Here is a 56,646-nt window from a genome sequence, read left to right on the forward strand (position 1 = left end):
GCAAGGGCCGGTGTCAGACAACGAACAGGTCCCCGCGAGTACGGTTTGACCATGGCTGTGCACCTGACCCGCATCTATACCCGGACCGGCGACGATGGGTCGACGGGCCTCAGTGATTTCAGCCGGGTGTCGAAGAACGACACGCGCCTGGCGGCATACGCGGACTGTGACGAAGCCAACGCCGCGATCGGCGTCGCGATTGCCGCGGGTGCACCGGACGAGCGAATCCGCTTGGTACTCCTGCAAATTCAGAACGATCTCTTCGACGCCGGCGCCGACCTGTCGACACCGGTGGTCGAGAATCCGGAATACCCTCCGCTGCGGATCACCCAGCCGTACATCGACCGGCTGGAAACCTGGTGCGACGAATTCAACGAGCCACTGTCGAAGCTCACGTCGTTCATCCTCCCCGGCGGCACTCCCCTGTCGGCCTACCTGCACGTTGCACGCACCGTGGTCCGGCGTGCCGAGCGGGCGGCCTGGCAGGCGATCGATGAACACGGCGATTCGGTCAGCGTGCTACCGGCCAAATATCTGAATCGGCTGTCGGATCTGCTGTTCATCCTGTCGCGGGTCGCGAACCCGGATGGTGATGTGCTGTGGCAACCCGGCGGCGGGCTGCAGTAAGCGGGATCAGACCGCGCGACGGCGGGACCGCGGCGACGGCCGGGCCTCCAGCCAGGACGTGAAAGCCGTCAAAGCTCCACGGTCCAAAGCGATTTCGTAGCCGCTGCGCCGTTCGGGACTGTTGTCGCGCAGCTCGAGAATGACCGTTTCGATGGTCATGATGTCGAATTCGTCGCCCCGTGGGGCCCGACGCCCGACCACTTCCAGGCCGCGACGGGACAGGGTCCGGTCCGGCCACCAGCGCAGGCTCGACAAACGATAAAAGCCGGCCTCACCACCGCGGTAGCGCATGACTCCATGCCGCCACCCGTGGCCGCCGGCTGCCGGGTAGTCGCGCAGGATGGCGGCGGTGCCGCCAACCTGACGCAACTTCCACAAGCGATAACTCAGTGCGGCTACAGCCAGCACCAACACGCCGACGAGCGCGACCATCATCAACATGGACGCGCTCATCGGGGTATCAGTCGAGCTGGCCTACGGCGCGCAGACGCGCCCGGCCCCACGCAGCGGTCGCTTCGTCGTCGGACGCGGCATCGGCCTTGGCCGCATGCGCATCGATCTCCGACTCCAGCGCCGCATCTTCAACCAGAATCCGCACGGTCTCCTCGGTTACCGAGAGGAACCCACCGGACACGGCGATCCGCAGATCATCCTCGCCCTCGCGCTCGACCCGGACCATCGCGTCGTCGACCAGCTGGCCGACCAACGGGATGTGCCGGGGCAGGATGCCGATCTCGCCGGCGGTGGTGCGAGTGAAGACGAACGTGGCCTTACCTGTCCACAGCGCGCGCTCGACGGCGACGATCTCGACGTCCATTTCGGCCATGTCACACCACCTTTCGTGCTCGAAGAACTGTGGTCATCACAGCTTGGCGCCGAGGCTTTCGGCCTTCTTCGCCAGGTCGTCGAGACCACCGATGAGGAAGAACGCCTGCTCCGGCAGGTGGTCGAAGTCGCCCTTGGCGAGACGGTCGAACGCCTCGATGGTCTCCTTCAGCGGCACCGTCGAACCCGGCTGGCCGGTGAACTGCTCGGCGGCCATCATGTTCTGGCTCAGGAAGCGCTCGATCTTACGGGCGCGGTACACCAGCACCTTGTCCTCTTCCGACAGTTCGTCGATACCGAGGATGGCGATGATGTCCTGAAGGTCCTTGTAGCGCTGCAGGATTCGGATGACTTCCTGAGCAACCCGGTAGTGCTCGTCGCCGACGATGCTGGGGTGCAGGATCGTCGAGGACGACGCCAGCGGGTCCACGGCCGGGAAGATGCCCTTGGAGAACACCGCACGAGAGAGCTCGGTGGTGGCGTCCAGGTGGGCGAACGTGGTGGCCGGGGCCGGGTCGGTGTAGTCGTCGGCGGGCACGTACACGGCCTGCATCGAGGTGATCGAACGACCACGGGTCGAGGTGATGCGCTCCTGGAGCTCACCCATCTCGTCGGCCAGCGTCGGCTGGTAACCCACGGCCGAAGGCATACGACCCAGCAGGGTCGAGACCTCGGAACCGGCCTGGGTGAACCGGAAGATGTTGTCGATGAAGAGCAGCACGTCCTGGTTCTGCTCGTCGCGGAAGTACTCGGCCATGGTCAGGGCCGACAGGGCGACGCGCATACGGGTGCCTGGCGGCTCGTCCATCTGGCCGAACACAAGCGCGGTGTCCTTGAGCACGTTGGCGTCCGCGAGCTCGACCCACAGGTCGTTGCCCTCACGGGTGCGCTCACCGACGCCGGCGAACACCGAGGTACCACCGAAGTTGCGGGCAATACGGTTGATCATCTCCTGGATCAGAACCGTCTTACCGACACCGGCACCACCGAACAGGGCGATCTTGCCACCGCGCACGTACGGGGTCAGCAGGTCGACGACCTTCAGACCGGTCTCCAGCATCTCGGTGCGGGGTTCCAGGTCGGCGAAGGCCGGCGGCTTGCGGTGGATGGACCAGTGCTCGAACTCCTTGCCGTAACCCGGCTCGTCGAGGCAGTCACCCAGGGCGTTGAACACGTGGCCCTTGACGCCGTCGCCGACGGGCACCGAGATGGAGGCGCCGGTGTCGCGAACGTCGGTGCCACGCACCAGGCCGTCGGTCGGCTGCATCGAGATGCAGCGCACCAGGTTGTCACCGAGGTGCTGGGCAACCTCGAGCGTCAGGGTCTTGGCCAGCGCACCGAAGGTGATGTCGGCGTGCAGAGCGTTGAACAGCTCGGGCACAGAGCCACGCGGGAATTCGATGTCCACCACCGGGCCGGTGATGCGAACCACGCGACCAGTGGTCTTGGTCTCTACGGCAGAAGTCATATCTCTCTTCGCTTCCTACGGGGCCTATTTCGCGTCGGCCAGCGCGTTGGCGCCACCGACGATTTCGCTGATTTCCTGGGTGATCTGGGCCTGGCGCTCGCGGTTCGCGGCGAGGGTCAGGGCCTTGATCAGGTCGTCGGCGTTGTCCGTTGCCGACTTCATGGCGCGTCGACGCGAAGCCGACTCCGAGGCCGCGGCCTCAAGCAGTGCCGCGTAGACACGGGTCGCAATGTAGCGAGGGAGCAACGCGTCGAACAGCACGTCCGCACTCGGCTCGAACGAGTACAGGGTGTGGACCTCGGTCGGCTCCCCCGTGTACTCGACGGCCAGCGGTGCGATCCGCACGGCCTCGGCGGTCTGCGACAGCATCGACTTGAACTCGGTCGACACGATGTGCAGTTCGTCGACGCCCAAGATGCCGTCGGCACCCGGTTCGTCACCCTCGTCGTCGGCACCCGCCATGAACGCCGTCACCAGGGTGTCGGCGATCTCCTTGGCATTGGCGTACTCCGGACGCTCCGAGAAGCCGGTCCAGGACTCGGCGACGGCGCGCTGACGGAAGCTGTAGTAGCCCAAGGCCTTTCGGCCCACGACGTACAGCACCGGCTCCTTGCCCTCGTTGCGCAGCAACGTGAACAGTTCCTCGGCCCGACGCAGCACGTTGGCGTTGTAACCGCCGCACAGGCCGCGGTCCGACGACACCACCAGGACGCCGGCACGGCGCGGGTTCTCCCGCTCCACGAGCAGCGGGTGGTCCAGCGCGCTGGCCCCCGCAAGCTCGGTGAGCATGTTGGTGATCTCGGTGGCGTAGGGCCGGGCTGCATCAACCCGGGCCTGCGCCTTGGCGATCCGCGACGTGGCGATCAGCTCCTGCGCCTTCGTGATCTTCTTGATCGACGAGGCGGATTTGATACGTCCGCGTAGCTCGCGCAGTGTGGCTGCCATTGGTTACCTAGGCCTTCTTCGGTGCCGGCTTGTTGACCTTGACCGACTCCTGGCCGAGCTCAGCAGGATCCAGGGCCTCGGCCTCGGCTTCCTTCACGACGACCGAGCTACCGTCGGTGGCGGCGAAGCCCTTCTTGAACTCGTTGATGACCGAGACCAGCTTCTCCTCGTTCTCCTCGGAGAGCTTCTTGGTCTCCTTGATCCCGGTGAGGATGTCGGCGTGGCTGGCCTTCACGTGCTCCAGCAGTTCGGACGAGAAGCGCGAAACGTCCTCGGCCGGAACCGAATCCAGGTGGCCCTGGGTACCGAGGAAGATCTCGATGACCTGGTCCTCGACGGCCAGCGGGCTGTACTGCGGCTGCTTCAGCAGCTCGACCAGGCGCACACCGCGGTCCAGCTGAGCCTTCGAAGCGGCGTCCAGGTCCGAGGCGAAGGCCGCGAAGGCCTCCAGCTCGCGGTACTGCGACAGGTCCAGACGCAGCGAACCGGCAACTTCCTTCATCGCCTTGATCTGAGCCGCACCACCGACGCGGGACACCGAGACACCGACGTTCACGGCCGGGCGGACACCCTGGTTGAACAGGTCGGACTCCAGGAAGCACTGGCCGTCGGTGATCGAGATGACGTTGGTCGGGATGAACGCCGAGATGTCGTTGGCCTTGGTCTCGATGACCGGCAGACCCGTCATCGAACCGCCACCGAGCTCGTCGGACAGCTTCGCGCAACGCTCCAGCAGACGCGAGTGCAGGTAGAAGACGTCACCCGGGAACGCCTCGCGGCCCGGCGGGCGACGCAGCAGCAGCGAGATGGCGCGGTAGGCGTCGGCCTGCTTGGACAGGTCGTCGAACACGATCAGGACGTGCTTGCCGTTGTACATCCAGTGCTGACCGATGGCCGAGCCGGTGTACGGGGCCAGCCACTTGAAGCCGGCGGGATCGGACGCGGGAGCCGCGACGATGGTCGTGTACTCCATGGCGCCACCCTCTTCCAGCGCGCGCTTCACGCTGGCGATGGTGGTGCCCTTCTGGCCGATGGCGACGTAGACGCAGCGCACCTGCTGCTTCGGGTCGCCGGTCTCCCAGGCCTCGCGCTGGTTCAGGATGGTGTCGACGCAGACGGCGGTCTTGCCGGTCTTGCGGTCACCGATGATCAGCTGACGCTGGCCACGACCGATCGGGGTCATGGCGTCGATGGCCTTGATACCGGTCTGCAGCGGCTCGCTGACGCTCTGGCGCTGGACCACGGTCGGGGCCTGCAGCTCGAGGGCACGACGGGTCTCGGCCTTGATCTCGCCCTGGCCGTCGATGGGCTCACCCAGCGGGTTGATGACGCGGCCCAGGAACTCGTCGCCGACCGGCACCGAGAGCACCTCGCCGGTGCGCTTGACCTGCTGGCCCTCTTCGATCTTCTCGAACTCACCCAAGATGACCGCACCGACGCTGTGCTCGTCGAGGTTCAGGGCCACGCCCAGAACACCGCCGGGGAACTCGAGGAGCTCCTGGGTCATGACCGAGGGCAGACCCTCGACGTGTGCGATGCCGTCACCGGCGTCGACGACAGTGCCGATCTCTTCACGATCGGTCGAGGCCGAGAACGTCGTTACGTAGTTCTCGATGGCACCTTCGATATCAGCAGCCGAGATTGTCAACTCTGCCATGGTTTTTGGTCTTCCTAGTCTTGGGTGTTTCGGAGTTAGTCGGGCAGCCGGTTGGAGGCGGCAGCCAGTCGTGACGAGATGGATCCGTCGATCACCTCGTCGCCGACGGTGATGGTCAGACCACCGAGGAGGCTCGGATCGACATGCAACTGGACGGACACCGGGTGGCCGTAGATGCGGGTCAGAACCGACGTGAGTCGGGTCCGCTGGGCGTCGGACAGCGCGGCGGCGGCTTCCACATGGGCAACGACCTCACCGCGGCGGGCGACTGCCAGCTCGGCCAGATCGAGGACAGCCTGGTCGGCACGTTCGCCGCGCAGCAGGCTCACGGTCTGCGTCAGCAGCGCCTTGACGGTGCTGTTGACCGAGCCGTTGGCACCGGGGAGGACCTTGTCCAGCAAGGCAACTCGACCGTCGATCGGCGTGCCGTACTCACCGAGCAGCGTCGACAGACGCGGCTGCGCGTCCAGCACGCGGCTGAAGCGGAACAGCTGGTCCTCGACCTCGGCGACGTCACCGCTGACCTCGGCCCGCTTGATCAGTGCCAGGCGAGCGACGTGCTCGACGGCGTCGACCAGGTCGGACTGCGCGGACCACCGCGAAGACACCGCGGTACGCAGCAGCTCCAGGGCGTTGGCGCCGATCTTGCCGGACAGCACCGCGTCCAGCAGAGCGACCTTGGGGGCGGGGTTGTCGGCGGGCTCGGCCAGGTGCCGGCCGAGGTTGACCTCGGTCAGCAGCAGCCGGGCGACGGCAGCCAGATCATCGGCCAGCGCGGTCAGCGCGGCGGCATCCAGGCCACCCGCCGTGGCGTCGAACTTCTCGACCAGCGCGGTCAGTGATTCCCGGCTCGCGGCCCGCAGCTTCACCTCGGCGTGGGTACCGACCTCGGCCGAGGACGGCGCCATCTGCTCGAGATCGTCCAGGAAGCGGTCGACGGTGCCGGCCTGCGCGGTGGGCTCGGCGACGTAGCGCCGCACCAGCTCGTCGGCCTTGGCGACGGACTCCGCGCCCAGCCCCTGACGGAGCTCACGGATAACGCCCTGCCGCATCAGCTCGACGTGCTGGCCGCCCTGCGCCTTGATCCGCTCGGCGTCGATTGCGGCCTGCTCGGTGAGCTGCTCGACGATGCGCTGCGAATCGTGCCGGGCCTCGTCGGTCACCTTGGTCGACTCGGCCTTCGCGTCGGCAAGAGCCTTGGCGTGCATCTTGTCGGCGTCCGCGAGTTTCTGTGCGGCTTCGGCACTTTCGGCCAGCGCAACGCGAACGGCCTCCTGCTGCTTGGCCATCATGCCCTTCACCGGAGGTACCACGTACTTCCAGATGATGGCCACGATGACGGCAAAGCCGATCAGCTGCCCGATGAAGATTTCCATCTACTGGCTCCCGCCTGATTTCACGTCGGCCGCCAGCTCCACGCCGAGAATGCGGCTCGCCAGCGTCTGGGACAGGTTGTCGACCGACGACTGCAGTTCGGTCTGTGTGGACTGCCGCTGTGCGGACAGTGCCTGGTCGGCACCCTTGAGGGTTTCGGCCACCTCACCACTCGCCGCTGCACGCGCCTGGTCGACGACCTTGCGGCCCTCGTTGCGGGCCTCGTCACGGATGGCCGAAGCCTCCGTACGAGCACCCGCCATCGCCGCGTTGTAGTCCGCCTCTGCGGCGGCCACCTGCTCAGCCGACTTCCGGTTGTCAGCAGCGGTCTTGGCCAGCATTTCCTCGCGTTCGACCAAGACCTTGCTGATCGGTGGCACAACCCACTTGCCGATCACGCCGAGCACGATCAGGAAGATGATCAGCACGACGAAGAAGGTCGCGTTGGGAATCAGGAAGTTCTGACCCCCGCCGCCTTCCGCTGCTGCCTGGCCCGAGGCCAGGATGGTTGCGCTCAATTCACCCATGTCGACGGATTACGACAGGCCCGGGGTGGCGAACACGAAGAGCGCCATGAAGGCCAGGTTGATGAAGTACGCGGCTTCCACCAGACCGACGGTGATGAAGAACGGGGTGAACAGGCGGCCCTGGGCCTCCGGCTGACGGGCGATGCCCGAGATCAGCGCGTTACCGGCGATACCGTCACCGATACCGGCGCCGATGGCGCCACCGGCCATGATCAAGCCACCGCCGATGAGGGCGCCCTGGATGATAGTGGCGTTCGTTGCTGCGTCGGCCATTCTCTTTTTCCTCCTTGGTAACTGGTAGCTGCGCTACCAGGGTCTTATTTGTGGTTCCTACAGGTCTTGCGGGTACTCAGTGGTGCTCGTCGAGTTCCATCGACTGGCTGAAGTACAGGATCGTCAGCAGCGCGAAGATGAACGCCTGGATCAGGCCGACGAACAGGTCGAAGGTCTTCCAGATCGCGTTCGGCGCCCACTGCACGTACCACGGGAACATCGCGATCAGCGCGACCAGGATGCCGCCGGCGAACATGTTGCCGAAGAGTCGCAGAGACAGCGAGACCGGCTTGGCGATCTCCTCGACGATGTTGATCGGCGCCAGGACCGCGACGTGGCCCTTCAGCAGCTTCTTGAAGTGGCCGAAGACGCCGCGGCGCCAGATGCCCGCCGCGTGGTAGCAGAGGAACACGAACAGCGCGAGCGCCAGCACGTAGTTGATGTCCGAGGCCGGCGGGGCCAGCAGTTCCTTGGCGCCACCGTCTTCCCCACCGAACTGCACCGGCAGGACCGACAGCCAGTTGGAGATCAGGATGAAGGTGAAGATCGTGACGGCCAGCGGCAGCACGAACGGCGCGATCTTCATACCGATCGCGGTCTCGATCTGCTGACGCATCTGGATGGTGATGGCCTCGAAGAACAGCTGCACACCGCCGGGCACCCCGGTCGAGGTCACCTTCGCCTTCACGAAGAACGCCAGCGCGATGACGATGACCGCGGCCACGCTGGTGGCGATGATCGTGTCGACGTTGAAGGTGTAGCCCCACAGCTCGTGCTGCTCGTGGTGGCCGACCTCGATGGCGGCCTCGGCGGTGAATTGTTGAATCACTTGGGTCGTCAGTCCTTTGCTTCTGATCCGTCGTGTGCTTCTGGTTGGTCGACGCCGCCACCGTTACGTTGGCCGGCTCGGACCTTCTTCATCACCGGCAATGCGGTGCTCATGACAAGAATCGCCTGGAACAGCGCCACTCCGAACAGCACGCCGATACCGGCCGGCTTGAAGAGCCACGTGATCAGCAGGGCGATCACCGAGATGAGCACCAGCCGCATCGCGGAGTTGGCGGCCATCTGCATCTTCAGCGGGTGGTCCTTGGCGGTGACCTTGGCGACCGCGCGACGGACCAGCAGTGCGTTGGTGAGACCGAGCGCCATCCCCAGGCCGAAGAAGGCGCCGAACTTGAAATTGCCACTCACTGCGTAGCCGCCGCCGAGCGCGACAGCCGTTACGAGGAGCGAGATAGCAAACAAACGAACGGGCTGAAAAGCCACTGCCGGCAACACCAGAGGCGCGTCCTGCGCTGGTGTCGTCATGGTGTTCACCTCAATCCCGCGGTCACGAGTGCCGTCCCCATATACCTGGCAATCCTGTGTGCGTGCCCACAGAGCGTATCGAAGGTCACATCGAGCGCGTCGGGCACACTGGAATCACCCAAGGGGAAGCTCCCTTTGTCGGTCGTCATTCGGCGCCGATCGGCTTGTGTGAACCGATGGGCCGGGCCGGCAACCCGCGAGGTTTTTCGGGTTCTGCCAGAACCGTACCACATGGTGAGCACCCAAAAACGGGCACCTACTACTTTTTGTCGTACTCGCCTTCTGGCAGGTCATCGCGCCGCCGCAGGAGCGGGATCAGGGTGAAGATCGCGGCCAGGAAGATGGCTCCGAGCATCACCGCACCCGTGTACCGGGGGTCGAAGAAAATGGTGCTGGCCGCCCCGAGGGCCACGATGCCCACCCATAGGTAGATCAACAGCACGACGCGTCGGTGCGAGTGACCGATCTGCAGCAGCCGGTGATGCAGATGCATCTTGTCGGGGCTGAAGGGGCTGAGTCCGGCACGGGTGCGGCGCACGATGGCCAGGAGCATGTCGAGGGCCGGCACGAACATCACCGCAACGACCAACAGGAACGGCGACAGCAAAGCAAATACGTCGCGCGCGCCGTAGGCGTTCTGCGAGATGGGGCCGGCGGCGGTGGTCGATGCGGCGGCCAGCATCAGACCGATGAGCATGGACCCGGAGTCCCCCATGAAGATGCGGGCCGGATGGAAATTGTGCGGCAGGAAACCCAGGCACGCGCCGGCGAGCACCACCGAGATGACGGCGGGCGGGTAGAACAGCACGTCACCACCATGGTCGCGCAGCAGTCCGACCGAGAAGATGCAGATGGCCGACGCGGTGATGAGCCCCAGCCCGGCGGCCAGGCCGTCGAGGCCGTCGACGAAGTTCATCGCGTTGACGATCGAGACCGTCAGCGCCAGGGTCAGCAGGATCGAGGACGCCTGGTCCAGCACGATGGTGCCGACGCCGCCGATCGGGATGTACAGCACACTCCACGCGACGCCCATGGTAACCAGGACGCTGGCCGCGGTGATCTGGCCGGCGAACTTGGTCAGGGCGTCCAGGCCCCAGCGGTCGTCGATCAGGCCGATGAGCATGATCAGGCCGCCGGCCACCACCACCGCCGGCATACCGGACGAATAGACGAAACCTCGTGTCAGCGCGGGCAATTGGGACGCCAGCAGGACCGCGGCAGCCACGCCGACGTACATGGCCAGCCCGCCCATCCGCGGGACCGGCTGGACGTGGACGTCGCGTTCGCGCGGGTAGGCGACGGCGCCGAAACGGAACGCCAGCGCCCGCACCCAGCCCGTGGCGAAGTAGGTGATGATCGCCGCGGTCAGACCGACCAGCACCAGCTCGCGGAGCGGAACCCCGGTGCCGCGATCGATCTGCGCGAGCAGCCGGCCTGCGTCGGCAACTACGGTCACGACACCTCGCCGGTCAGGGACTCCGGTTCGACGCCGAGCACTTCGGCGATCTGCGCGACGGCGATCGGCCCTTCCCGCAGCACGCGCGGCGTCGCGCCGGTCAGGTCGACGATCGTGGACGCGGCCTGCTTGGTCGCCGGCCCGGCGTCCAGGTACACCTCGACCTTGTCGCCGAGCTGCGCCCGCGCCTCGTCGGCGTTGACCGCGGGCGGCTGCCCCGAGATGTTGGCGCTGGACACGGCCATGGGACCGACCTCACGCAGCAGCTCGATCGCCACCGGGTGCAGCGGCATGCGCAGCATCACGCTGCCGTTGGTGTCACCGAGGTCCCACGACAGCGACGGGGCCTGGCGCACGACCAGGCTCAACGCGCCGGGCCAGAACGCCTCGATGAGGTCCCGCGCGGCCGGGGGCACGGCGTAGACGAGCCCGTCGATGGTGCGCCAGGACCCGACGAGGACCGGGACCGGCATGTTGCGGCCCCTCCCCTTCGCGGCGAGCAGTGCCGCGACGGCCTCGCTGTTGAAGGCGTCGGCACCCAGGCCGTAGACGGTGTCGGTGGGCAGCACGACCAGACGGCCGCCCTTGAGCGCACTGATAGCCGAGGCGATCCCGGTGGCGCGCTTCTCCGCATCACCGCAGTCGAACGTCTCCATCCATCACTCCTCACGCAAGCGTTTCGTCGGCTGCCATGACCCGTTTTACCGTCGGGTCGCGGTGACGAACCGGGGCCGCCCGGTCAGATCGCGCCGAGCGGTGATGTCACCGAACGTACCGTCGCGGTCCAATGCGGCCACCACCTGATCGGCTGTGGTGTCGTCGTGTTCGATGCCCACCTTGCCGCCCGGACGCAGTAACCGGGCCGCCAGCGCGATGATCGGCACGATGACGGACATGCCGTCGGGCCCTCCGAACAGGGCGGTGGCCGGGTCGTGGTCGATGACTTCGGGGTCGAGGTCGGCGCCGTCGGGGATGTACGGCGGGTTGGACACCAGCAGGTCCACTGTGCCGGTCCTGTCTGACAGCAGGCTGGGAACGGTGACGTCGGCTTCGAGCACCTCGACGGCACTGCCCTCGCAATTGCGCCGGGTGTAGACCAGGGCATCCGGGGACTTCTCGACGGCCACGACGTGCGCCTGCGGCCAGGTGTGTGCCAGGGCGAGGGCGAGGGCACCCGAGCCGGTGCACAGATCCACGATCACCGGGCGCGGCGGCAACGGCTGGTTCATGGCCCACTCCAGCAGCGCCTCGGTCTCCGGGCGCGGGATGAACACCCCGGGACCGACGTGCACTTCCACCGGACCGAAGGCCGCGGTTCCAATCAAGTGCTGCAAGGGAATTCGCTGCGCGCGCCGCTCCACCAGGTCGCGGAAACGCGGATAGAACGCCGGGTCGGGCTCGGTGAACATCACCCGGGCCCGGTTTACCCCAGCGGCGTGGGCGGCGAGGTACTCGGCGTCGACCCGGGCGGAATCGATACCCGCGGCGGCCAACTGCGAGGCCGCCTCAGTGATGGCCTGACGGATCACTCTTGCGCGAGCCGGGCCTGCTTGTCGGCGGCCGCGAGGGCGTCGAGCAGCGCGTCCATGTCGCCGTCGAGCACCTGGTCGAGGTTGTGGGCCTTGAAGTTGATGCGGTGATCGGCGATCCGGTTCTCGGGGAAGTTGTAGGTCCGGATGCGCTCGCTGCGGTCGACGGTCCGGATCTGGCTGGCGCGGTCCGCGGAGGCGTCGGACGCCGCCTGCTCCTCGGCCAGCGCCTGCAGGCGGGCGGCGAGCACCACCATGGCGCGGGCCTTGTTCTGCAGCTGCGAGCGCTCGTTCTGGCAGGTGACGACGATGCCGGTGGGCAGGTGCGTGATACGCACCGCCGAGTCGGTGGTGTTGACGCCCTGACCACCCTTGCCGGATGACCGGTAGACGTCGATCCGCAGATCCGATTCGTCGATCTGCACCTGCTCGACGTCTTCGGGCTCCGGGTAGACGAGGACGCCGGCGGCCGAGGTGTGCACGCGGCCCTGCGACTCGGTGACGGGCACGCGCTGCACGCGGTGCACGCCGCCCTCGAACTTCATGCGCGACCACACGCCGTCGGCGGAATCGCCCTTGCTGGCGATGGTGATGGTGGCGTCCTTGTAGCCGCCGAGATCCGACCAGGTTTCGTCGAGCACGGTGACGGTCCAGCCGTGGCGCTCGGCGTAGCGGATGTACATGCGCGCGAGGTCGGACGCGAACAGCGCCGACTCTTCGCCACCCTCACCGGATTTCACCTCGAGGACGACGTCGTCGGCGTCGTGCGGATCGCGCGGGGCCAGCAGGTCGGTCAGCTTGGCGTCGAGCTCGGCGACGCGGGCCTCCAGCTCGGGCACCTCCGCGGCGAATGCGGCATCCTCGGCGGCCAGCTCACGGGCGGCTTCGAGGTCGCCCTGGGCGGCCTCGAGCTTGCGGTAGGTGACGACGATCGGCGACACCTGCGCGAAGCGGCGGCCGACCTTGCGGGCGGCGCCGGCGTCAGCGTGCAGGTTCGGGTCCCCCAGCTGCCGCTCGAGATCGGCGTGCTCGGCCAGCAGTGCCTCGATGCGGGGCGCGGTATCGGTCTGTGCCACTTTCGGACTCCTGCAGTTGTTCTGGGGTGCCGGACGCTGGATACGAAAACGGCGCCCGGACCTGACGCGAATGCGACAGATCGGGCGCCGCCCGTCGAAGCTAGCTCTCGGACGCGGCCTTCGAGCCGGCGGTGCGCTTGCCGTACCGCTTCTCGAAGCGGGCCACGCGGCCGCCGGTGTCGAGAAGCTTCTGCTTGCCCGTGTAGAACGGGTGGCACTGCGAGCACACCTCGACAACGATGTTGCCGCTTTCCTTGGTGCTACGAGTCTGGAAGCTGTTGCCGCAACCGCAGACCACGGTGGTCTCGACGTATGCGGGGTGAATACCCGATTTCATTTCATGGTCCTCTGTGTTCGATGGCGCCGGGTCGCCCGAGAATTCGGACGTGAACCGGAACCGAGGGGGTTCGGCGGTCGATTATGCCAGGTCAGCCGCCAAGGTCCTAAACGCCTGCGGGCCGGTGACTATTCCTCGGCGGAGCGCTGTCCCAGCTCAGCCAGCCGACGCTGCAGAAATCGTCGTTCCGGCTCGGTCGTCGTCAAGGTCAGGGCGCGCTCGAACGCGCTGCGCGCCTCGTCGGTCCGGCCCAAACGGCGCAGCAATTCCGCCCGTGTCGACGGCAGATAGCGGTATTCGCCCAGATCAAGGGCATCGATGAGCCCGAGCGCCCGCGCGGGATCGCCCGCCTCGGCGACGGCCACCGCCCGATTGAGCGCCACGACCGGCGATCCCGTGAGCTGTTCGAGCCGCTCATACAGGACGACGACCTCGTCCCAGTCGATCTCCGCGTCGGCCTGCAGCGAGGCGATGGCTGCCTGCAGGACGTATGGCCCGGCGGCCAACCGTAGGGCCAGCGCGCGGTCGAGGGCGGCGCGGCCGGCGTCGACCTTGGCCTGGTCGTACCGCGTCCGGTCCTGCTCGGCGAGGGGCACCACCCGGCCGTCGACCACGCGGGCCGCGCGCCGCGAATCGTGCAGCAGCATCAGGGCCAGCAGCCCGTAGGCCTCTGGTTCGTCGGCCAAGAGGTCGGCGAGCAGGCGGCCGAGCCGGATCGCTTCGCCGGCGAGGTCGCCCCGCTCGGTGAAGCCCTGGTTGAAGATCAGGTAGATCACCGCGAGCACCGCCGCCACCCGGTCCGGCAGCATCGGGTCGGCCGGCAGGGCGAACGGGATGTTGGTCGCCTTGATCTTGGCCTTGGCGCGGGACAGGCGCCGCTTCATGGTGTCCTCGGACACCAGGAATGCCCGCCCGATCTCGGCCGTCGTCAGCCCGCCGAGCGCCCGCAGCGTGAGCGCCACCTGGGCCTCACGCGCCAACGCCGGATGACAGCACATGAACATCAGTTGCAGGCGCTCGTCGCCGATGGTGCTGTCATCGAGGTCGATCTCGTCCATGGTCGTCGCCTGTTGATCCGCGTGGAGCAGCCGGGTCTTGGCGCGCAGCGTCTGCTCGCGGCGCAACCGGTCGATCGCCACGTTGCGGCCAGTGCGCACCAGCCACGCCACCGGCGCGTCGGGCACACCGTCGCGGGACCACCGCTCGGCGGCACGGACGAACGCCTCCTGCGCGGCATCCTCGGCGAGTTCGAAGTCGCCGAGGATGCCGATGAGCGCGGCCAGGACCCGGCCCCACTCCCGCTGGAAGATGGCGTCGATCAGTAGCTCAACCCTCCCCGTCGCTTCGCTCGCCCCGTTGCCCCTTCCCGTCGCTTCGCCCGCCCTACCCCTCGCCCGGGACGTCGAAAAGCGGCCGTACCTCGACGCCGCCGCCAAGCCGCACAGCCGGGATCCGCTGGGCGAATTTGAGGGCTTCGTCGAGATTGTCGACGTCGATGACGAAGTAGCCGGCGAACACCTCTTTGGTGTCGGCGAAGGGACCATCGGTGATCAGGTCGGCCCGCACCGATGTCGCGGTTTCGACGGGCTGCAGGTGACCGCCACCGACGCACTGCGGTTCCTGACGAAGCGCCGCGTACTCGGCACTCAGGGCCGCGTGCTCTTCCTCGGTGATGTCGGTGTCGTGGCTGCCCGGCTTGATGTAGATCAGCGTTGCGTATTTCATCGTTGTCTCCTTCTGGGTTGATCGTCCAACAGCAGTGAGACGAACGGGGACCCATTGCGGGGACACGACGGTCGAAATCAGTTTTCGGCGCGCGGTGTGTACTCCGTACCGTCGCGCTTCCACACCACCCGGCCGGCCGGATCGGCGCCCAAGGCGACCAGTTCCCGCTTGAGAATTTTGTTGGTCGCGGTGCTGGGCAGGTCGTCGGCGAGCCAGATGTACCGCGGCCACGACTTCGGGGACAGGTCGGGCTGTGCGGCCAGGAATTCCGCGAACGACTTCGGGTCGAGGGTCTGGCCGTCGCGCAGCACCATCGCGGCCATCACCTGGTCGCCGACGAACTCGTCAGGCACCGGATAGACCGCGACGCGGCTGATCACGGGATGGCGCAACAGGATTCGTTCGATGGGCGCCGCGGTGATGTTCTCACCGTCCACGCGCATCCAGTCCGCGGTGCGGCCGGCGAGGTAGATCCAGCCGTCGGCATCGCGGTAGGCCAGGTCGCCCGACCAGTACATGCCGTGCCGAAGCCGCTCGTCCGTCGCGCCCTGGTCGTTGTGGTAGCCGCGGAACATGCCGCTGCCGTCGGTGTTCACCAGCTCGCCGGTGGCCGCCTCGGCATTGATCAGGGCGCCGGTGCCGTCGAAGCGCGCCACCTCGCACTCCTGGACAGTCTTGGGGTCGTAGATGGCGACACCCGGGAAGCCCTTGCCGACGCTGCCGGCCGGGGTCCCCTCGGAGCGGGTGATGATGATCGCGAGCTCGGTAGAGCCGAAGCCGTCCCACACGCTGCAGCCGAAGCGGCGGCTGAACTCGTCGATGTCGCGGTCGGCGGCCTCGTTGCCGAATGCGACGCGCAGCGGGTTGTCGTGGTCGTCGGGCTGCTCGGCGGTGGCCAGGATGTAGGCCAGCGGCTTGCCGACGTAGTTCATGTAGGTCGCGCCGTAGCGGCGGATGTCCGGGAGGAACCGCGACGCGGAGAACTGCGCGGGTGCCATCGCCGCGCCGGACGCGAGTGCGACGCCCCAGCCGGCGTAGACGCCGTTGGAGTGGAACAGCGGCATCGCCAGATAACAGGTGTCCTTGTCGGTCAGTTCGTAGCGCTGGACGAGCGCCACCGCGGAGAACAGCACGATGGAGTGCGCGACCTCGACGGCCTTGGGTTCGCCGCTGGTGCCGGAGGTGAAGATCATCATGAAGGTGTCGTCGGGCCCGACTTCACGATGCGGGATGAGGTCCTGCTGCGGCCATTCGGTCGCCGTGACGTCGATGACGGTGACGCCGGGCAGGCTGAGGCCGTCGAGCAGATCGCGGTGCTTGTCGTCGACCAGGACGATCTGGCATTCGACGCGCGCGATGTCGCGGGCGAGCGCCGCACCACGACGGGTGTTGTTGATGCCGCACAGCACGTAGCCGCCCAGTGCCGCGGCGGCCAGCGCCGTCAGCATGTCGGGGGTGTTTCCCAGCAGGGTGCCCACGTGCAGCGGCCGCAGTGGGTCGGCCCGGCCGATCAGGGCGGCGGCCTGCGCCCGCGCTTCGCCGACATACTCTCGCCAGGTCCGGGTTGTCTCGCCGTACTTCACGGCGAGGGTGTCCTGGTCGGCGCGTTCGCGAAGCAACTGCTGAAGGGTGTCCGTCATTTGGGCTCCCGGTGCGGTGGGCGATCACGCAGACCACCCGGAGTGAACAGATTCTTGAAAGTGTCTACCATGGTTGACGGGTAGCGCAATAGCGGCAGCGCCCTGGCAGAATCGTCGTTCGCCCGGTTGACATGTGAGGAGACATCCCGGTGGCAAGCCCAGAATCCCCGAAAAGCGTGCGCGATCGACTCATCGACGCCGCCGAAGAGTGCATGCGCGCCAAGGGAATTCGCGCCACGACGGTATCCGAGGTCGCCGAGGCCGCCGGCGTCTCCCGCGGGTGGCTGTACCGGCACTTCCCCGACAAGGTGACGCTGCTGGGCGCCGCGATCGTCCGGCTGAACAACGCCTACTGGACCGACGCGCACGCCATGCTCGCGTCGATCGAAGGCCTGGACAACCAGATCGTCACCGGAATCCAGCACGGCCGCACCGCCTATGACGACCCCGGCGCGCTGTTGATGAAGCTGCGCGTCGAGGAGCCCGACGAGTTCGCCGCCTGCGCCGGTGCGGGCGTGCAGGGCCTGGTCCCCGACCTCGCCGATTTCTGGTCCCGCTACCTCGTCGCCGCCCGCGACAACGGCGAAATCCACCCCGACACCGATGTCGACGACGCCGCCGAGTGGATCGCGCGCGTCATCCTGTCGCTGGCCACGATGCCCGGACGGCGGTTGGACGCCAACAGTGCCGACGAACTGCTCGCACACGTGCGGCGGTACGTGATGCCGGGCCTGAAGGCCCAGCCGTAATTCGACGACCACACGCAAAAGCCCCCGAAATCGGCTGATTTCGGGGGCTTTTGCGTGGGCCGGCGCCTAGTCGGCGTCCATGTTGCCCGGGGCCGTCTTCGAGACCTGAACCAGGAACTCGTAGTTGGTCTTGGTCTTGCGCAGCTGGCTCATCAGCAGGTCGATGGCCTGGTGCGGGTCCAGACCCGACAGCACGCGACGCAGCTTGTGCACGATCGCGAACTCGTCCGGGCCGAGCAGCAGCTCGTCCTTACGGGTACCGGACGGGTTGACGTCGACGGCCGGGAACACGCGACGCTCGGCGATCTTGCGGTCGAGCTTGAGCTCGGCGTTACCTGTGCCCTTGAACTCCTCGAAGATGACGGTGTCACCGGTGGAACCGGTCTCGACCATCGCGGTCGCGATGATGGTCAGCGAGCCACCGTTCTCGATGTTGCGCGCCGCGCCGAGGAAGCGCTTCGGCGGGTACAGCGCGGTGGAGTCGACACCACCGGACAGGATGCGGCCCGACGCCGGCGACGCGTTGTTGTACGCGCGGCCCAGACGGGTGATCGAGTCCAGCAGCACCACGACGTCCTTGCCCTGCTCGACCAGGCGCTTGGCCCGCTCGATGGCCAGCTCGGCGGCCTGGGTGTGGTCTGACGGCGGCCGGTCGAAGGTCGAGGCGATGACCTCACCCTTCACCGAGCGCTGCATGTCGGTGACCTCTTCCGGACGCTCGTCGACGAGCACCACCATGAGGTGGCATTCCGGGTTGTTCTTGGTGATCGCGTTGGCGATGTCCTGCATGATCGTCGTCTTACCGGCCTTCGGCGGGGACACGATCAGCGCCCGCTGGCCCTTACCGATCGGCATGATCAGGTCGATCACACGCGTGGTCAGCCGCTCCGGCGTGGTCTCCAGGCGCAGCCGCTGGTTCGGGTACAGCGGGGTCAGCTTGGTGAAGTCGGGGCGGTTGCGCGCGGCCTCGACCGGACCGCCGTTGACGCTGTCCAGACGCACCAGCGGGTTGAACTTCTGGCGCGGGTTGTTGCCGCCGCCGCCGGTGTTCTCACCCTCGCGCGGCACCCGCACGGCGCCTGTCACCGCGTCGCCGCGGCGCAGTCCGTTCTTGCGGACCATGTTCATCGAGACGTAGACGTCGTTCGGCCCGGCCAGGTAGCCCGACGTGCGGACGAACGCGTAGTTGTCCAGCACGTCGAGGATGCCGGCGACCGGCTGCAGGACGTCGTCCTCGCGCAGTTCGGTCTCGGCGTTCCCGCCCTGGTTGTCGCCGCGCTCGCCACGACGACGACGGTCGCGGTCACGGAACCGACGGCCGCGACGGCCCTGGCGGCTGTCGTCGTCGTCGTCGTTGTTGTTGGAGTTGTCGCCCTGGTCGCGGTTACCACCCTGGTTGCGGTTGCCGCCCTGGTTGCGGTTGCCGCCCTGGTTGTCGCCGCCGCGGTCGCGGTTGCCACCCTGCTCGCGGTTGCCGCCCTGGTTACCTTCGGCCTTGTTGCCGCCCTGGTTGCTGTTGTCGGCGTTCCGCTCGCGGTTCCGCTCCTCGCGGGGGGCGTCGGCGTTCTCGGTGTTCTCGGCCTTGTCCGCCTTCTCGGCGGGCTTGTCGCCGGCATCACCGGCGTCGCCGTCGGCGGGCGCGCCGGCCCGGCGCGATGCGCCACGGCGCTCGCGGCGCGGGGCCTGCTCGGCCGCGGGGGCGTCACCGGCGGCAGCGTCGGTGTTGGTCGCCGCCGGGGCTTCCTTGGCCTCGCTGGGGGCGTCGGTGCCGTTCACGGCCTCGGCGGTCTTGGTCTCGTTCTTGGCTTCGGCCTTGGCGGCTTTGGCCTCGGTCTTGGCGCCGTTGGCCTCGCCACGGTGCTCGCGGATGGCGGCGATCAGTTCGCTCTTGCGCATCCCGGAGGTGCCCTTGACGCCAACCTCGGCGGCGAGCGCGCGCAGGTCGGGGAGCAGAAGGCTGGTCAGCGATCCGGAGCGTCCGGCCGCCGGCGCTTCAGTTGCCGGCGCATCAGTGTTGCCGTCGGCGGTGAAGAGGTCCGTATCAGTCACGGATTTCCTTTCTGTGCCCTCGCGCAGCTGATCAGGCGAGGGTTGTGTTCGCAGTCGGACGGCTTCCCCGAACCGCATTCGTCAAATGCCGGGTCGGCTGCGCAGTGCAACAGCCAAGCGCCAGGATTTGCCGCCGTGCGGCGAACCATCAGTCCACGAGTTGAACATCTAAGAGAAGAGTGGTCGTCCTACCGTAGGCGCAGGTACTAGAGCCTGCGATTGCTGGACGCTGCGAGAATATCTCTGATCCGACAATGAAGCAAGAATTGCCACTCCGGCGTGTGCTTTCCGTCAGACGCCGGCGCCGACAGTCCAGCGGACCCCTTGGCCCACCGCCATCTTCTCGACGGCGAAACCGTTGGCCGCGCCGAATTCGAGGACTTCGGCCGGCAGTTCAGGCTCGGTACTGAATGCGATAACCGCAGGTCCAGCACCGGAAAGCACCCCTGCCACCCCAGAACGCCGCAGCATCGCCAGATATTCCGCGGAGGCCGGCATCGCCGCCGCGCGCTGCGGCTGGTGCATCACGTCTTCGGTGGCGGCCATCAACAAATCGGGGCGCTGCGTCAGCGCCACCACCAGCAGGGCGGCACGGCTGACGTTGAACGTGGCGTCCTTGTGCGCGATCTGCTCGGGAAGCACCGCCCGGGTCTCCGCGGTCGATGACCGCACCTGCGGAATCGCCGGGAACAGATGGATGTCGGGATGCAGCGTCAGCGGCGCGGCCGCGTAGGTCGGGCCCGGTTCGGTCCAGGACACCACGGCACCGCCGAGCACGGCGGCCGAGGCGTTGTCCGGGTGGCCCTCGAATTCCGACGACAGCTGGACCAGCTGCTCGAGCGTCAGCGGCTGCGAACCCGACTGAGCGATAAGACCATTGGCGACAGCCAGGCCACCGACCACCGCAGCGGCCGACGAGCCGAGGCCACGCGAATGCGGAATCACGTTGCGGCACTTGATGTTCAGACCGGAAACCGATACGCCGCCGGCGGCCAGGCCACGCCGGATCGCGCGCACGACCAGATGGGACTCGTCGTCCGGAACCTGCCCGGCCCCCTCCCCCGTCACCTCGATGGCGAGGCCGGAATCGGTTGTCTCAGCCTGAATCTCGTCGTACAGGCTCAACGCCAGGCCCAGGCTGTCGAAGCCGGGGCCGAGATTGGCGCTCGAGGCGGGGACGACGGCGGTGGCGAGCAGGCCGGCGGGCAGGTTCTCGGTCACTGGCGTCAGACCAGTCCGAGCTGTTCGACCACGGCGGTCGGGTCGACGGGGATGGCCTTGACCTCGGGCATGCCCTTGAGGGCGTTGTCGGGATCCTTGAGGCCGTTGCCGGTGACGGTGCAGACCACGGTCGAGCCGGGCTTGACCCAGCCGTCCTCGATGGACTTGAGCAGACCCGCGATGCTGGCGGCCGAGGCCGGCTCGACGAACACGCCTTCAGCCTTGGCGACCAGGTGGTACGCGGCCAGGATCTCCTCGTCGGTGGCGGCGAGGAAGCGGCCATCCGACTGCTCCTTGGCCGCCACGGCGCCGTCCCACGAAGCCGGAGAACCGATTCGGATCGCGGTGGCGATGGTCTCGGGATTCTTGACGGGCTCGCCGAGCACCAGCGGCGCCGCGCCGGCGGCCTGCGTGCCGAGCATGCGGGGCAGCCGGTCGGAGACGCCGTCGCGGTGGTATTCGCTGTAGCCGCGCCAGTAGGCGGTGATGTTGCCGGCGTTGCCGACGGGCAGCGAGTGCACGTCAGGGGCGGTGCCGAGGGCGTCGACGATCTCGAACGCGGCCGTCTTCTGACCCTCGATGCGGACCGGGTTGACCGAGTTGACCAGGGCGATGGTCGGGTAGTCGGCGGTCAGCTTGCGGGCCAACTCCAGACAGTCGTCGAAGTTGCCGTCGACCTGAATGATCTTGGCGCCGTGCATGACTGCCTGCGCCAGCTTGCCCATGGCGATCTTGCCCTGCGGGATCAGCACCGCGCAGGTGATGCCGGCGCGCGCGGCGTAGGCCGCCGCCGAGGCCGAGGTGTTGCCGGTGGACGCGCAAAGCACGGCCTTCTGGCCGCGGGCCACGGCGTCGCTCACGGCCATGGTCATGCCACGGTCCTTGAACGAACCGGTCGGGTTGAGCCCCTCGACCTTCAGATGCACTGTGCAGCCGGTCAGTTCGCTCAGCCGCTTGGCGTGGATCAGCGGGGTGCCACCCTCGAGCAGGGTGACCGGCGTCCAGTTCTCGGTGCCGGGCAGACGGTCCCGGTAGGCCTCGATCAGGCCGGGCCACGGCTTGTGCACGCTCATTACTTACTGGTCCCTTCCATGCGCAGCACGCTGTTGATGCTCTGCACTGCTTCGTGATCGGCAAGGGCCGCAACGGTTTCCGACAGCGCTTCGTCGGTTGCCCGGTGGGTGACGACGACGATGCGGGCGCCGCTGCGCTGGCCGGACTCGTCCTCCATGCCCTCCTGGCGGACTTCGGCGATGCTGACCTCACGCTTGCCGAATTCGGCTGCGACAGAGGACAACACACCGGGCTTGTCCGCCACGTTCATGCTGACGTAGTAGCGGGTCTCGATGGCGCCGATCGAGGCGATGGGCAGCTTGGCGTACTTGGATTCCCGCGGCCCGCGGCCACCCTGCACGCGGTTGCGCGCGGCCATGACGACGTCACCCATGACGGCCGACGCGGTCGGTGCGCCACCTGCGCCGCGGCCGTAGAACATCAGCTCGCCGGCGGCCTCGGCCTCGACGAAGACCGCGTTGAACGCGCCGTTGACCGAGGCCAACGGGTGGTCCAGGGGCACCAGCGCCGGGTACACACGAGCCGAAACCCGTTGCTTGCCTTTGCCGGTGGTCAAGCGCTCGCAGATGGCGAGCAACTTGATGGTGCAGCCCAGTGCCTTGGCGGACTCGAAGTCTGCGGCGCTGACCTTCGTCATGCCCTCGCGGTAGACGTCGTCGGCGGTGACCCGGGTGTGGAACGCGATGGACGCCAGGATGGCGGCCTTGGCGGCGGCGTCGTAGCCCTCGACGTCGGCGGTCGGGTCGGCCTCGGCGTAGCCCAGCACACCGGCTTCGGCGAGCGCGTCGGCGTAGTCGGCGCCGGTCTCACTCATCGCCGACAGGATGTAGTTGGTGGTGCCGTTGACGATGCCCGCCACCCGCAGCACGACGTCACCCGCGAGCGACTGGGTCAGCGGCCGGATCACCGGGATCGCGCCGGCGACGGCCGCCTCGAAATACAGGTCCACGCGCGCCTTTTCGGCCGCCTGGGCCAGTTCACCGGTGGATTGCGCCATCAGCGCCTTGTTGGCGGTGACCACCGACTTGCCCTGCTCCAGCGCGGCCATGATGGCCTTGCGGGCCGGCTCGACGGGACCCATGAGCTCGATGACGATGTCGACGTCGTCGCGCGACACCAGCGCCTCGATGTCGTCGGTGAGCATGTCGACCGACACGCCACGGCCCTTGGCCACCTTGCGGACACCGACGCCGCGCAACTCCAGGGGCGCACCGATGCGAGCAGCCAGGTCGTCAGCGCTGTCCTCGATGATCCGGACCACCTCGGTCCCGACGTTCCCGAGTCCGAGAACTGCTACGCCGATTGGCTTTTCACTCATTGACCACTCACCTCCAGGCTCAACAGGTCTTCGACGGTCTCCCGGCGCAAGATCAGGCGTGCGTTGCCGTCCTTCACCGCGACGACGGCGGGACGGGTCAGCAGGTTGTACCGGCTGGACATCGAATAGCAGTAGGCGCCGGTGGCGGCGACTGCCAGCAGATCACCGGGCACCAAATCCTCGGACACCCAGGTGTCGCGGACGATGATGTCGCCGGTCTCGCAGTGCTTTCCGACGATCCGGGCCAGCGTCGCGGGGGCGTCGCTGGCGCGCGACACCAGCCGGGCGTCGTACTGGGCGTCGTACAGCGACGGCCGGATGTTGTCGCTCATGCCGCCGTCGACGCTGACGTAGCGCCGGTACTTGTCGGCCGACACGGCAACGTCTTTCACGGTGCCGACCTCGTACAGCGTGATGGTGCCGGGGCCCGCGATGGCGCGGCCGGGCTCCACGACCAGCTTGGGGGTCGGCAGACCGACGGCCTCGGATTCGGCCTTCACGATGGCCTTGAGCTTGTCGGCCAGTTCCTTCATGGGTGGCGGGTCATCGCTGGGCAGGTAGGAGATGCCCAGTCCCCCACCGAGATCCATGACCGACATCTGCGCGGTCTTCTCGACGCCGAATTCGGCGACGACGTCGCGCAGCAGGCCGATGACGCGATGGGCCGCGATCTCGAACCCGGCGACGTCGAAGATCTGCGAGCCGACGTGGCAGTGCAGGCCGACCAGGCGCAGGTTGTCGGTGGCGAAGACCTTGCGCACCGCTTCCATGGCCGCGCCGCTGGCCAGCGAGAGACCGAACTTCTGGTCCTCGTGGGCCGTGGAGATGAACTCGTGGGTGTGCGCCTCGACGCCCGGGGTCACGCGGACCAGGACGTCCTGCACCACACCCGCCGCGCCGGCGATGGCCTCCAGGCGCTCGATCTCGATCTCGGAGTCCAGCACGATGTGCCCGACACCGGCCTCGACCGCGGCGGACAGCTCAGGGACGGATTTGTTGTTGCCGTGCACCGTGATTCGTTCAGCCGGGAAGTCGGCGTGCAGCGCCACGGCCAGCTCGCCCCCGGTGGCGACGTCCAGGCACAGGCCCTCCTGCGCGACCCAGCGAGCGATCTCGGCGCACAGGAACGCTTTTCCGGCGTAGTGCACGTGCTCGCCGCCACCGAAGGCGTCGGCGATCTCGCGGCAGCGGGACCGGAAGTCGTCCTCGTCGATGACGAACAGCGGTGTGCCGAACTGCTCGGCCAGGGCACCGACCGTGACCCCGGCGACACTGACCTGACCATCGGCGCCCCGAACCAGGTTGCGCGGCCAGACATTCGGCGCCAACAGGTTCACCTCGTCGGGCGTCTGCGGCTTCTCCGGCACCACGTTGCCGGTCGGCTGCCCGCTCACATCCGCTCCGGAGCGCTGACACCGAGGATCTGCAGACCGTTGGCGATGACCTGGCGCGTGGCCGCGCACAGCGCGAGCCGCGCCCGGTGCAGGTCGCTGTGCTCTTCGTCGCCCATCGGGAGGACGCGGCAGGAGTCGTAGAACCGATGGTAGTCACCGGCCAGGTCTTCCAGATACCGGCACACGCGGTGCGGTTCCCTAAGGGCAGCAGCGGTTTTCAGGACGCGCGGGAACTCGCCGATGGTGCGCATCAGGGTGGCTTCACGGTCGTGGCTCAGCAGGTCGAGGTGTCCGAGGTCCACCTGCAGGCCGAGGTCGGCGGCGTTGCGCGCCAGGGCCGACAGCCGGGCGTGCGCGTATTGCACGTAGTAGACCGGGTTTTCGTTGGACGCGCTGGCCCACAGCCCGAGGTCGATGTCGATGGGGCTGTTCACCGACGACCGGATCAGCACGTAGCGGGCCGCGTCCACGCCGATGGCGTCGACCAGGTCCTCCAGGGTGATGACGGTGCCGGCGCGCTTGCTCATGCGCATCGGCTGGCCGTCCCTGACCAGGTTGACCATCTGGCCGATCAGCACCTCGACGGTGTCGGGGTCCTCGCCGAGCGCGGCCGCGACGGCCTTCAGGCGGCCGATGTAGCCATGGTGGTCGGCACCGAGCATGTAGATACACAGGTCGAAACCGCGCTGACGCTTGTCCAGGTAGTACGCGATGTCGCCGGCGACGTACGCCGGGTTGCCGTCGCTCTTGATGACGACGCGGTCCTTGTCGTCACCGAAGTCGGTGGTGCGCAACCAGATTGCGCCGTCCTGCTCGTAGATCGAGCCGTTGTCGCGCAGCTTGTCGATGGCCTCCTGCACCCGCCCTGAGGTGTGCATCGAGTCTTCGTGGGTGTAGACGTCGAAGTCGGTGCCGAAGTCGTGCAGCGACTGCTTGATCTGACCGAACATCAAATCCACGCCGAGCTCGCGGAAGACTTCCTGGCACTCATCGGCCGGCAGGCTCAACGCGTCGGGCCGCTTGGCCACGACGTCGGCCGCGATGTCCTTGATGTAGTCGCCGCCGTAGCCGTCCTCCGGGGCCGGCTCGCCCTTGGCGGCCGCGACCAGCGAGCGCGCGAAGCGGTCGATCTGGCCGCCGTGGTCGTTGAAGTAGTACTCGCGGACGACGGTGGCGTCCTGTGTGGCCAGCAGACGGCCCAGCGCGTCACCGACGGCGGCCCAGCGGGTGCCGCCGATGTGGATGGGGCCGGTCGGGTTCGCCGAGACGAACTCCAGGTTGATGTGGCGACCCTTGAGCTCCTCAGAGGTGCCGTAGCGGTCGCCTGCGCCCAGCACGTTGAGGACGACGACGCTCTGCGCGGACGCCTCGATGCGCAGGTTGACGAAGCCGGGGCCGGCAACGGTGGCCTCAGCGATGCCGTCGGCGTCGATCAACCTCTCGGCGAGCCATTCGGCCAGGTCACGTGGCTTTACGCCGACCTTCTTGGCCAGCTGCAGCGCCAGGTTGGTGGCGTAGTCGCCGTGCTCGGGGTTACGCGGACGCTCGATGGCGACTGTTTCGGGCAGCGCGGCAAGGTCCAGGTCGTGTTCGACCAGGACCACGGCGGCGGTGTTCTTGAGCAGTTCAGCCAGATCGGCGGGGGTCACGGGGGTCCATCCTATGGGCTGAGCTGCTCACGCTTGTCATCGGTGTCGCCCGGTGCTTGACGGATTGTTCCTGGCGGTTGACGCCGATTCGGGAGGTCGGTCACCGATGCGCTAGTCTGTGATCGCCCAACGGCGCCGCTGGCTCGCCAGCATCAAGCGCCCCCGTAGCTCAGGGGATAGAGCGTCTGCCTCCGGAGCAGAAGGCCGCAGGTTCGAATCCTGCCGGGGGCACTCATCAAACTCATTCTTGCTGGTCGCACGATCTTCCTGTTAGCCGTTGCTGTCGAGCGGCGGATTGACCTTCGCCATACGCCGCAACCGAGGCAATCCCCGGTGCTACCGAGAGTTCAACACTGATACGCCGCTCACACTGTGACCGAGTTCGAAAGCGAACACTTCCCGGTAATGTCCCACGGACGCCGATGGCGTCCACACCTGCGGCACATTCCGACGGGCGTACGCCCAACTTCGGTCTTGCCGAGGATCCAGACAAGCAACGCAGGCGATGCGCTACGGCGCCCGACTCGCCGCGAATGCGAGCAGTCAGTCAGGAGTATTGGGCCTACTTGCTGCGCGACTTGCGGATCTTGCCATCGTCGGCTGACTCGTACATGTCGAAGTTGCGTTCTACGGTGAGCATCACCAATTCATCGAAGGCTGTTTGGAGTTCGACCGGCTCCAGCGGATTGTTTACTTCATAGCAAATCACTGACGGCGCAAAGGGATTGGAGTCGACCAATAACGCATAAAGCCGTTCGAACTGCTCATCGCGGTCGGATGGATCGGCGCGGCCAGTGAACAAATTGAAGCGTGGAAAAACATTGTCGAACGTACTGTTGCGTCGCGGCGTATCGTCGGCCGCCGCCTCTTTGTCAAAGAAGAAGAACCCGGATACGACCGCGAACGGAAATCGGCGGTGCAAAGTGGTCGACTCGAACAGCAGGTCAGCCCGTCGATTGGTGAGGTTCTTCTGAAAGCCACCGCTTTGTCCGTCGCGGAACATGATCGTCTTGATCGAGCACGCAAGCATCAGCCCCGATTCCTCGGTTGCCCACGTGACATCAACCTTCTTGGCGCCCAGGCCACCCGCAAGTCGTCTCTCAGCGCCCGACAGACCCGGGCCACCGGGTTCGCCGGGACGTGCGCCCTCCATCCCACGCTCGCGCAACTCTTGAGCGATCGCCAGTGCCAGTGTGGTGCTGATCTTTAGAGCCCACGGGTTCTTCTCTCGCTGCGGCGCATCATCGCTAGGTTTAGGTCCAGCAGCCTTGATCGCCTCAACCAGCAGGTCGTCAATTCGAGCCACGACGACCTCGCGCAACTCGTCGTGCCGTCAATTCAGCGTGCGCGTCGCGCAGCACACGAACATTGGCGCGCGACATTCCCAACTCCCCCACAAGCAGCACGTCATCGACGATCTTCGAGGCCTCGATCAGCTTTCCGCTACCCAACAAGCCGGCAACCTGCGGGCGTACATTTGCCAACCGATCCGCCGCAGCTTCGACCACATCCACTGCTGGGACTGGAAGCCGGTCGGCTTCACGGGGTTCTAACTTGAGCATCCCGCCACCGTAGGCTCGCCCTACGGTCTCAGCACCGACCAGCGTCATGGAAGTCAGCGAAGCTAGCGGGAGTAACGCCTTACCCAGCTTGCGCACTTTGGGTCCCAGGTACACACCATGTACAGAATTCAGGTGCGCCGCCCTTGCCGTGTTGGTCGACAGTCGAGGCGTGTCAGCGTTGGCGTTCATGTACGTGAGCAGCAAATCGGCTGGGGCAAGCCGTGGCACACGCCACCACGGCTTGCGCACCCGGCACTTGTAGGCAGTATTCACGCCCGCCGCCTCGCCGGCTGCGATGTACGCTCGCGCTGCTGGGGATGGCTCACCTTCGGGACGGAACAGCCACGTCGCAGATCCGTTGCGGCCCAATTCATTCAACGCCGCAGCGCTGAATGCGAGCCCACGCAGATGGCGACTGCCGGGCGGCGACAATCGCAGGACGTCCGTAGGTTCGAGGCCAAGGTTGGCGACTCGAGCAGGCGAGAGTGCGAAGTACTTGTTATTGCCAGTGACCATGCCCAGCGTCGTGTCGCCCCACGTTTCCAGCACTGTGAACCTGCCACTGGACAACAGGCCGGTGTACGCGTCGAGTGCCTTCGCAGACAGCAGCGACGGCGTCCACTTGTCCTCAGGGCTGATCGGCGTCCACGTGCGCCCCGCCGCAATGGTCCCTAGCTCAGCGGCATTGCGGGCCTGGTAGACCGAGGCGTGGTCAGTCGGTCCTTGCAGGTAGCCGTCGGCAAGGAGAAGCAGCACATCCTCCTGAGCGTCGGGAAACACGCGTTCTGTGAACAGCACCAGATCGACGCGAGCGAACGATGCGAGCAGAAATCGACGCACCTCGGCGGCATAGTTCACGCTAAGAAGTTCGGCAGGCAGCACTAGACCCATGCGACCGCCAGCACGCAGGAACAGAGCCGAGTGCACTACGAAGGCCGCCCAACTGGAAGCCAAGTTCGTAAGGCCCACGCCAGCCCTTAGAGCCGCCTGACGAGACCGCGACCGCGCAATACCCGCGAAATCCTGGTAGCGGATGTAAGGCGGGTTACCGATCACTACGTCGTACGAACCGGTTGGGTCAACACAAAAGAAATCGCCGACGGCCACATTGGCATCAACCCCTGCGCTGCGGAGTAGTCCACGGGCAGCGCGAGCGGAGTCCTCGTGAAGCTCGATGCCGTCTAGTGCAGCGAGCTGATCGGTGTCACCGGTACCGCGTAATTCGGTTAGGCGATCGACGGCCGCAAGTAAGAAGGAGGCCTCGCCACAAGATGGCTCGAGGATGCGCTCGTGCGTGGCACGAACAGCCCAATCAGTGACGTAGCGGGCAACAGAGGCGGGCGTGAAAAACGCACCCCGCGCCTTTCGTAGCGCTGCCGAGTCGCCCCCGGTCGACCTGAGCACCATGTGAAGCATCTTGCCTTGCGGGTACGACATGTTGCGTGAGGGCACACCGAAGCCACCGATGCCATCTCAGGACACACAGCTGGCGGAAGCACGGTGTCTCCGGTGGGACACGAACGTATGCCGCACCTGGCACGTCGTAAGGGCCTCGGGGCAACGTGCCGTACCGAGGGCGCCTACCCAGCGGCGTGTGGGATGGCGACAACCCGCCGAACGTCCGTCGGCATTCGTGCGACCCCTGTTGAAGCCTCAGCGACGGCCGCTACCGGAGTTGTAGCCCGGCGACGCCACATCCGACTCGGAGAGCTCGAACGGCGGCGGTGCGACAACTTCCGGGGTGAACAGATTGCCCCCGGTCGGGGTGCCCTCGGCCGGCGGTGCGCTCTCGGCGGGCGGGGCGCTGATGATCTCGCTAGTGCCGACCGGAGTGTCCGAATCGTCTTCAGAGACGCCACCCACGGGACCGCGCGGCACCCAGACCAGCAGGTCCTGCATGCCGTCGTTGTAGACGACGCTGTTCGGCACGTCGCCGACGACGTCGAAGTAAAGCTTGCCGGTCGTGGTCCCGCCCGGCGGCGCCGACGGCAGACCGCCGCCGATCACCCGATAATTCGCGCCGCTCTCGGCACGGGCGTTGAAGAACGCGGTGATCGGGTTGGCCCAGCCGCCGACACCTTCGACCGTCACGGTCGCCGAGTAGAGCTGGCCGTTGTGCGGCACGGGGTCCGAACTCGGCTTCAAACCCTTGACCGTGTAGCCGATCTCGTTCAGCGTCTCCTGCTGTCCGAACGGCTTGATGTTGTTGGCCGCCGAAGCGGATCCCACTGTCACGCCGGCCATGCCGATCGCGATCGCAGCAATACCGATGGGCGCCACAAGTTTGATCTTCACTGTCACTCCGTTCCCACACCGAGGCAGTATTCAACGCGGAGGTTACCCGCCGAAGTGCTGGTCAAACGCAATTTCGCGCAGATCGATCCGTTAGTCACTGCCCGGCTGCCGGGACATCGACATCCGGTGCGGACCCAACCGGGATAGGAACGATCCGAATCTCGAGATCGGAAGGATGTCATGGGCAAGCAATTCGGGTGGGGACGGTTCTTGGCGATCGCGCTGCCGGTATCGATTCTGACGTTCATCCTCGACGTCGTCTTCCACAAGACCGCGGGACCGGCACTGTTCGGCAACAGCTACCCGGCGGCAGACTACCCGCAGCGCCCGCTGGCCGAAATCATGGATCTGTTCCCGTTTCTCGGGTTCACGTACGTCCTGCAGCTGACGATGCTGTGCTTCTTGTTCCTGCGGCTGTACCCGGGCCGCGGGCTTGGCAAGGCCGCCTGGTGGGGCATCTGGGGCGGCCTGTTCGTCGTCATCCCCAACATGCAGTTCTTCGTCGCCGTCGCGCACACCACGTGGACGATGCTGATCATCCAGATGATCGAGGCCATCGCGTTGTGCGTCCTGGCCGCGTGCCTCTTCGAGATCGCCTACCGCCCAAAGGATTACAACCAGGACAGCGCGGCCACCACGAGTGCCTCGGTGCCGGTGTCGAGCGTCGGCTGAATCACCGGGCCGAAGGTCGGCGAGTGGTTCACCGGGATGTCCTGGCTGATCCGGCCGGCTTCGGCGGCACGGGTGAATTCGGCGGCGTCGATCCCACCGAACATCCAATAGGTGTACGGCACTCCGAGCCCCCGGGGAATGTCGCTGAAATCCTCACTCGCCGAGGCCTGCGGGATGGCCAGCACGCGGTCGCCGAACTGTTCGACAAACGCATCATGCACCCGGGCGGTGGCGGCCTCGTCGTTGTCGGTCACCGGAAACTGGTCGTAGAACTCGAATTCCGGTTCTTTCGGTGAGTCCGACGCCTGACACTCGGCGACGACGATGCGCTTGACGGCCGCGATGACCGCGCTGCGCACGGCTTCGTCGTAGGTCCGCAGGTTCAGTTCCAGCACGGCGTGGTCGCCGATGATGTTGCTCTTGGTGCCGGAATTGATGCTGCCGACGGTGAGTACGACGGTTTCGGTCGGCGCGACTTCGCGCGACACGATGGTCTGCAGCCGGACGACGATCATCGCGGCCAGCACGACGGGATCGATGGTGGCGTTCGGCATGGAGCCATGGCCGCCGCGCCCGTACACCGTCACGCGGATGCTGTCGGCCGCCGCCATGACCGGCCCGCTGCGGGTGCCGACGTATCCGGCCGGCGCCGGTGCGACATGCTGACCCAGCGCGACGTCGACCTTGCCGACGATGTCCGCCAGTCCGTCGGCGACCATGCCGGCGGCGCCGCCACCGACCTCTTCGGCCGGCTGGAACAACGCGATCGCGGTGCCCTGCCAGTGATCTCGCCCCTCGGCCAGCAGCGCGGCCGCACCGAGCAGACAGGTGACGTGGGTGTCGTGGCCGCACGCGTGCATGACGGGCACGTCCTTGCCCGCGGCATCGGTGGACCGGACCGTGCTGGCGTAGGGCAGTCCGGTCGCCTCGGCGACGGGCAGCGCGTCCATGTCGGCGCGCATCAACACCGACGCACCGTCACCGTTGCGCAGAATGCCAACGACGCCGGTGCCGCCGATACCGTCGGTCACGTGGTAACCGAGCTCGGTCAGCTTGTCCGACACCAGCTTTGCGGTGCGATGTTCCTGGTGTGACAGCTCCGGGTGCTCATGCAGGTCGCGGTAGAGGTCCTCCTGCCACACCCGTACCTCGGGCAGACCGGCCAGCACGTCCGTCGCACGACTCATAGCGATGCCTCTCCCGTGAAGTCCCTGACCACGTCGGCCACCCGGCGCAGCTGGTCGATGTCCGAACTGGTGGGAATGAGGTGCACCTCGTCGGTGCCGATGTCATCGAACTTCTGCAGCACGTCGAGCAATTCGTCTTCGGTGCCGGCCCAGCCCGTCGTCGGCGCCATCGCGTCGACGTATTCCTCCGGAATCCAGTTCATGTACCGGCGGAGGTGCCGGTGCACCTGGTTGCGTGCCTCGTCTTTGTCACCGAGGGCGAACCAGAACGAGGTCGCCAAGTGCGGCTTGGGTTTTCCGGCCTCGGCCCACGCCTCCCGGGCGACGTCGAACAGTTCGCTCTCGCGCTCGACGTCGAGGTCCAAGGTGGTGCCGGCCATGCCGTCGGCCCAATTGGCCGCGCTGCGTACGGTTTTCGGGCCGATGGTGCCGACCAGCAGTCGGGGGCCGCCCGGCTGCACAGCCGCGGGGCCGACGGGCAACACGGAGTCGGTGAGCTTCTCCCCCGCCCAGACCCGCTTCATCAGCGCGACGCGTTCCGCCATGCCGCGCATGGTCTGCGTCTTCGGGTCGGCGCCCACGGCGTTGTAGTCCTCGTGCCGGCCACCGACGCCGAGGCCGACCGTCAGCCGTCCACCGCTGAGCATGTCGCCCGTGGCAAGCGCTTTCGCCAGCATCACCGGATCGTGCAACTGCGGGACGATCACCGTGGTGACCAGTCGCACCCGGTCGGTCCAGGCCGCCAGAGCACCGAGCAGCGTCAGGGAATCGGGATTGTCGAACGCGATGCGCTCACCCCAGCACAGGGACGAGAAGGGCCCTCCGTCGATCACTCGCGCCCACGCCGTCAGCGTCGCCGCATCGAGGTTGGGCTCCATCACTGGCATCGTCATCCCGATCTGCACACAGCCGATTCTGGCATGCGCGTCCAGCGCGAGGACCGCGTTGACCGGCCGGACTCCGTCCAGTAGCCGGCCGGCACGGCCCCGTACAGGGAGAACCGGTGGGGGTTTACCCCCAGAGATGTCGCGGGAAAACGCCGTGTCTCCAGACTGCGCCGGTGCCTAAGTTGGACGCATGGTCGCAACAGCTACAGACCCCGCGTCGGCCCAGCCGGCACATCCGACAACGGCACCGCCGGCGCCGCGCGCGTCCGACCTCGGTGTCGTCCCCACATCGTCGATGATCGTCGGCGCGGTCGCCGGCATGATCTGGTTCTGGATACCGCTGTCCCTGCTCATCCTCGCCGTCACGTCGATCCCGTCGGTGATCGGGACGGTGTTCGGCGGCGTGGTGTTCGTCTACGCCGTGCGCGCCACCGACCGGGTGGAGCGGGTGCGCAGCGAAGCGGTGTTCGGCTTCGGCATCGCCGTCCCATACCGAAAGCTGACGCCCCACAGCGGTTTTCAGGGGTGGGCGCACCAGCTCTGGTTGGACGTCAGCAGCGGCCGGTTCTGGAAGGTGTTGGCGCACAGCTATCTGCGCATTGTCTTCGACATCTTCGCGGTCAGCCTCGCGTTCGCCCTACTGGCCTTCGCGCTGATCGGACCCGCCGCGGCGAACGCGATCCACAACAGTGACGCCGCCGCCGGACTCAGCTTCATCTCCCCGCCGCTGTCCTGGCTGCTGGCCGTCATCGCGCTGGCCGCCGCCGCAGCCATCCTGGTGTTCGGCCCTCGGGTGGACGCCGCCGTCGACCGGTGGCTGCTGCCGGCATCGCCGACAGCGGCGCTGCAGCACGAGGTCAGTGCCCTGCATCAGGCCCGTCGCGGCGCGGTGTCGTCGGCGTCCACCGAACGGCACCGGATCGAACGCGACCTGCACGACAGTGTGCAGCCTCGGCTCGTGTCCTTGGCCATGACGATCGGGCTGGCCCAGACCAAGCTCGACTCGGACCTCCCCGAAGCCCGCAAGCTGATCGCCGAGGCGCACGACGATGCCAAGGCCGCACTCCTCGAACTGCGAAATGTGGTGCGGGGCATCGCGCCGACGATCCTGGCCGACCGTGGCCTGGACGCCGCGCTGTCGGCGGTGGTGCAGCGCACCGAGACCGCCGGGGTGCCGGTGACGCTGGAACTGCAACTGCCGAAACGCTTCTCCGATGAGGTCGAGTCGTGCGCGTACTTCGTCGTCGCCGAGTCGTTGACCAACATCGCCAAGCACGCCAAGGCGACCCACGCCGTGGTCACGGTGCGCTACCACGAGCCCACCGACCAGTTGCACATCTCGGTGTTCGACGACGGTATCGGCGGGGCCCAGACCACAGGCGACGACACGACGGGCCTGCGCGGACTCGGTGAGCGGGTACGCGCGGCGCGGGGCACCTTCGCCGTCTCGAGCCCCGAGACCGGAACGACGACGGTGACGGCGGTACTGCCATGCGCATTGTGATCGCCGAGGATTCGGCCCTGCTGCGCGCGGGAATCGAGCGCATCCTGATCGACGCCGGCCACGACGTACTCGCCGGGGTGCCCGACGCCACCGAGCTGCTGCGCGCCGTCAACGAACACAACCCTGATCTCGTCATCGTCGACGTACGGATGCCGCCGACGTTCACCGACGAGGGCATCCGCGCCGCCGCCCTGCTCCGCAGCCAGAATCCCGAGTCACCGGTGCTGGCGCTGTCGCACTACGTCGAGGAACGGTATGCGGCCGACCTGATCGCCTCGGACACAAAGGGTTTCGGGTATCTACTGAAGGACCGGGTGGCTGACGTTCCGGCGTTCCTGGACGCCGTCACCACGGTGGGCACCGGCGGCACCGTCCTGGACCCGGAAGTGGTGTCCCAGATTCTGGTGCGCACGCACCGCCGCTCCACCCTGGCCGTGCTCACCCCGCGGGAGCAGGAAGTCATGCAGCTGATGGCAGAAGGCAAGACCAACTCGGCCATCGCCGCGCTGCTGCACATCTCGATCGGCTCCGCCGAGAAACACATCGCGTCGATCTTCACCAAGCTGGACCTCACCCCCGACGACAGCGAGAACCGGCGGGTCCTCGCCGTCCTGCGCTATCTCGAATCCTGAAGAGAGAAAAGGACTTCCGCATGACTTCGAATCTGGATACCACACCGCCCGCCGAAGCCGCCACGCCGCCGGCCCTGACTCCGGGCGGCCGGTCGGCGATGCGCTCACTGCTGGTGGTGACCGCCATCGTAGTGACGCTGTCGACGGCCGCCGGGATCGGTGGACTGGCCTGGGGCATCAGCTCGGTACGCGTCGCCGCCGAAACCGAGACGCTGCCGGCTGATTTCAGCTCTCTGACGATCGACACCGGCGACATGCCGACAGCCATCAGGATCACCAGCGACCGCAACGTCAGCGAACCACGCGTCCGGATGCGTCTACTCAACACCGCAAAAGACGACCACCAGGCATTGCAGGTCGCGCGCAATGGCGGCGCTGTCAGCCTCACCGTGACCGGTGAACCATCGCCCCTGTTCAACTTCGGCCCGCCGGGGGAAATCATGGTGACGTTGCCGCCCGATGTCGCACGCCGGCTGTCGGTCACCACGAAACAGCAGGTCGGCGTGATGCTGAGCCAAACCGACCTGGATCAGCTGACCGTGCACAACACCGACGGTGCCGTCGTGCTCGGTGGCAACGCCCGCCGGATCGAAATCCATACGCAGAGCGGCGACATTCAGACCCGTGCCCCCATCGTGGTCACCGATGCCTTCGTCGCCGAGTCCACCGACGGACACATCGGCGTGGACTTCCGGGAGGTCGCCCCACGCACCGTGGACATCACCAACCGCGACTCGGACATCGACATCACCGTGCCGCCCGGCGGCCCGTATCTGGTCCGGGCGCAGGCCGGCGATCACGCGACAGTGCGGGTGCCCCAGACCGAGGATCCGGCCCGCGCCGTCGCTCAGATCACCGCACGGACCGACGACGGCAGCATCAGCATCGCTACGCGCCGGTGAACGGCCCCACCCGCAAAGTCGGGTAAGCCGTACTGGCACAAGCGGTATCAGCGTGGCCGATGATGATCGGCTCGGTGTCACCCGGCAGGTTGACCTGTAAACCGCTGACCGGTACCGCATCACAGTCGGCCGGGAAGTTGCCGGCGTTGACGATGCCCAGGTTTGCCGAGGTGGACTGGCCGGGTTGGATCACCACGACGCCGATGACGGATTCCGCATCCTGACTCGCGGCCACGCCGACCAGATGGTTGTCGGAGCCCGAGATGAACGACACCGCCGGATATCCCGACATGCTGCACGGGGCGTCACCGGAGTTCTTCAGGATCACCGGATAGAACGTCGTCCCGGCGGCACCGTCGGGCGGACCGAGGCTCGGTGTCAGTTGTGCACTGGCACACCGCGGTACCGGGACGGGGTCGGCATGAGCGACGGTGAGCGGCCAGGCGCAGGCCACTGCCAACGGGATCGCGACAACGGTTCGCATACCTGCCCCTTTCACGACGCTCACCCGAGCCCGTCCATGATGTCGGCCACCGACCCGGATCGGAGCTTCTGGAATCCGGTACCCGCCCACACGTTGGTCCCGTGCGGATCACCGGCCGCCACCGCCGCCTTGCGCAGCGGGCTGGTGAGGTAATGCACCTCGGGATAGCCCAGCGGCGCCTGTTCGTCGTGCTCATCGATGAAGCGGTTACGCAGTCCGCGGGCATAGCGTCCCGAGAAGGCCTTGGTGACAACGGTTTCGGTGAACCGCGGATCGACGAGCGCAGCGCGGTGCACAGGGCTCGAACCCGACTCGTCGGCGAGCAGAAACGCCGTGCCGAGTTGTGCGGCCACCGCACCGGCGGCGATGACGGCGGCGACGTCGGCGGCGGTCATCAGGCCACCGGCCGCGACGACGGGCAGTTCGGTGGCGGCGAGCACGTCGGCCAGCAGTTCGGTGAGTGGCTGTGTGGCGGGGGCGGCCAGCGGGTCGTAGGTGCCGCGGTGGCCACCGGCGCCGGGGCCTTGCACGGCGAGGGCGTCGACCCCGGACGCCGCGGCGAGCTGGGCCTCGGCCACGGTGGTGACCGTCGCGACCGTGGTGATGCCGGCCTGCCGCAGCCGCGCGCATTCGTCGACAGTGGGTCCGCCGAAGGTGAAGGACACGACCTCGGGCCGCAGGTCGGCGACGACGTCGAGCTTGGCCGCCCAATCGTCGTCGTTGAACGTCGGATCGCCGAGGGTGGCCCGGTAGCGGGCGGCTTCGCCGGCGAGTTCGCCGGCGTACCGCTCGATCTCGCGGGTCGTGACGGTACTGGGCTGCGAGGCAAAGAGATTCACACCGAGCGGGCCGGTGGTCAATGCGCGTGCGGCGGTGACGCGGTCGGCGAGCGCCTGGGCCGTCAGGTAGCCGGCGGCGACGAAACCCAGACCGCCGGCCGCCGAACCCGCCGCCGCCAGCTCGGGCGTCGTCGGCCCACCGGCCATCGGCGCGACAATCACCGGAACTGCCAGCTCACGCAGGTCGAAGGCCATATCCCCATCATGACAGGCGAGGCCCCTCACACCGGGAGTGACGCGACGCACATGAACGGGTAGAACGGAGGAATATGGCCATCACTTTCAACCACACCATCGTCCACTCGACCGACCGCTCGGCCGCGGCCACCTTCTTCACCGAGCTCTTCGGTCTACCTCCCGCCGTCGAAGGCGGACCGTTCCTCGCCGTCGAACTGAACCACGGCGTCAGCCTCGATTTCGCCCAGGTGCCCGAGGGCACACAGGTCGTCCCGCAGCACTACGCGTTCCTGGTCTCTGAGGATGAGTTCACCGCGATATACGACCGGATTCGTGAACGCGGACTGCAACATTGGGCCGACCCGCGCGGACAGCATCCCGGTGAGATCAACCGCAACGACGGCGGCCGGGGCGTCTACTTCCAGGATCCCAGCGGGCATTACCTGGAGATCCTCACCCGGCCGTACGGCTCAGGCGGCTGAGCACCCGGTCGGCCAGCACCTCGGCACCCGGTCCGCGCAGCCGGGGCAACACCTTCGGCCGGTTGCCCAGCACCGAGATCAGCTCGGCGGCCGTGCCTTCCACCGTCGACCCGGTCGTGCCGTGACGCCATCCGGTGTCGATGGCGCGGAGCCGGAGCCCCTGGCTGTTGCGGTACGCCGGGACGAAGGGGGTGGGGAAAGCCACCTGGGTGTCCAGCACCGCATCGAGCAACTGGGGCGGGATGTCCGGTTCCCGGTCGATGGCGAACAGGATGTCCAGTTCGTGGGTGATGTGGTCGCCCAGCAGTAGCCGAGGTGGAAAGTACCGGCCGACGCCGGACGGTTGGGCGCTCGCGGCACGGAAATCGGCCAGCAGGCTTTCGGCACTGCGGCCTCGTGCGCGTTCGGTGGCAGTGGCGGTGTTGGCGCGGTCGAAGTTCCGGTGCCGGATCATCGCGCCGAGGAACGCACCGACCGGATGACCGCATCCGACCACCAGGTGTCCCAGCACGTCGCGATTGCTCCATTCCGCACACAGGCTCGGCGCGGCCCATTCTTGCGGCGTCAGGGCGGCAATGACGTCGGCGAAGCGTTCGTCGTTGGCGCGCAACACATCACGCGCCGACATCAGAGATGCTCCGCCAGGAAGGCGACCTGGTCGTCGAGCACTTGGCGCACCAGCGGTGGGTGGTAGATGGCGAAGTGATCGGATGCGTAGTGCCGCGCGATCCCGCGCGGCGCGCGGTCGGCCACCGCCTCGGCGTAGCGCGGTTCCATCAATGTCTCGTCATCGCAGACGCACACCAGCAGCGGCGCCTGGACCGTCGCTGCATGGCGCAGCGCCGATCTCGTGATCAACAGCGCGGCGTCGACCGCGGTGATCCGGTTGTCGAACGCCGCGCCGGCCGGCACCGTCGACCGCCAACCGTCCTCCGCTCCGGCGACCGTCACGAGTGCGTCGGTCCCGGGCTGTCCGACGATGGGCACGTAGCGACGTTCCCGCCGCAGGAGCGCACGCACTGCGTCGTCGACGATCGCCGGCGTCAGTCGCAGAGCTCCCCAGATGCCGACGCTGCGGGCCGATGCCGGCCCGTGGGTGATGGGACATTGCACCACCGCGGCGGCGATGTCGTTCCGGCTGCCGGCCACCCGCACCACGTTCATGCCGCCGAGGCTCGTGCCCCACAAGCCGATCCGGCCGGCATCGACCCGCGGGTGCCGTTGCAGGAAATCGATCGCGGCGCCGACGTCCCGGCATTGTTCGGAAATCGAAATACGTTGCCGTGGTTGACCTCCCGAGGCCCCGGTGAAGCGGTAGTCGAAGGACAGGACGGCAATGCCCGCCGCGGCGAAGTGCTGTTCGTACTGCGGCAGCATCATGTCGCGGGTGGCGCCGAGGCCGTGCACCAGGACGACGGCGGGGTGTGGCCCGGGGCTCGACGGCAACGTGAGCCACGCGGCGCAACGGTCACCACCGCTGGCGAAGTCCAACTGCTCGACCGGGATTGCTGATGTCATCACGACTCCTCACATAAGTACACTGTACGTATCATCTACACTTCAACACGTACGACGTACTTGTCAAGGGGTTGCTCATGCGCGCACGGTTCACCACGGACGAAATCGCCTCCGCGGCACTGAGAATCGTCGATGAATCCGGTTTGGCGGCGCTCAGCATGCGGTCCCTGGCGGCGGCACTCGGCACGGGGCCGATGACGATGTACAACTACGTCGCCGACAAAGAGGGACTGGAGGAACTGGTCGTCGCCGCGGTGGCCGCCGGCATCGTGGTGCCCGAGCCCACCGACGACTGGGCCGCTGACGTCCATGCGACAGCGTCGGCCATGTGGCACGGCGTGCGGGCCCACCCGGCCGCCATCCCCCTCGTGCTGACCCGACGCATGGCGTCGGCCACCGGGTTCGCTGTCGCCGATGCGCTCGTCGGCGCACTCGAGCGGGCAGGTCTATCCGACGCCGCCAGGCTGTCAGCGTTTCACGCGGTGCTGGGATTGGTGACCGGCTCGGCTCAGGCCCAGTTGGCCGGGCCGTTCTCGGGTGACGCCGCCGAGACCGCGGCCCGGATCGGATCGGCCGCAGGCGCCCAGTACCCGCACATCGCCGCCCTGTCCGAGGTGGCCGTCACCGTATCGGTCGAGGACGATTTCGACGGCGGGCTGCGGATGCTGATTGCGGGCATCGCGGCGGCGGGCAGTTAGCGCACGCTCGTCCTCCGCGAGCGCGACGAAAGTGCACGCGAAATGCGGCGTGTCGGCGTACAAACACGGGCGCTCGCGGGAGTGGGGCTAGGTGGAGGTGGGGCTGGCTGCGGGGTGGGGCTAGCTGTGGCCGCGGCGCGCTTCCTGCGTGCGGTAGTCCCCCGCCAGCTCGCTGACGTGGCCGGGCAGATTGCCGCCGGCGACGTCGGCGAGGCTGGTCTGTTCGAGCACCGAGCGCATGCTGGCACGCAGGGCGCGCCACACGTCGGTAAGGGCTGCCGTGGGCCCCGAGTACGGCAGATCCCCCAGCCCCATGTCGCGCACACTTGCCAGCGGACCGTCGATACAGCGCAGGACGTCGGCGATGCTGATGTCGGCGGCCGGCCGGGCCAGTTCGTAGCCGCCGTCGCGGCCGCGATGGCTGCGCACCAGACGGTCGGTGCGCAGGTTGGTCAGGATGTCGACCAGGAACTGCGCGGGGATGCCCTGCGCCTTGGCCAGGTCGTCGGTTTTGACCAGCACACCCTCATCGGCGGCGGCCAGCTCGACCATGGCGCGGACGGCATACTCCGCCTTGGCTGACATCCGCATCAGCCAATCATGCCATTCCGGGCCGGATTAGTCCGGAATAGCTGCGGCGTTGGGAGCCACCACGGCCACCAGATCGGCCAAGCCCGCGAGGCTCGCCGCCTGCAGCGCCGCGGCCGGCACCGGCTGACCGTCAGGGCCGGCCAGCGTGCGCGTCGCGGTCGCGGCGGCCACGACCGTCGGCGCGTATCCGAGGCTGAACGCGCCGCGCGCGGTGGAGTTCACGCACATGTGCGTCATGAACCCGGCAAGCACCAGGTTCGAGGCGCCGAGGGCCTTGAGCCGCTCGTCGAGCTCGGTCTGCACGAACGAGTTCGGGAACTGCTTGACGATCACCGGCTCGTCGCCGCGCGGGGCCACCTGGTCGGCGATGGCACCGATGTCTGCGCGGATGTCGTACAAGGAGCCCGGCCCGTCGTCGTGCTGGATGTGGATGACGGGGATGCCCGCGGTGCGGGCACGGTCGAGCAGTGCGGCGGTCTCGTCGAGCGCGGCCTGCACGCCCTCCAGTTCCATCACCCCTTGCGTGTAGGTGTTCTGGCAGTCGATCAGCACCAGGGCCGAGTCCGCGAGGCGAACCGGTTCGACAGGGAGACTGGACAATTCACGCAGGGTGGGGCGAGTCATCCTGTGAGCCTAGTGGCGTACGGCCGCGGTTAGGCTGTATTCGTGGGGTTGCCGGACTGGTCGAGGTCGAAGATATTCTTGGTCTTGCTGGCTGTCACTGTGCCGATTCTGATTCTCATCGCCGTGAACAAGGCGGACAACTCGAGTGCACCGCCACAGCAAGAGGCCAGTGCCGACTGCCAGCAGGTCGACCAAGCAGTGCGGCATTGGGCACAGGCCCTGCCCGCCATTCAGTTCGGACTGACCCGCTCCGCCGATGCCGCCACTATTATCCGTGACTCCACCACCGCGGCGGCCGCGGTGCGCAATGACTCAGCGACGATCACCGATATGTCATTGCACGACAAGGTAACTGCCCTGGCGGACAAACTCGACACGGTCAGTCGAGGCAAGCCGAGCACCCCGCCGGACTGGCGTCCCGACCAGACCTACATGGATGGATACGCGTCGATGACGCCGCTCGTGCACCAGCTCAAAGTCGCGTGCCCGAACGTCGGCGACGACCCTGCGCCGGCGGGCGTGCCCGCCCCGCCGACGAATTAGCCGCGGCGGGAATCGCTTTCGACCGTCCCGCGCCCGACGCTAGTTGTTGCCGTTGAGGCCCGGATGCAGGCCGGGTGCCACGCTCGGCGCGCCCGGGGCGGTGACGCCGGGGCTGAACAGGTTGCCGCCGGTGGGGCTGATGCTCTTCTCGGTCGGCACCACCGAAGCAGACGTCGACGTGGTCGTCGTCGTGGCGGTGGTCGTCGACGGTGACTGCCCGCCGTTGTTGCTACAACCCGCGGTGAGCACGCCCATCGCAAGGAGTGCGGCCCCGCCGGCCGCGGCCATCAAACGACGAGTGGACAAATGTGTGCTCATACGAACCCAAATTAGCCCTGACCGGGCGTTATCGCCACCGCAGGCTCAGCCGGCCCCGGCAGACCGCTGCCCCAGGATCGCCGCGCCCAGCCAGCGCCGGAGAAAGGACCGCAACTCGTCGGGGGTTCTACCGTCCCCGGCCGGCGCGAGAAAGTACGACAGCATGATGCGCAGCGTGAATTCGACCAGATCACGCAGCGCCACGTCGTCGTACCCGTAGCCGGCCCAGTCGACGTCGAATCGGGTGATCATCTGCATGCCGAAGTCCTGTGCCTCGGCGGAAGCCATGTCGCTGCTGTGAGTGCTGACGTAGGGCGCCGACATCAGGATGCCGAGGTGCGGCGTGCGAGTCACTGCGTCGAGTGTGTAGAGGACGCCTTCGGTCATGGCGTCTGCCGGATCGTGTATTCCGCGCACGTGCTCGCTGAGTTGGTCCAGAAATCCGTCGACCGAGGCGATGGCCGCCGCCCGCATCAGGTCGTCGGCCGTCGGGAAGTACCGGTACACCGTCTGCCGGATGACACCTAGCGATTCGGCGACATCGGCGATGGTGATGGCCGCGCCCGTGGTGGACAGCAGCTCAACTGCCGCGGCGACGATGCGCCGGGTCGCCTCGTCGTCATCGGCGGGCGGCTCCCCACCCCAACCGCGACGTTTGCGTGCCATTCGCCGGACGGTACACGGCCGGCACCGCCCCGGGCATTGACGGATGTTCGCCGACACTGTAACCATACACAGACGACATAGTTTGTATGATTACTGATCGAGGTGCCCAGTGACCGACCTCCAGGTCCGCAAGATGCGGTTCGCTTTCGCGGACCACCCCGTGCCGTTCCTCTGGAACGAGACCAACCCGGCGTTCTCCGCGATGGCAAATGCCGTGTCCTTCTTGGCAATTGCGTTCGAGAAGATGATCGTCAGCACCATGGCCGAAGCCAAGCCACTGCTGACCGACCCGGTGATCGCCGAAGAGGCCGACGCCTTCGTCCGGCAGGAGGGGCAGCATTCGATGGCTCACCGGGCACATGCCCGTGGCCTCATCAAGGCTCATCCGGATCTCAAAGAGACGCTCGACGAGGTGATCGCCGCGTTCGACGATCTCGTCGCCAACAAGCCCCTCAAGTACCGGCTGGCCTACACCGCCGACCTGGAGGCGACGTTCACACCGGTGTTCAAGCTGATGCTCGACCATGACGACACGTTGTTCGCGCCGGGCGACGATCGCGTCGCGTCACTGTTCTTGTGGCACTTCGTCGAAGAGGTCGAGCACCGGAGTTCCGCACTGATCATCTACAACGGCCTGGTCGACGATCCCTGGTACCGCATGCGGGTGGCGCCGTCGATCTTCAAACACGTCATGGACTGCATCCGCATGGCGTGCAACGGGTTCAACAAGCATCTGCCGCTGGAGGTCCGCAAGGTCGACGCGCTGTCGGCGTTCGCGCTCGAGCGCCGGAAGAACACCATCTTGAAGAAGCTGGGCCGGATTCCCGACTTCGGACCGTTCACGAGTGCGTTCCACGATCTGCCGGTGCGCGAGCAATTGGTGGCGCTGTCGGGCATCGTCCGCAGCCAGATCCCGGGCCACAATCCGGAGCACGAGAAGCTGCCCGAACTCGCGGCCGAATGGTTCGAGCGCTACGACGCCGGCTACGACGTCACCCACTGGTACACCGCCGGAAAGCAGAACGCCCATGTCTGACCTGTGTTCGCCGACGTTCGCGGATCTTGCCGGGCGCCTTGGTTTCTCCTGCCAGACTGCAGGTGGCCTGCTCGAGGTCCGCAATCCCCTGCAGCTGGAGAACTGGACCCTGCCGGTCCTCGAGTTGACGGTGATCACCGGCGCGGTGCTGACGCTCGTCTACGCGATCATCCGCTGGCGTCGCCACGGTGACGCCACCAACATCGCACTGTGGTTCGGCGCCGTGGCCTACCTGCTGATCATCGAGCCGCCGCTGTACTTCCCCGCGGCCTTCGGCATCGCCGACCGGGTCGACACCATGTTCGCGCACAACGTGTTCACGGTCGACTTCCTGTGGGGCCGGCTGCCGCTGTACATCGTGGCGATCTACCCGATGATGGCGACCGTCGCATTCGAAATCGTCCGCAGCCTAGGGGTTTTCCGGCGGTACGGCACGCTGGTCGGGGCGGTGTGCGTGGGATTCGTCCACCACGCGTTCTACGAGATCTTCGACCACTTGGGCCCGCAACTGCGGTGGTGGGAATGGTCGGTGCACAACCCGATGAACCAGCCGATGTTCGACTCCGTGCCGCTGCCCAGCGTGGTGGTCTTCGCCGCGCTGTGGCCGATGTCGCTGGCGTTGTGCGTGCAGTTCTTCGTGGGCCGGCACGCCGATCGGGGCCGCCGCTTCAGCGGCTTCGAAATCGTCTGGCGCACTGTGGTTGCCGGGGTGTTGGCGTCGCTGGGTACGGCGATCCTGCCGCTGCCCGCGACCGTGATCGGCGGGGTGACCGGCAGCAGCACCGCAGGCGGCATCGCCTACGCGGCCGAACTGGTGGCGGTGTGCGCGGTGGCGGTCTGGGCGCTGATCTCCCAGTGGCGCCGGCTGCGCGGGACCGTGGCCAGCCCGACCGAGCCGCGGTACACGAGCCCGTCATGGTTGATCGGCTACGCCGTCGCCTACCTGGTCGTGATGGCGGCGCTCTGGTTCGGCGCACTGCCGGCGTACTTCGGGGCGGTCAACGGCGTTACCGCGCATGGGGATCCGATCGGCAGCTTGTGGTACACGGTGATGTGCTTTGTCATCGCGATCCTGTGCATCGTCGCGGTGCGCACCGTGGCGCCTGCGCTACAGAAGGAACGGCTGTCGGCGGCAGCCACGAGCTGACTATTCGTAGTGATCGATCCAGTCACGAAGGTGAACCGCGTAGGCGTCAAGACCAGCCAGCGCAACCGGAGAGTCACGGTAGTCGCGGCGTGCATCGGCCAAAAACACCAACGCATCGGCGGAACCCAATTGCCCGCCCATCTCAGTCGGGTAGCGCTGGTCGGGTTCCCCTGTTGTCGCCCAACGGAGTTGATGATTGTCAACAAAGGTTCTGACTGCGGCCATCGCACGCAAGTGCGCTTCGACCTCTGACAGTCGAGCGCCGTAGATTTCATGCGGGATCCGGGCGCCGCCGAACGCGGCTTCCAGCGATGGCTCCTCCGCCCCTGCAGCGGCGATCGCATCCCAGATCGGTTTCGAGATGAGCGCATGGACGATAGCGTCGTTGTCGAGCGCAGCCATCGGTGACAGGTAACCCTCCGCGATCTCGTCACTCATGGTCCCTGTCCGTTCGCAGAGCCCGAGTAGCACTTCGATGTCGTCGATCGCCTCGACGTAGTCGTCGTCTTTCCCGGTGTGCCACCTGCCCACGAACCGGCCGCCACGGTGCTGCTGAACGAAATAGTCGAGCACCAATTGAGTACCAGCGTCTTCGTCTACGCCGTCGATGGTGCCGAGGCGGTCATACGTCCCCGAAATACCATGGGATATCGGCTCATATCCCTCGGGCGTCTTTCGTAGGATGATAGCGACAGTCCCGCCATAGTTGAGGTCGACACCGGTCAGCATGCAATTGCAGTCAAAGAACCCCACATCAGCATCCTGACACGGCTCAGAGTTCGGTCCCGACGCCAATCTTTGACTCTGCGCGTCGACTGCGAACCTACGCACATGGCTACTCGAACTACTACGACGTCAGTTCGCACTCAACGGACGCGCGAATCCATTGCTTCAATCACGAGGCACTATCGACCATCCCTGTTGAAGGCAGGTACTTTTTCGGGCAGTCAGAGGTCCCTGAGTGCAGTATCGGGTGGCAGATACCATGCCGATTGCGCTCAGGGACTTTTCACCGTCTTCCTGCGGACGTGGGCCGTGCGCTGAAGGCGCATAGAAGACGCAACGCGCACGATCAACGCCAGGCCGCCCCAGATACGCGAAATGGCTGCGGAAACCTACGTTCCCACAGCCATTTCGGCCATCTCACGAGCTACTGCGTCGCGGTGATCGCCAGTACCCGTTCAGCCAGTTCCGGCCGGCACACCACCAGGTCGGGCAGCTTCGGGTCCTCGCGGTTGTAGACCAACGGCGAGCCGTCGATGCGCGAGGTGTGCAGCCCGGCAGCACGGGCCACCGCGACCGGCGCGGCGGAGTCCCACTCGAACTGACCACCAGCGTGGACGTACACGTCCGCCCGGCCCTGGATCACGGCCGCGACTTTGGCTCCGGCCGAACCCATTTCAACCAGGACCCCGTCGAGCGCGTCCCGAACGGCGAGAGCGACGGCCGGCGGCCGCGTGCGAGACACCACGATGCGCGGCGGGCCGTCGACGGCACGCGGCGCGGCCACCTCCGGCGTGTGCAGCGTGGTGTTCTGCGCCGGCAGCGCCACGGCGCCGGCAACCAGCTCGCCGGCTTCCCACAGCGCCACGTGCACGGCCCAGTCGTCACGGTCGAGCTCGGAGAACTCGCGGGTGCCGTCGAGCGGGTCGATGATCCACACCCGGTCGGAGGTCAGGCGGGCGTTGTTGGCCCGCTCCTCCTCCGTCGCCTCCTCGGAGAGCACCGCGTCGTCGGGACGCAGCCGCGCGAGCTCCGTCATCAGGAACTCGTGAGAGCGCTTGTCCCCCGCGGCTTTCCGCTCGGCGGCGTCGGCCGCGGCGTACTCGGCCCGCACGTCGAGCAGCAGGTCACCCGCGCGAGTGGCCAGCCGCTCGGCGATCTCATGATCGATCATCTTGGCGCCACCAGCATGTCGACGACGCGCTGCGCCTGAGCGTCCAGATCTTCCGGCGAGAGCTTCAGATCCGGGTTCTTCGGCCGCTGGTAGGGACTGTCGATACCGGTGAAGTGCGTGATCTCACCGGCACGCGCCTTGGCGTACAGGCCCTTGGGGTCACGGGCCTCGCAGTCGGCCAATGGGGTGTCCATGAACACCTCGAAGAATTCGAATCCCTGGTCGGTGTGGACCTTTCGCGCCAATTCGCGGTGCTCTTCCAGCGGGCTGATCGCCGGTACCAGCACGATCTGGCCGGAGTCGGCCAGCAGCGTGGCGATGTGGGCCAGGCGGCGCAGGTTTTCCGAGCGGTCGGCCATGGAGAAGCCCAGGTCCGAGTTCAGCCCGTGACGCAGGTTGTCACCGTCGAGAACATATGCGGGACGGCCCAATTCGAGCAGCTTGCGCTCCACCAGCATGGCCACCGACGACTTGCCCGAACCGGACAGGCCGGTGAACCACACCGTGCTGCCCTTGGACAGCCGGTCCTCGGCGGTGACGAGATTGGCGTGGCGCACCGCATTCGGCGTCGCCGACCGGCTGGCGGCCGGCGTGGTGTCGCGCACCATGCCCGCGGCGACAGTGCCGTTGGTGTCCGGGTCGATCAGGATGAACGAACCCGTCACCGCGTTCCGCGAGTACTCATCCAGCAGCAGCGGCTGCTGCGTACGCAGCGTGACGCGGCCGAGTTCGTTGAGCTTCAACGCCGTTGCGCTCTTGTCGCGGTGCAGGGTGTTGACGTCCAGCCGGTAGTCCAGATCAGACACCCGGGCCCGCGTGGTGCGCGTGGTGTGCTTGATGATGTAGTCCCGGCCCGGCTCGAGCGCCGCGTCGTCGGACATCCAGCACACGGTGGCGTCGAATTCCTGCGTGGTGTGCGGCTGGTTGTGTACCCGGGCGATCATGTCGCCACGCGAGATGTCGATGTCGTCGGCCAGGCTGACCGAGACCGCCATGGGCGCGAAGGCCTCCTCGAGCGGACCGGTGGGTCCGTCGATCGCGGTGATGGTGCTGGTCTTTCCCGCTGGGAGAACGATGATTTCATCACCGGGGCGCATGACGCCACTGGCGACGGTGCCCGCGTAGCTGCGGTGGTCGGCGTGCTCGTGAGTCTGCGGCCGGATGACGTACTGCACCGGGAACCGCACGTCCATGAGGTTGCGGTCACCGGCGATGTACACCTCTTCGAGGTGGCTCAGCAGCGACGGACCCTCGTACCACGGCGTCTTGTCCGACTTGGTCACCACGTTGTCGCCGGCCAGCGCCGACAGCGGGATGGTGGTGACGTCCTGGATGTCGAGGCGGGCCACGAACTCGTGGAAGTCGTCGCGGATCTTCTCGAAACGCTCACGGTCCCAATCGATCAGGTCCATCTTGTTGACGGCCAGCACGATGTGCTGGATGCCGAGCAGCGATGCCAGGAAGGCGTGCCGGCGCGACTGCTCCAGCAGCCCGTGGCGGGCGTCGACCAGCACGATGGCCAGCTGCGCCGTCGAGGTGCCGGTGACCATGTTGCGGGTGTACTGGATGTGCCCCGGGGTGTCGGCGATGATGAATTTCCGCTTGGCCGTGGCGAAGTAGCGGTAGGCGACATCGATGGTGATGCCCTGTTCCCGCTCGGCACGCAGGCCGTCGGTGACCAGCGCGAGGTCGGTGTAGCCGTGGCCACGTTCCTTGGAGGTGCGCTCGACGGCGGCCAGCTGGTCCTCCATGACGGCCTTGCTGTCATAGAGCAGCCGGCCGATCAGCGTGGACTTGCCGTCATCGACGGAGCCAGCAGTGGCGATACGAAGCAACGTTGCCATATCAGAAGTAGCCTTCCCGCTTGCGGTCTTCCATGCCGGCCTCAGAAATCCGGTCGTCTGCGCGGGTCGCGCCGCGCTCGGTCAGTCGGGACACCGCGGTCTCGGCGATGACTTCCTCGACGGTCGAAGCCTCCGACTCGACGCAACCGGTGCAGGTGACGTCGCCGACGGTGCGGAAGCGCACGGTCTTGGTGATGACCGGCTCGTCGTCGTTCGGCTTCAGGTACTCGTGCACTGCCAGCAGCATGCCGTCGCGCTCGAACACCTGGCGCTCGTGCGCGTAGTAGATGCTCGGCAGCGCGATCTCCTCGGCGCCGATGTAGGCCCAGATGTCGTACTCGGTCCAGTTCGACAGCGGGAAGACGCGGATGTGCTCACCCTTGCGGTGCCGGCCGTTGTACAGGTTCCACAGCTCGGGGCGCTGGTTCTTGGGGTCCCACTGGCCGAACTCGTCGCGGAAGCTGAAGACGCGCTCTTTGGCGCGGGCCTTCTCCTCGTCGCGGCGGGCGCCACCGAAGGCGGCGTCGAACTTGTTCTCGCGGATGCCGCGCAGCAGCGACACGGTCTGCAGCGGGTTGCGCGACGGGCCGTTGTCGACGACGCGGCCGGCCGCGATGTCGTCTTCGACGCTGGCCACGACCAGGCGCAAGTTGTGCTTCTCGACGAGGGCGTCGCGGGTGGCGATCACCTCTTCGAAGTTGTGGCCCGTGTCGACGTGCATGACGGGGAACGGCAGCCGGCCCGGCGCGAACGCCTTGATGGCCAGGTGCAGCATCACGATCGAGTCCTTGCCACCGGAGAACAGCAGCACCGGCCGCTCGAACTCCGCGGCGACCTCGCGGATGATGTGGATGGCCTCGGCCTCCAGCGATCGCAGATGGCTCAATTCGTATTTGGCGGCCCGCTGGTCCACCTTGGACGCCTCGGCGGCGTCGGGAGTGACGGTCATCATTTCCCCGTAAAGTTGGTAGAACTGGTCAAGTTAAGAACCATGGTCGGAATTTACGTGTCCGGTGGTGGAGTGTCAACGGTTGCAACCACCCAGATCAGGGAGAACAACGCGCCCGGCGGCTGCTGGCTTCCCCAGTCAGCTGGCGGTGGGTTCGGCTGCCCCACACTTCGCGCCCGACAGCCATCACTACCTGCCAGGTAATTGAACCGACTACCCGCCGCGCGCAGACTTCGATGGCATGAGCCCCAGTACCGGCGCCGAGGTCATGGCGCAGTTCATCCCGCAGTCCCCGCTTGTCGCCAAGCTGGGCATCGTCGCCGAAGTGCTCGATGCCCCCGAGGTTCGGCTGCGGATGCCGTGGGACCCGACCAACACCACGCTCGCCGACATGGTGCATGGCGGCGCCATCGCCGCACTCGCCGATGTCACGGTCATGGCTGCGGCGTGGTCCACCGAACGCGAGCCGGAATCGCTTCGCGGCGTGACGATCTCGATGTCGGTCCAGTACCTGGCACCAGCCCGGTCGACCGACCTCATCGGCGTCGGCCGCGTGCTGCACCGCGGAAAGTCCCTGGTGCACTGCGAAGTCGAGATCGAGACCCCGGGCGGCGATCCGGTGGCCAAGGCCGTCGGCACCTACAAGATCGGCTGAGCGCGGACGCCTGATTCACGTTGCGCCTCGGATCGCAGCCAGGATGTGGCTGCCATCCGAGGCACAACGCGGCAGCAATCAGTGCGGTGCTTCCAGGTCGTAGACGGTCGCGCCGCCGACGTCGAGCTTGGCGAAGTGCGCCGTCACCCATGCGGTGATGTCCGCGGCACTCCCTCGTTCACGGCCTCCGGGTCCTGGACCGCGCTTGTGATCGCCGGCGATGAAGTAGTGGATCTGGCCGTCCTCGACGTACTGCTTGAACTGCGCCAGGGTCGGCGCGTTATCGCCGCCGGAGAATCCGCCGATCGCCATCAACGACTTACCGGTGCTCAATTCGAGGTCCCCGGCCTGGAAGGACCCCACCGTCGCTGCTGCCCACCGATTGTTCGCGCCCCGGATCAGGTTCTCGAGTTCGGCATTGGGTCCCTCGCGGCCGGGGCCACCCGGGCCGCCGGGACCACCGCCCGGCCACGCGTCGCCGCCGGTCCGCGGCGGACCGGACATCGAGCCGGGACCACTGCTGTGACCTTGCGCCACGTTGTACAACGTGAACGATGCCGACCCGGCCAGGGCCGCGGCGATCGCGATACCGGCGACGACCGCGGTGAACCGTCCGGAGCGCGCCCCGGCCACCACGATGGCCACTGCCGCCAGCACCGCCACCGCGGCGATGCTCCAGCGCAGGGCGGGCATCCAGCCCGGGGTGCGTGACAGGAGTGCGAACGCCCAGCCGGCCGAGCCGACCAGAAGCAACGCAAGCAGCAGGCGGGCCGGCAACGTGTCCCGGCGCTGCCACAGGTGCGCCACCGTCATGCCCGCCAACGCAGCCACCGCGGGGGCGAGCGCGACGTTGTAATACGGGTGCACCGTGCCGTCCATGAAGCTGAACACCACGCCGGTCACGAGAAGCCAACCGCCCCAGAGCACTACCCCGGCGCGGCCCAGGTCGGTGCGGGGCGCGCGGCGAGTGGCCCACAGCAACAGCACCAGACCGATCAATGCCACCGGCAGCAGCCACGAGATCTCGACACCCATCGACGGGCCGAACAGTCGGGTGATGCCGGCGTGCCCACCGAAGAACAGGTTGTCCCGCATACCGCCGCCGGGACCGCCGCTGGGACGGTCGCCACCGGTGATCCGCTCGATGCCGTTGTAGCCCAACGCCAACTGCAGCAGGCTGTTGTCGGTGGACCCGGCGATATACGGACGGGCGTCGGCGGGCCACAGGCTCACCAGCGCGATGTACCAGCCAGCCGAAACCACGAGGGCCACACCGGACATCAGCAGCGCGCTGATGCGGCGCCCGACACTGAACGGCGCGGCGACCAGGAACGCCAATGCCAGTCCCGGTACCGGCAGGAAGGCCTGCAGCATCTTGGTCAGGAAGGCGAATCCGACGACGACGCCGGTCGCCGTCATCCAGCGCGCGGAGACGGCGAAGTCCTTCGACTGGATGGCCCGCACCGTGCAGTAGGCCGCGGTGATCAGCAGCAGCACGAGCAGCGCGTCCGGGTTGTTGAACCGGAACATCAGGGCCGCAACGGGTGTCACCGCCAGCACCAGACCGGCCAACAGTCCGGCGGCCGCACCGCTGGTGCGACGGACCGTCGCATACAGCATCCCGACCGACGCCACGCCCATGAGTGCCTGCGGCAGCAGCATGCTGAACGCGCTGAATCCCAACAGCCGGCCCGACAGGCCCATCAGCCACAGGGCCGCCGGCGGCTTGTCGACCGTGATCGCATTGCCGGCGTCAAATGAGCCGAACAGCAACGCTTCCCAGTTCTGGGTGCCCGCCTGGGCTGCGGCGGCGTAGTACGAGTTGGCCCAACCCGAGGAGCCGAGCGCCCACAGGTACAGCACGGCGGTCGCGGCCAGCAGCGTCAGCAGCGCGGACCGTTCCCATACGGGCCGGGCCCAGATTGCTGGGCGCCGACGGGGTTTGGGTAGCTGAGCGACGGTGGGTGCAGTGGCGATCACGCGCGGGTCTCCTCTGAAGCGATTGGTAGGCAGGTCAATTCGCACGCCGCGGGTGGAATACCCAACCGCGCAGCAGCACGAACCGCACCGCAGTGGCGACGAGGTTCGCGGCCACCAGCACGCTCAGTTCGAGGAGATGGTGGGCGTGCGGTGCGAACGCGTGCAGCCCGGCCAGCGCGCCGCTGGTGATGGCCAGCGCGATACCGAAGACGATCAACCCCTCGAACTGGTGACGGGTCGCGCTCGCCGCTCCCCCACCCCGGACACCGAATGTGAAGCGCCGGTTGGCGGCGGTGTTGACGATCGCGGTGACCAGCAGGGCGATCAGGTTGGCCGTCTGCGCGCCGAGCGCGGCGTGCATCATCATGAACAGCAGCAGGTAGGCCAGCGTCGAGGCGACGCCGATGGTCCCGAACCGGACAACCTGGCGCAGCAGCGAACGGGGTGCGGCCGCCCTGGTCGACGAACCCAGCTGCGCGGCAATGGTGTTCACCGGGATGCTGCCGTTGGCGAACCCGCGCAACAACCGGCCGACGCCGCGGAGGTCTGCGGCCGCGGTGGCGATGATGTCCACCCGGCTGTCGGGATCGTCGACCCAGTCGACGGGGACCTCGTGGATGCGCAGGCCCGTGCGCTCGGCCAGCACCAGCAGTTCGGTGTCGAAGAACCAGCCGGTGTCCTCGACGAGCGGCAGCAGCGCCTGGGCCACGTCGGCCCGGATGGCCTTGAAGCCGCACTGGGCGTCGGAGAACTTCGCCGACAGCGCCCCGCGCAGGATCAGGTTGTAGCAGCGAGAGATGAACTCCCGCTTCGGCCCCCGCACGACCCGGGAGGACCGGGCCAGCCGGGTGCCGATCGCCAGGTCCGAGTGGCCCGAGATCAGCGGCGCCACCAGCGGGCCGAGGGCGGCCAGGTCGGTGGAGAGGTCGACGTCCATGTAGACCAGCACCGGCGACTGCGAGTGCGACCACACCTCGTGCAGCGCCCGCCCCCGGCCCTTGAGCTCGAGTCGCACGACGCGGACGTTGTCCAACTCGGCGGCCAACTCGGCGGCGACCCGCGGGGTGTCGTCGATGCTGGCGTTGTCGGCGATGGTGATCTGCACCGGGTACGGCACGTGCTCCTCGAGGTGGCGGTGCAACCGGCGGATCGAGCCGGGCAGTGCGACCTGCTCGTTGTACACGGGGACCACGATGTCCAGCACCGGGACGCCGGCGGCGCGTGCGGCGAGGGCGGCATTTGGGCGCGTAGTGAAGCGTTGCTCGGCGTCGCGCTCGACCAGGTTCGTCATGACATTGATCTTCAGCCGGTACCTTTAGGCCGCCATGGGCTGAAGCTATGGGCGAGCTATGTGTTTGAGGCCGTCGTCGACTCCGCGGCCACGGCGCAAAAGCACGAGTAGACAGCGCCCACACCGCAGGATCAACACGGCGCTCACATCGACTCCGCTGCCAGGGCGCAAAAGCGCGAGTAGACAGCGCCCACACCGCAGGATCAACACGCGCCCACATTGACTCCGCGGCCACGGCGCAAAAGTGCGAGTAGAGAGCGCCCACACCGCAGAGTCAACGCGGCAGGGTCAGTGCGGCTGGGCCAACGGCTGCGTCAGGTCGTAGACGACGGTGTTGTCGACGGTGGTGGCGGTGAAGTGCTGGCCGACCCAGGTGGCGATCTGCTGAGATTCCTGCTTGGCGTCGTCCTGCCCGTGGGGTCCCCAGCCCATCTTGACGTCGCCTTCCACGAAGTAGTGGATCTGACCGGCAGCGACGTACTGCTGGAACTGTGCCAACGTGGGCGCGGGATCGGTGCCGTTGAAGCCGCCGATCGCCATCACCGGGACGCGGGCGGCCAGCTGGTAGCCGGCGGCGTTGGTGGAGCCGACGACGGCCGCCGCCCAGCGGTACCTCCCGGCGTCGGTACCGAGCAGCGACGTCAAGGCCGCTCCCGGCACCGGCGATTCGAACAGTCCGCCGCGGGGCCGAAAGCCTTGCGGCGGTGCGCCCATCGCATGGCCGGGCCCACCGGCGGGACCGCGGGCCTTGCCGTGTCCGGGCGGCGGCCCCCAGCCGGCGCTGCGGCCGCCGGGCCCGCTCACGGACGGCATCGCTCCGGTATGCGAAACACTCGCGGTGGCAATCGAATACGCGGTCGGGGCGGCCAGGCACACCAGGACCGCCACGGCCACCGCCAGGCGTGCGGAGCCGAATCGAGGCGGCGCGAGCAGCAGCAGGGCGGCGACGACGCCGACGATCAGCACCGACGTCCGCAGCCACGTCACGTCAGCGCGGCCCAGCAGCAGCGCAGCCACCGCCGCCGTCGCGACCACGGTGCCCGCCATGGTCAGTCGGGCCGGCCAGCCGGCGCGGTTGCGCCACAACAGCACCGACCCGATTCCCACGCAGGCTCCGATGGCCGGTGCGAGCGCCACCGTGTAGTACTGATGCACGATCCCGTTGGCGAAGCTGAACACCACGGCGGTGCACACCAGCCACCCACCCCAGAGGATGAGCGCGGCCCGCGTCGGATCGGTGCGCGGCAGCCGGCGCGTGAGCACCACTCCCGCGATCAGGCAGATCAGCGCCGCGGGCAGCAGCCACCCCGCGTAGGTGCCCATGCTCGTGCCCAGCAGCCGATCCCACCCCGCGTCGAAGTTCGGGTTGCCCAGGCCGCCGGGCTCGTTCCCGTTCAGCCGGCCGACGCCGTTGTAGCCCAGGGCCAGTTCGATGATCGAATCATGTTGCGATCCGCCGACATACGGGCGCGACGAGGACGGCCACAGTTCGACCAGCGCGAGGTGCCAGCCGCCGGAGATGACCATGGCCGCCGTGCCGCCGAGCAACCGCCACAACCGGGTCCGCACCGGCGACGGCCCGGCGACCAGGTACGCGGCCGCAAAGGCCGGCAGCACCAGGAAAGCCTGCAGCATCTTGGCCAGGAACGCGAATCCGGCGGCTACCCCGGCGGCGACCAACCACCAACGGCCCGCGTCTTTTTCGCACGCGCGCTGCACGCAGTAGGCACCGAGCACGAGGAGCAGGACGAGCAGCGCGTCAGGATTGTTGAAGCGGAACATCAAGGCGGCCACGGGCGTCAGCGCGAACACCGCGCCGGCCAGCAGCGCGGCGGCAGACCCGGCGGCGCGGCGCACCGCGGCATACAGCACCGCCACCGCCGCCACACCCATCAGGGCCTGCGGCACCAGGATGCTCCAGGAACTGAGCCCGAACAGCCGGACCGACAGGTCCATCACCCACAGCGCACCGGGCGTCTTGTCGACAGTGATGGCATTACCGGAGTCGCTGGCGCCGAACAGCATTGCGGTCCAGTCGCTGGCACCGGCCTGCGCCGCCGCTGAATAGAAGCTGTTGGCCCAACCGCTCACCGACAGGTTCCACAGGTACAGCACAGCGGTGCCCGCGAGCAGGAGCCCGAGCTGGAGTCGCTCGCCAAATGGGCGGCGTGGTGCGGAATTCACCAGTCTGATTGTGGGCGCGTCGGTTAGGCGGACGTCGAGGCGACGCTGTGCGGTGGCTGTGAGGCTTGATCGGCCGGGCCCGCGGGCAGGCGCACGGTGAACACCGTCGCTCCGGGGCGGCTGTCGACGCTGATGGTGCCGCCGTGCGCCTTGACCACGGCAGCGACGATGGCCAGCCCCAATCCGGTGCTGCCGGCCTGACGGGACCGCGACGAGTCGCCACGGGCGAACCGCTCGAACACCTCGGGCTGCAACGTTTTCGGAATGCCCGGGCCGTCATCGGCGACGCTGATCACGGTGGCGTCCGCATCGGCGGATAGCGAGATCGTCACCGACGTGCCAGCCGGCGTGTGCGTACGCGCATTGGCCAGCAGGTTCACCAGCACCTGGTGCAGCCGCGCCGGATCGCCTGCGATGGTCACGGGTTCCTCGGGCAGATCCAGCGACCAGTCGTGATCGGGGCCGGCGATGTGGGCGTCGCTGACGGCGTCGACGACCAGTTGGGACAGGTCGACGTTCTCCATCTCCAGCGGCCGGCCGGCATCGAGCCGGGCCAGCAGCAGCATGTCCTCGACGAGCCGGGTCATGCGGACCGTCTCGGATTCGACACGATTCATCGCGTGGGCGACATCGGCGGGCAGCTGCTCGCTCTTGCGTTGCGCCAGTTCGGTATAGCCGCGGATCGCCGCCAGCGGCGTGCGGAGTTCGTGACTGGCGTCGGCCACGAACTGACGCACCCGCGTCTCGCTGGCATGGCGGGCCGCGAGCGCGCCGGCGATCCGGTCCAGCATGCGGTTGAGCGCCGAACCCAGCTGCCCGACCTCGGTGTGCGCGGCGACGGGGTCGACGTGCACGATC

General features: G+C 67.2%; 57 protein-coding genes and 1 tRNA gene (1 of these 58 running past the window's edge). 13 read left to right on the top strand and 45 right to left on the bottom strand.

Annotated features, from left to right (window positions below; all coding sequences use genetic code 11):
- Positions 1-51 precede the first annotated feature (51 nt).
- Positions 52-627, top strand: coding sequence for a cob(I)yrinic acid a,c-diamide adenosyltransferase (locus G6N46_RS11440; RefSeq protein ID WP_138249507.1), 576 nt, complete (start codon positions 52-54; stop codon positions 625-627).
- A 6-nt stretch (positions 628-633) separates the two neighbouring features.
- On the opposite strand, the gene G6N46_RS11445 is transcribed toward G6N46_RS11440, so the two are convergent.
- From G6N46_RS11445 to fadD1, 18 genes are all read right to left on the bottom strand, one after another.
- Positions 634-1,080 (bottom strand): DUF2550 domain-containing protein, encoded by a 447-nt coding sequence (locus tag G6N46_RS11445; RefSeq protein WP_043397045.1) that lies wholly within the window; start codon positions 1,078-1,080, stop codon positions 634-636.
- 7 nt (positions 1,081-1,087) lie between these two features.
- Positions 1,088-1,453, bottom strand: coding sequence for a F0F1 ATP synthase subunit epsilon (locus G6N46_RS11450; protein WP_064857757.1), 366 nt, complete (start codon positions 1,451-1,453; stop codon positions 1,088-1,090).
- 36 nt (positions 1,454-1,489) lie between these two features.
- Complete coding sequence (gene atpD / locus G6N46_RS11455) at positions 1,490-2,920, bottom strand: F0F1 ATP synthase subunit beta (protein WP_029105840.1); 1,431 nt, start codon at positions 2,918-2,920, stop codon at positions 1,490-1,492.
- A 24-nt stretch (positions 2,921-2,944) separates the two neighbouring features.
- Positions 2,945-3,865, bottom strand: coding sequence for a F0F1 ATP synthase subunit gamma (locus G6N46_RS11460; protein ID WP_135355155.1), 921 nt, complete (start codon positions 3,863-3,865; stop codon positions 2,945-2,947).
- 7 nt (positions 3,866-3,872) lie between these two features.
- A complete protein-coding gene (gene atpA, locus G6N46_RS11465; protein ID WP_020104133.1) occupies positions 3,873-5,522 on the bottom strand; it encodes a F0F1 ATP synthase subunit alpha in 1,650 nt (549 codons plus the stop codon).
- A 35-nt stretch (positions 5,523-5,557) separates the two neighbouring features.
- Positions 5,558-6,898, bottom strand: coding sequence for a F0F1 ATP synthase subunit B/delta (locus tag G6N46_RS11470; RefSeq protein WP_138249508.1), 1,341 nt, complete (start codon positions 6,896-6,898; stop codon positions 5,558-5,560).
- Positions 6,899-7,423: a F0F1 ATP synthase subunit B gene (locus tag G6N46_RS11475; protein ID WP_060998855.1), complete on the bottom strand. Its 525-nt coding sequence runs from the start codon at positions 7,421-7,423 to the stop codon at positions 6,899-6,901.
- Between the two features lie 9 nt (positions 7,424-7,432).
- Complete coding sequence (locus G6N46_RS11480; RefSeq protein ID WP_020104130.1) at positions 7,433-7,696, bottom strand: F0F1 ATP synthase subunit C; 264 nt, start codon at positions 7,694-7,696, stop codon at positions 7,433-7,435.
- Between the two features lie 76 nt (positions 7,697-7,772).
- The gene (atpB, locus tag G6N46_RS11485; protein WP_174814043.1) at positions 7,773-8,525 is read right to left on the bottom strand and encodes a F0F1 ATP synthase subunit A; all 753 of its coding nucleotides are present in this window, start codon (positions 8,523-8,525) and stop codon (positions 7,773-7,775) included.
- A gap of 8 nt (positions 8,526-8,533) precedes the next feature.
- Entirely contained in the window at positions 8,534-9,007 is a 474-nt protein-coding gene (locus tag G6N46_RS11490; protein ID WP_234880679.1) for an ATP synthase subunit I, read from the bottom strand.
- Positions 9,008-9,266: 259 nt separating this feature from the next.
- Complete coding sequence (locus G6N46_RS11495; RefSeq protein WP_060998857.1) at positions 9,267-10,463, bottom strand: glycosyltransferase family 4 protein; 1,197 nt, start codon at positions 10,461-10,463, stop codon at positions 9,267-9,269.
- On the bottom strand, positions 10,460-11,119 hold the full coding sequence (locus tag G6N46_RS11500) for an L-threonylcarbamoyladenylate synthase (RefSeq protein WP_064857753.1): 660 nt from the start codon (positions 11,117-11,119) through the stop codon (positions 10,460-10,462). Before G6N46_RS11500 ends, G6N46_RS11495 begins: the two co-directional genes overlap by 4 nt.
- A 45-nt stretch (positions 11,120-11,164) precedes the next feature.
- Positions 11,165-11,989: a peptide chain release factor N(5)-glutamine methyltransferase gene (gene prmC / locus G6N46_RS11505; protein ID WP_163693141.1), complete on the bottom strand. Its 825-nt coding sequence runs from the start codon at positions 11,987-11,989 to the stop codon at positions 11,165-11,167.
- Positions 11,989-13,068 (bottom strand): peptide chain release factor 1, encoded by a 1,080-nt coding sequence (gene prfA, locus G6N46_RS11510; protein WP_138249510.1) that lies wholly within the window; start codon positions 13,066-13,068, stop codon positions 11,989-11,991. The genes prmC and prfA overlap by 1 nt, the downstream gene beginning before the upstream one ends.
- 100 nt (positions 13,069-13,168) lie before the next feature.
- Positions 13,169-13,405, bottom strand: coding sequence for a 50S ribosomal protein L31 (gene rpmE / locus G6N46_RS11515; RefSeq protein WP_020104122.1), 237 nt, complete (start codon positions 13,403-13,405; stop codon positions 13,169-13,171).
- Between the two features lie 128 nt (positions 13,406-13,533).
- Positions 13,534-14,841: an RNA polymerase sigma factor gene (locus G6N46_RS11520; RefSeq protein WP_407665093.1), complete on the bottom strand. Its 1,308-nt coding sequence runs from the start codon at positions 14,839-14,841 to the stop codon at positions 13,534-13,536.
- Positions 14,789-15,130, bottom strand: coding sequence for a YciI family protein (locus G6N46_RS11525; protein WP_061003022.1), 342 nt, complete (start codon positions 15,128-15,130; stop codon positions 14,789-14,791). The genes G6N46_RS11520 and G6N46_RS11525 overlap by 53 nt, the downstream gene beginning before the upstream one ends.
- A gap of 77 nt (positions 15,131-15,207) precedes the next feature.
- Positions 15,208-16,770, bottom strand: a complete 1,563-nt coding sequence (gene fadD1 / locus G6N46_RS11530; RefSeq protein ID WP_138249511.1) for a fatty-acid--CoA ligase FadD1 — start codon at positions 16,768-16,770, stop codon at positions 15,208-15,210.
- Positions 16,771-16,919: 149 nt separating this feature from the next.
- On the opposite strand from fadD1, the gene G6N46_RS11535 reads away from it, so the two are divergent.
- Complete coding sequence (locus tag G6N46_RS11535) at positions 16,920-17,519, top strand: TetR/AcrR family transcriptional regulator (protein WP_135355158.1); 600 nt, start codon at positions 16,920-16,922, stop codon at positions 17,517-17,519.
- Between the two features lie 66 nt (positions 17,520-17,585).
- Here G6N46_RS11535 and rho read toward each other — a convergent pair whose 3' ends face one another.
- From rho to argS, 6 genes are all read right to left on the bottom strand, one after another.
- Positions 17,586-19,568 carry a transcription termination factor Rho gene (rho, locus tag G6N46_RS11540; RefSeq protein WP_061003025.1) on the bottom strand — a complete coding sequence of 661 codons (1,983 nt, stop codon included), beginning with the start codon at positions 19,566-19,568 and terminating at the stop codon, positions 17,586-17,588.
- A gap of 291 nt (positions 19,569-19,859) precedes the next feature.
- The gene (gene thrB / locus G6N46_RS11545; RefSeq protein ID WP_138249512.1) at positions 19,860-20,789 is read right to left on the bottom strand and encodes a homoserine kinase; all 930 of its coding nucleotides are present in this window, start codon (positions 20,787-20,789) and stop codon (positions 19,860-19,862) included.
- 5 nt (positions 20,790-20,794) lie between these two features.
- Positions 20,795-21,862: a threonine synthase gene (gene thrC / locus G6N46_RS11550; protein ID WP_061003015.1), complete on the bottom strand. Its 1,068-nt coding sequence runs from the start codon at positions 21,860-21,862 to the stop codon at positions 20,795-20,797.
- Positions 21,862-23,181, bottom strand: a complete 1,320-nt coding sequence (locus tag G6N46_RS11555) for a homoserine dehydrogenase (protein WP_061003014.1) — start codon at positions 23,179-23,181, stop codon at positions 21,862-21,864. The genes thrC and G6N46_RS11555 overlap by 1 nt, the downstream gene beginning before the upstream one ends.
- On the bottom strand, positions 23,178-24,575 hold the full coding sequence (lysA, locus tag G6N46_RS11560) for a diaminopimelate decarboxylase (RefSeq protein ID WP_138249513.1): 1,398 nt from the start codon (positions 24,573-24,575) through the stop codon (positions 23,178-23,180). The genes G6N46_RS11555 and lysA overlap by 4 nt, the downstream gene beginning before the upstream one ends.
- Positions 24,572-26,224: an arginine--tRNA ligase gene (argS, locus tag G6N46_RS11565; protein WP_061003010.1), complete on the bottom strand. Its 1,653-nt coding sequence runs from the start codon at positions 26,222-26,224 to the stop codon at positions 24,572-24,574. The genes lysA and argS overlap by 4 nt, the downstream gene beginning before the upstream one ends.
- Before the next feature lie 158 nt (positions 26,225-26,382).
- Between argS and G6N46_RS11570 the strand changes: the two genes are divergently transcribed.
- Positions 26,383-26,455 (top strand) — tRNA-Arg (locus G6N46_RS11570).
- Positions 26,456-26,786: 331 nt separating this feature from the next.
- Here G6N46_RS11570 and G6N46_RS11575 read toward each other — a convergent pair.
- The 3 genes from G6N46_RS11575 to G6N46_RS11585 all read right to left on the bottom strand — a co-directional run bounded on the left by G6N46_RS11575 (position 26,787) and on the right by G6N46_RS11585 (position 30,081).
- On the bottom strand, positions 26,787-27,530 hold the full coding sequence (locus G6N46_RS11575) for a hypothetical protein (protein ID WP_197746721.1): 744 nt from the start codon (positions 27,528-27,530) through the stop codon (positions 26,787-26,789).
- Positions 27,517-29,223, bottom strand: a complete 1,707-nt coding sequence (locus G6N46_RS11580) for an HsdM family class I SAM-dependent methyltransferase (RefSeq protein WP_234785616.1) — start codon at positions 29,221-29,223, stop codon at positions 27,517-27,519. Before G6N46_RS11580 ends, G6N46_RS11575 begins: the two co-directional genes overlap by 14 nt.
- Positions 29,224-29,439: 216 nt before the next feature.
- On the bottom strand, positions 29,440-30,081 hold the full coding sequence (locus G6N46_RS11585; RefSeq protein WP_234880680.1) for a DUF1942 domain-containing protein: 642 nt from the start codon (positions 30,079-30,081) through the stop codon (positions 29,440-29,442).
- 180 nt (positions 30,082-30,261) lie between these two features.
- Between G6N46_RS11585 and G6N46_RS11590 the strand changes: the two genes are divergently transcribed.
- Positions 30,262-30,753: a hypothetical protein gene (locus tag G6N46_RS11590; protein ID WP_061007308.1), complete on the top strand. Its 492-nt coding sequence runs from the start codon at positions 30,262-30,264 to the stop codon at positions 30,751-30,753.
- On the opposite strand, the gene G6N46_RS11595 is transcribed toward G6N46_RS11590, so the two are convergent.
- Together G6N46_RS11595 and G6N46_RS11600 are read right to left on the bottom strand one after the other, a co-directional pair.
- On the bottom strand, positions 30,693-31,940 hold the full coding sequence (locus G6N46_RS11595; protein WP_138249514.1) for an amidohydrolase: 1,248 nt from the start codon (positions 31,938-31,940) through the stop codon (positions 30,693-30,695). The two genes, G6N46_RS11590 and G6N46_RS11595, sit on opposite strands and share 61 nt — an antisense overlap.
- Positions 31,937-32,833: an LLM class flavin-dependent oxidoreductase gene (locus G6N46_RS11600; RefSeq protein ID WP_133425663.1), complete on the bottom strand. Its 897-nt coding sequence runs from the start codon at positions 32,831-32,833 to the stop codon at positions 31,937-31,939. The genes G6N46_RS11595 and G6N46_RS11600 overlap by 4 nt, the downstream gene beginning before the upstream one ends.
- 184 nt (positions 32,834-33,017) lie before the next feature.
- Here G6N46_RS11600 and G6N46_RS11605 point away from each other — a divergent pair, with 184 nt between their 5' ends.
- Genes G6N46_RS11605 through G6N46_RS11615 form a run of 3 tightly spaced genes read left to right on the top strand, consistent with a single transcriptional unit; the run spans position 33,018 to position 35,865 of the window.
- Complete coding sequence (locus G6N46_RS11605; RefSeq protein ID WP_138249515.1) at positions 33,018-34,331, top strand: sensor histidine kinase; 1,314 nt, start codon at positions 33,018-33,020, stop codon at positions 34,329-34,331.
- A complete protein-coding gene (locus tag G6N46_RS11610) occupies positions 34,319-34,963 on the top strand; it encodes a response regulator transcription factor (protein ID WP_138249516.1) in 645 nt (214 codons plus the stop codon). Before G6N46_RS11605 ends, G6N46_RS11610 begins: the two co-directional genes overlap by 13 nt.
- Before the next feature lie 20 nt (positions 34,964-34,983).
- On the top strand, positions 34,984-35,865 hold the full coding sequence (locus tag G6N46_RS11615; protein ID WP_138249517.1) for a DUF4097 family beta strand repeat-containing protein: 882 nt from the start codon (positions 34,984-34,986) through the stop codon (positions 35,863-35,865).
- Here G6N46_RS11615 and G6N46_RS11620 read toward each other — a convergent pair.
- Both G6N46_RS11620 and G6N46_RS11625 read right to left on the bottom strand, forming a co-directional pair.
- Positions 35,852-36,349, bottom strand: coding sequence for a DUF4232 domain-containing protein (locus G6N46_RS11620; protein ID WP_138249518.1), 498 nt, complete (start codon positions 36,347-36,349; stop codon positions 35,852-35,854). The two genes, G6N46_RS11615 and G6N46_RS11620, sit on opposite strands and share 14 nt — an antisense overlap.
- 20 nt (positions 36,350-36,369) lie before the next feature.
- Entirely contained in the window at positions 36,370-37,383 is a 1,014-nt protein-coding gene (locus G6N46_RS11625; RefSeq protein WP_138249519.1) for a nitronate monooxygenase, read from the bottom strand.
- 74 nt (positions 37,384-37,457) lie between these two features.
- Between G6N46_RS11625 and G6N46_RS11630 the strand changes: the two genes are divergently transcribed.
- Positions 37,458-37,847, top strand: a complete 390-nt coding sequence (locus G6N46_RS11630; RefSeq protein WP_138249520.1) for a VOC family protein — start codon at positions 37,458-37,460, stop codon at positions 37,845-37,847.
- Here the strand turns inward: G6N46_RS11630 and G6N46_RS11635 are convergent.
- The gene (locus tag G6N46_RS11635) at positions 37,819-38,475 is read right to left on the bottom strand and encodes a maleylpyruvate isomerase family mycothiol-dependent enzyme (RefSeq protein WP_138249521.1); all 657 of its coding nucleotides are present in this window, start codon (positions 38,473-38,475) and stop codon (positions 37,819-37,821) included. The two genes, G6N46_RS11630 and G6N46_RS11635, sit on opposite strands and share 29 nt — an antisense overlap.
- On the bottom strand, positions 38,475-39,365 hold the full coding sequence (locus tag G6N46_RS11640; RefSeq protein ID WP_138249522.1) for an alpha/beta hydrolase: 891 nt from the start codon (positions 39,363-39,365) through the stop codon (positions 38,475-38,477). The genes G6N46_RS11635 and G6N46_RS11640 overlap by 1 nt, the downstream gene beginning before the upstream one ends.
- A gap of 77 nt (positions 39,366-39,442) precedes the next feature.
- Between G6N46_RS11640 and G6N46_RS11645 the strand changes: the two genes are divergently transcribed.
- On the top strand, positions 39,443-40,063 hold the full coding sequence (locus G6N46_RS11645; RefSeq protein WP_064860609.1) for a TetR/AcrR family transcriptional regulator: 621 nt from the start codon (positions 39,443-39,445) through the stop codon (positions 40,061-40,063).
- Between the two features lie 120 nt (positions 40,064-40,183).
- Here G6N46_RS11645 and G6N46_RS11650 read toward each other — a convergent pair whose 3' ends face one another.
- Both G6N46_RS11650 and G6N46_RS11655 read right to left on the bottom strand, forming a co-directional pair.
- Positions 40,184-40,654 carry an Rrf2 family transcriptional regulator gene (locus G6N46_RS11650; protein WP_061002640.1) on the bottom strand — a complete coding sequence of 157 codons (471 nt, stop codon included), beginning with the start codon at positions 40,652-40,654 and terminating at the stop codon, positions 40,184-40,186.
- A 27-nt stretch (positions 40,655-40,681) separates the two neighbouring features.
- Complete coding sequence (locus G6N46_RS11655) at positions 40,682-41,278, bottom strand: cysteine hydrolase family protein (RefSeq protein WP_138249523.1); 597 nt, start codon at positions 41,276-41,278, stop codon at positions 40,682-40,684.
- A gap of 99 nt (positions 41,279-41,377) precedes the next feature.
- On the opposite strand from G6N46_RS11655, the gene G6N46_RS11660 reads away from it, so the two are divergent.
- On the top strand, positions 41,378-41,821 hold the full coding sequence (locus G6N46_RS11660; protein ID WP_220098075.1) for a hypothetical protein: 444 nt from the start codon (positions 41,378-41,380) through the stop codon (positions 41,819-41,821).
- 39 nt (positions 41,822-41,860) lie between these two features.
- Here G6N46_RS11660 and G6N46_RS11665 read toward each other — a convergent pair whose 3' ends face one another.
- On the bottom strand, positions 41,861-42,139 hold the full coding sequence (locus G6N46_RS11665; RefSeq protein WP_138249524.1) for a hypothetical protein: 279 nt from the start codon (positions 42,137-42,139) through the stop codon (positions 41,861-41,863).
- A gap of 45 nt (positions 42,140-42,184) precedes the next feature.
- The gene (locus tag G6N46_RS11670; RefSeq protein WP_138249525.1) at positions 42,185-42,805 is read right to left on the bottom strand and encodes a TetR/AcrR family transcriptional regulator; all 621 of its coding nucleotides are present in this window, start codon (positions 42,803-42,805) and stop codon (positions 42,185-42,187) included.
- 109 nt (positions 42,806-42,914) lie between these two features.
- Here G6N46_RS11670 and G6N46_RS11675 point away from each other — a divergent pair, with 109 nt between their 5' ends.
- Positions 42,915-43,841, top strand: coding sequence for a metal-dependent hydrolase (locus G6N46_RS11675; protein ID WP_138249526.1), 927 nt, complete (start codon positions 42,915-42,917; stop codon positions 43,839-43,841).
- Positions 43,834-44,988 carry a hypothetical protein gene (locus G6N46_RS11680; protein WP_138249527.1) on the top strand — a complete coding sequence of 385 codons (1,155 nt, stop codon included), beginning with the start codon at positions 43,834-43,836 and terminating at the stop codon, positions 44,986-44,988. Before G6N46_RS11675 ends, G6N46_RS11680 begins: the two co-directional genes overlap by 8 nt.
- On the opposite strand, the gene G6N46_RS11685 is transcribed toward G6N46_RS11680, so the two are convergent.
- From G6N46_RS11685 to cysD, 4 genes are all read right to left on the bottom strand, one after another.
- Positions 44,989-45,717, bottom strand: coding sequence for a hypothetical protein (locus tag G6N46_RS11685; protein ID WP_138249528.1), 729 nt, complete (start codon positions 45,715-45,717; stop codon positions 44,989-44,991).
- Positions 45,718-46,138: 421 nt separating this feature from the next.
- Entirely contained in the window at positions 46,139-46,885 is a 747-nt protein-coding gene (locus G6N46_RS11690) for a 3'(2'),5'-bisphosphate nucleotidase CysQ (protein WP_138249529.1), read from the bottom strand.
- Positions 46,882-48,729 (bottom strand): sulfate adenylyltransferase subunit CysN, encoded by a 1,848-nt coding sequence (cysN, locus tag G6N46_RS11695; RefSeq protein WP_138249530.1) that lies wholly within the window; start codon positions 48,727-48,729, stop codon positions 46,882-46,884. The genes G6N46_RS11690 and cysN overlap by 4 nt, the downstream gene beginning before the upstream one ends.
- Position 48,730: 1 nt before the next feature.
- A complete protein-coding gene (gene cysD, locus G6N46_RS11700; protein ID WP_174814044.1) occupies positions 48,731-49,681 on the bottom strand; it encodes a sulfate adenylyltransferase subunit CysD in 951 nt (316 codons plus the stop codon).
- A gap of 238 nt (positions 49,682-49,919) precedes the next feature.
- Here cysD and G6N46_RS11705 point away from each other — a divergent pair, with 238 nt between their 5' ends.
- Positions 49,920-50,333, top strand: coding sequence for a PaaI family thioesterase (locus tag G6N46_RS11705; protein ID WP_138249532.1), 414 nt, complete (start codon positions 49,920-49,922; stop codon positions 50,331-50,333).
- 78 nt (positions 50,334-50,411) lie between these two features.
- Here the strand turns inward: G6N46_RS11705 and G6N46_RS11710 are convergent, their stop codons facing one another.
- From G6N46_RS11710 to G6N46_RS11725, 4 genes are all read right to left on the bottom strand, one after another.
- A complete protein-coding gene (locus G6N46_RS11710) occupies positions 50,412-52,313 on the bottom strand; it encodes an ArnT family glycosyltransferase (protein ID WP_138249533.1) in 1,902 nt (633 codons plus the stop codon).
- A gap of 34 nt (positions 52,314-52,347) precedes the next feature.
- On the bottom strand, positions 52,348-53,604 hold the full coding sequence (locus G6N46_RS11715; protein WP_138249534.1) for a bifunctional glycosyltransferase family 2/GtrA family protein: 1,257 nt from the start codon (positions 53,602-53,604) through the stop codon (positions 52,348-52,350).
- 288 nt (positions 53,605-53,892) lie between these two features.
- The gene (locus G6N46_RS11720) at positions 53,893-55,788 is read right to left on the bottom strand and encodes a glycosyltransferase family 39 protein (protein ID WP_234880681.1); all 1,896 of its coding nucleotides are present in this window, start codon (positions 55,786-55,788) and stop codon (positions 53,893-53,895) included.
- 23 nt (positions 55,789-55,811) lie between these two features.
- Positions 55,812-56,646, bottom strand: the 3' portion of a protein-coding gene (locus tag G6N46_RS11725) for a sensor histidine kinase (RefSeq protein ID WP_163692726.1). Its footprint extends 770 nt past the window's final position; only the last 835 of its 1,605 coding nucleotides appear in the window; the start codon falls outside the window, past its right edge; the stop codon is at positions 55,812-55,814.

This window comes from Mycolicibacterium phocaicum (assembly GCF_010731115.1).
GTDB lineage: Bacteria > Actinomycetota > Actinomycetes > Mycobacteriales > Mycobacteriaceae > Mycobacterium > Mycobacterium phocaicum.

Coding starts and splice junctions, on each gene's coding strand:
- G6N46_RS11440 (WP_138249507.1), top strand. CDS start 52: ATGGCTGTGCACCTGACCCGCATCTATACCCGGACCGGCGACGATGGG.
- G6N46_RS11445 (WP_043397045.1), bottom strand. CDS start 1,080: ATGAGCGCGTCCATGTTGATGATGGTCGCGCTCGTCGGCGTGTTGGTG.
- G6N46_RS11450 (WP_064857757.1), bottom strand. CDS start 1,453: ATGGCCGAAATGGACGTCGAGATCGTCGCCGTCGAGCGCGCGCTGTGG.
- atpD (WP_029105840.1), bottom strand. CDS start 2,920: ATGACTTCTGCCGTAGAGACCAAGACCACTGGTCGCGTGGTTCGCATC.
- G6N46_RS11460 (WP_135355155.1), bottom strand. CDS start 3,865: ATGGCAGCCACACTGCGCGAGCTACGCGGACGTATCAAATCCGCCTCG.
- atpA (WP_020104133.1), bottom strand. CDS start 5,522: ATGGCAGAGTTGACAATCTCGGCTGCTGATATCGAAGGTGCCATCGAG.
- G6N46_RS11470 (WP_138249508.1), bottom strand. CDS start 6,898: ATGGAAATCTTCATCGGGCAGCTGATCGGCTTTGCCGTCATCGTGGCC.
- G6N46_RS11475 (WP_060998855.1), bottom strand. CDS start 7,423: ATGGGTGAATTGAGCGCAACCATCCTGGCCTCGGGCCAGGCAGCAGCG.
- G6N46_RS11480 (WP_020104130.1), bottom strand. CDS start 7,696: ATGGCCGACGCAGCAACGAACGCCACTATCATCCAGGGCGCCCTCATC.
- G6N46_RS11490 (WP_234880679.1), bottom strand. CDS start 9,007: ATGACGACACCAGCGCAGGACGCGCCTCTGGTGTTGCCGGCAGTGGCT.
- G6N46_RS11500 (WP_064857753.1), bottom strand. CDS start 11,119: ATGGAGACGTTCGACTGCGGTGATGCGGAGAAGCGCGCCACCGGGATC.
- rpmE (WP_020104122.1), bottom strand. CDS start 13,405: ATGAAATCGGGTATTCACCCCGCATACGTCGAGACCACCGTGGTCTGC.
- G6N46_RS11525 (WP_061003022.1), bottom strand. CDS start 15,130: ATGAAATACGCAACGCTGATCTACATCAAGCCGGGCAGCCACGACACC.
- fadD1 (WP_138249511.1), bottom strand. CDS start 16,770: ATGACGGACACCCTTCAGCAGTTGCTTCGCGAACGCGCCGACCAGGAC.
- thrC (WP_061003015.1), bottom strand. CDS start 21,862: ATGAGCGTGCACAAGCCGTGGCCCGGCCTGATCGAGGCCTACCGGGAC.
- G6N46_RS11555 (WP_061003014.1), bottom strand. CDS start 23,181: ATGAGTGAAAAGCCAATCGGCGTAGCAGTTCTCGGACTCGGGAACGTC.
- G6N46_RS11580 (WP_234785616.1), bottom strand. CDS start 29,223: ATGTCGTACCCGCAAGGCAAGATGCTTCACATGGTGCTCAGGTCGACC.
- G6N46_RS11590 (WP_061007308.1), top strand. CDS start 30,262: ATGGGCAAGCAATTCGGGTGGGGACGGTTCTTGGCGATCGCGCTGCCG.
- G6N46_RS11595 (WP_138249514.1), bottom strand. CDS start 31,940: ATGAGTCGTGCGACGGACGTGCTGGCCGGTCTGCCCGAGGTACGGGTG.
- G6N46_RS11600 (WP_133425663.1), bottom strand. CDS start 32,833: ATGACGATGCCAGTGATGGAGCCCAACCTCGATGCGGCGACGCTGACG.
- G6N46_RS11605 (WP_138249515.1), top strand. CDS start 33,018: ATGGTCGCAACAGCTACAGACCCCGCGTCGGCCCAGCCGGCACATCCG.
- G6N46_RS11610 (WP_138249516.1), top strand. CDS start 34,319: ATGCGCATTGTGATCGCCGAGGATTCGGCCCTGCTGCGCGCGGGAATC.
- G6N46_RS11615 (WP_138249517.1), top strand. CDS start 34,984: ATGACTTCGAATCTGGATACCACACCGCCCGCCGAAGCCGCCACGCCG.
- G6N46_RS11620 (WP_138249518.1), bottom strand. CDS start 36,349: ATGCGAACCGTTGTCGCGATCCCGTTGGCAGTGGCCTGCGCCTGGCCG.
- G6N46_RS11625 (WP_138249519.1), bottom strand. CDS start 37,383: ATGGCCTTCGACCTGCGTGAGCTGGCAGTTCCGGTGATTGTCGCGCCG.
- G6N46_RS11630 (WP_138249520.1), top strand. CDS start 37,458: ATGGCCATCACTTTCAACCACACCATCGTCCACTCGACCGACCGCTCG.
- G6N46_RS11635 (WP_138249521.1), bottom strand. CDS start 38,475: ATGTCGGCGCGTGATGTGTTGCGCGCCAACGACGAACGCTTCGCCGAC.
- G6N46_RS11640 (WP_138249522.1), bottom strand. CDS start 39,365: ATGACATCAGCAATCCCGGTCGAGCAGTTGGACTTCGCCAGCGGTGGT.
- G6N46_RS11645 (WP_064860609.1), top strand. CDS start 39,443: ATGCGCGCACGGTTCACCACGGACGAAATCGCCTCCGCGGCACTGAGA.
- G6N46_RS11650 (WP_061002640.1), bottom strand. CDS start 40,654: ATGCGGATGTCAGCCAAGGCGGAGTATGCCGTCCGCGCCATGGTCGAG.
- G6N46_RS11655 (WP_138249523.1), bottom strand. CDS start 41,278: ATGACTCGCCCCACCCTGCGTGAATTGTCCAGTCTCCCTGTCGAACCG.
- G6N46_RS11665 (WP_138249524.1), bottom strand. CDS start 42,139: ATGAGCACACATTTGTCCACTCGTCGTTTGATGGCCGCGGCCGGCGGG.
- G6N46_RS11670 (WP_138249525.1), bottom strand. CDS start 42,805: ATGGCACGCAAACGTCGCGGTTGGGGTGGGGAGCCGCCCGCCGATGAC.
- G6N46_RS11680 (WP_138249527.1), top strand. CDS start 43,834: ATGTCTGACCTGTGTTCGCCGACGTTCGCGGATCTTGCCGGGCGCCTT.
- G6N46_RS11685 (WP_138249528.1), bottom strand. CDS start 45,717: ATGCTGACCGGTGTCGACCTCAACTATGGCGGGACTGTCGCTATCATC.
- G6N46_RS11690 (WP_138249529.1), bottom strand. CDS start 46,885: ATGATCGATCATGAGATCGCCGAGCGGCTGGCCACTCGCGCGGGTGAC.
- cysN (WP_138249530.1), bottom strand. CDS start 48,729: ATGGCAACGTTGCTTCGTATCGCCACTGCTGGCTCCGTCGATGACGGC.
- cysD (WP_174814044.1), bottom strand. CDS start 49,681: ATGATGACCGTCACTCCCGACGCCGCCGAGGCGTCCAAGGTGGACCAG.
- G6N46_RS11705 (WP_138249532.1), top strand. CDS start 49,920: ATGAGCCCCAGTACCGGCGCCGAGGTCATGGCGCAGTTCATCCCGCAG.
- G6N46_RS11715 (WP_138249534.1), bottom strand. CDS start 53,604: ATGACGAACCTGGTCGAGCGCGACGCCGAGCAACGCTTCACTACGCGC.